At 65.3% G+C, this 57,671-nt stretch carries 50 protein-coding genes and 1 pseudogene (2 of these 51 cut by a window edge); 27 read left to right on the forward strand and 24 right to left on the reverse strand.

The window, feature by feature from the left end; all coding sequences use genetic code 11:
- Positions 1–235: the beginning of a response regulator transcription factor gene (locus H7K34_RS19560; protein WP_108925643.1), read on the reverse strand. It extends 452 nt beyond the left edge of the window; 235 of the gene's 687 nt are visible here — the first part of the coding sequence; it begins with the start codon at positions 233–235; its stop codon lies beyond the left edge, outside the window.
- Positions 236–298: 63 nt separating this feature from the next.
- Entirely contained in the window at positions 299–472 is a 174-nt protein-coding gene (rpmF, locus tag H7K34_RS19565) for a 50S ribosomal protein L32 (RefSeq protein ID WP_036471323.1), read from the reverse strand.
- A gap of 248 nt (positions 473–720) precedes the next feature.
- On the opposite strand from rpmF, the gene H7K34_RS19570 reads away from it, so the two are divergent.
- The 9 genes from H7K34_RS19570 to H7K34_RS19610 all read left to right on the forward strand — a co-directional run bounded on the left by H7K34_RS19570 (position 721) and on the right by H7K34_RS19610 (position 13,000).
- Complete coding sequence (locus H7K34_RS19570) at positions 721–2,433, forward strand: acyclic terpene utilization AtuA family protein (RefSeq protein ID WP_264063740.1); 1,713 nt, start codon at positions 721–723, stop codon at positions 2,431–2,433.
- Positions 2,430–3,578 (forward strand): acyl-CoA dehydrogenase family protein, encoded by a 1,149-nt coding sequence (locus tag H7K34_RS19575; RefSeq protein ID WP_264063741.1) that lies wholly within the window; start codon positions 2,430–2,432, stop codon positions 3,576–3,578. The genes H7K34_RS19570 and H7K34_RS19575 overlap by 4 nt, the downstream gene beginning before the upstream one ends.
- Positions 3,579–3,580: 2 nt before the next feature.
- Complete coding sequence (locus H7K34_RS19580; protein WP_264063802.1) at positions 3,581–5,170, forward strand: acyl-CoA carboxylase subunit beta; 1,590 nt, start codon at positions 3,581–3,583, stop codon at positions 5,168–5,170.
- A gap of 5 nt (positions 5,171–5,175) precedes the next feature.
- A complete protein-coding gene (locus H7K34_RS19585; protein ID WP_264063742.1) occupies positions 5,176–7,182 on the forward strand; it encodes an acetyl/propionyl/methylcrotonyl-CoA carboxylase subunit alpha in 2,007 nt (668 codons plus the stop codon).
- Positions 7,183–8,349, forward strand: a complete 1,167-nt coding sequence (locus tag H7K34_RS19590; protein WP_264063743.1) for an acyl-CoA dehydrogenase family protein — start codon at positions 7,183–7,185, stop codon at positions 8,347–8,349. It abuts the gene before it with no gap.
- Between the two features lie 10 nt (positions 8,350–8,359).
- Entirely contained in the window at positions 8,360–9,169 is an 810-nt protein-coding gene (locus H7K34_RS19595) for an enoyl-CoA hydratase family protein (protein ID WP_264063744.1), read from the forward strand.
- A gap of 75 nt (positions 9,170–9,244) precedes the next feature.
- Positions 9,245–9,844, forward strand: a complete 600-nt coding sequence (locus tag H7K34_RS19600; protein WP_264063745.1) for a DUF1707 SHOCT-like domain-containing protein — start codon at positions 9,245–9,247, stop codon at positions 9,842–9,844.
- A 321-nt stretch (positions 9,845–10,165) separates the two neighbouring features.
- Positions 10,166–11,644 carry a condensation domain-containing protein gene (locus tag H7K34_RS19605; protein WP_308203153.1) on the forward strand — a complete coding sequence of 493 codons (1,479 nt, stop codon included), beginning with the start codon at positions 10,166–10,168 and terminating at the stop codon, positions 11,642–11,644.
- Between the two features lie 3 nt (positions 11,645–11,647).
- Positions 11,648–13,000, forward strand: coding sequence for a hypothetical protein (locus tag H7K34_RS19610; RefSeq protein WP_264063746.1), 1,353 nt, complete (start codon positions 11,648–11,650; stop codon positions 12,998–13,000).
- Here the strand turns inward: H7K34_RS19610 and H7K34_RS19615 are convergent.
- The 6 genes from H7K34_RS19615 to H7K34_RS19640 all read right to left on the reverse strand — a co-directional run bounded on the left by H7K34_RS19615 (position 12,997) and on the right by H7K34_RS19640 (position 20,984).
- A complete protein-coding gene (locus H7K34_RS19615) occupies positions 12,997–14,979 on the reverse strand; it encodes a vWA domain-containing protein (RefSeq protein WP_264063747.1) in 1,983 nt (660 codons plus the stop codon). The two genes, H7K34_RS19610 and H7K34_RS19615, sit on opposite strands and share 4 nt — an antisense overlap.
- Entirely contained in the window at positions 14,972–16,357 is a 1,386-nt protein-coding gene (locus H7K34_RS19620; protein WP_264063748.1) for an ATP-binding protein, read from the reverse strand. Before H7K34_RS19620 ends, H7K34_RS19615 begins: the two co-directional genes overlap by 8 nt.
- A gap of 75 nt (positions 16,358–16,432) precedes the next feature.
- Positions 16,433–18,004 carry a bifunctional phosphoribosylaminoimidazolecarboxamide formyltransferase/IMP cyclohydrolase gene (purH, locus tag H7K34_RS19625; protein WP_264063749.1) on the reverse strand — a complete coding sequence of 524 codons (1,572 nt, stop codon included), beginning with the start codon at positions 18,002–18,004 and terminating at the stop codon, positions 16,433–16,435.
- Positions 18,001–18,630 (reverse strand): phosphoribosylglycinamide formyltransferase, encoded by a 630-nt coding sequence (gene purN, locus H7K34_RS19630; RefSeq protein WP_108925563.1) that lies wholly within the window; start codon positions 18,628–18,630, stop codon positions 18,001–18,003. The genes purH and purN overlap by 4 nt, the downstream gene beginning before the upstream one ends.
- 56 nt (positions 18,631–18,686) lie before the next feature.
- Positions 18,687–20,084 (reverse strand): cell division protein PerM, encoded by a 1,398-nt coding sequence (locus H7K34_RS19635; protein ID WP_308205455.1) that lies wholly within the window; start codon positions 20,082–20,084, stop codon positions 18,687–18,689.
- Between the two features lie 48 nt (positions 20,085–20,132).
- The gene (locus H7K34_RS19640) at positions 20,133–20,984 is read right to left on the reverse strand and encodes a DUF5336 domain-containing protein (protein WP_264063750.1); all 852 of its coding nucleotides are present in this window, start codon (positions 20,982–20,984) and stop codon (positions 20,133–20,135) included.
- A 285-nt stretch (positions 20,985–21,269) separates the two neighbouring features.
- Here H7K34_RS19640 and H7K34_RS19645 point away from each other — a divergent pair, with 285 nt between their 5' ends.
- Entirely contained in the window at positions 21,270–22,118 is an 849-nt protein-coding gene (locus H7K34_RS19645; RefSeq protein WP_264063751.1) for an LLM class F420-dependent oxidoreductase, read from the forward strand.
- 16 nt (positions 22,119–22,134) lie between these two features.
- On the opposite strand, the gene H7K34_RS19650 is transcribed toward H7K34_RS19645, so the two are convergent.
- From H7K34_RS19650 to sucC, 3 genes are all read right to left on the reverse strand, one after another.
- Positions 22,135–23,658 (reverse strand): acetyl-CoA acetyltransferase, encoded by a 1,524-nt coding sequence (locus H7K34_RS19650; protein ID WP_264063752.1) that lies wholly within the window; start codon positions 23,656–23,658, stop codon positions 22,135–22,137.
- 121 nt (positions 23,659–23,779) lie between these two features.
- Complete coding sequence (gene sucD, locus H7K34_RS19655; protein WP_264063753.1) at positions 23,780–24,694, reverse strand: succinate--CoA ligase subunit alpha; 915 nt, start codon at positions 24,692–24,694, stop codon at positions 23,780–23,782.
- A gap of 12 nt (positions 24,695–24,706) precedes the next feature.
- Positions 24,707–25,870: an ADP-forming succinate--CoA ligase subunit beta gene (gene sucC, locus H7K34_RS19660; RefSeq protein WP_264063754.1), complete on the reverse strand. Its 1,164-nt coding sequence runs from the start codon at positions 25,868–25,870 to the stop codon at positions 24,707–24,709.
- Positions 25,871–26,134: 264 nt separating this feature from the next.
- On the opposite strand from sucC, the gene H7K34_RS19665 reads away from it, so the two are divergent.
- Both H7K34_RS19665 and H7K34_RS19670 read left to right on the forward strand, forming a co-directional pair.
- Complete coding sequence (locus H7K34_RS19665) at positions 26,135–27,208, forward strand: M23 family metallopeptidase (protein WP_264063756.1); 1,074 nt, start codon at positions 26,135–26,137, stop codon at positions 27,206–27,208.
- A 1-nt stretch (position 27,209) separates the two neighbouring features.
- Entirely contained in the window at positions 27,210–27,770 is a 561-nt protein-coding gene (locus H7K34_RS19670) for a hypothetical protein (RefSeq protein ID WP_264063758.1), read from the forward strand.
- A gap of 7 nt (positions 27,771–27,777) precedes the next feature.
- Here the strand turns inward: H7K34_RS19670 and pcrA are convergent, their stop codons facing one another.
- The gene (gene pcrA, locus H7K34_RS19675; RefSeq protein ID WP_264063760.1) at positions 27,778–30,111 is read right to left on the reverse strand and encodes a DNA helicase PcrA; all 2,334 of its coding nucleotides are present in this window, start codon (positions 30,109–30,111) and stop codon (positions 27,778–27,780) included.
- Between the two features lie 297 nt (positions 30,112–30,408).
- Between pcrA and H7K34_RS19680 the strand changes: the two genes are divergently transcribed.
- Both H7K34_RS19680 and pgi read left to right on the forward strand, forming a co-directional pair.
- Positions 30,409–30,732 carry a chorismate mutase gene (locus H7K34_RS19680; RefSeq protein WP_264063803.1) on the forward strand — a complete coding sequence of 108 codons (324 nt, stop codon included), beginning with the start codon at positions 30,409–30,411 and terminating at the stop codon, positions 30,730–30,732.
- Between the two features lie 110 nt (positions 30,733–30,842).
- Positions 30,843–32,507, forward strand: coding sequence for a glucose-6-phosphate isomerase (gene pgi, locus H7K34_RS19685; protein ID WP_264063762.1), 1,665 nt, complete (start codon positions 30,843–30,845; stop codon positions 32,505–32,507).
- Here pgi and H7K34_RS19690 read toward each other — a convergent pair.
- Entirely contained in the window at positions 32,504–33,073 is a 570-nt protein-coding gene (locus H7K34_RS19690) for a TetR/AcrR family transcriptional regulator (protein WP_264063804.1), read from the reverse strand. The two genes, pgi and H7K34_RS19690, sit on opposite strands and share 4 nt — an antisense overlap.
- Positions 33,074–33,168: 95 nt before the next feature.
- Between H7K34_RS19690 and H7K34_RS19695 the strand changes: the two genes are divergently transcribed.
- Positions 33,169–34,494, forward strand: a complete 1,326-nt coding sequence (locus H7K34_RS19695) for a DUF2236 domain-containing protein (protein WP_264063763.1) — start codon at positions 33,169–33,171, stop codon at positions 34,492–34,494.
- Positions 34,495–34,497: 3 nt separating this feature from the next.
- On the opposite strand, the gene H7K34_RS19700 is transcribed toward H7K34_RS19695, so the two are convergent.
- The 4 genes and pseudogenes from H7K34_RS19700 to cobF all read right to left on the reverse strand — a co-directional run bounded on the left by H7K34_RS19700 (position 34,498) and on the right by cobF (position 36,957).
- On the reverse strand, positions 34,498–35,247 hold the full coding sequence (locus tag H7K34_RS19700; protein ID WP_264063764.1) for an SDR family oxidoreductase: 750 nt from the start codon (positions 35,245–35,247) through the stop codon (positions 34,498–34,500).
- 41 nt (positions 35,248–35,288) lie between these two features.
- Positions 35,289–35,756, reverse strand: a complete 468-nt coding sequence (locus tag H7K34_RS19705; RefSeq protein WP_264063805.1) for a zinc finger domain-containing protein — start codon at positions 35,754–35,756, stop codon at positions 35,289–35,291.
- Between the two features lie 150 nt (positions 35,757–35,906).
- A pseudogene (locus H7K34_RS26810) lies at positions 35,907–36,152 on the reverse strand (DNA-formamidopyrimidine glycosylase family protein); the annotation flags it as partial.
- Positions 36,153–36,195: 43 nt separating this feature from the next.
- Entirely contained in the window at positions 36,196–36,957 is a 762-nt protein-coding gene (gene cobF, locus H7K34_RS19715; RefSeq protein ID WP_264063766.1) for a precorrin-6A synthase (deacetylating), read from the reverse strand.
- A 124-nt stretch (positions 36,958–37,081) separates the two neighbouring features.
- On the opposite strand from cobF, the gene H7K34_RS19720 reads away from it, so the two are divergent.
- The 4 genes from H7K34_RS19720 to H7K34_RS19735 all read left to right on the forward strand — a co-directional run bounded on the left by H7K34_RS19720 (position 37,082) and on the right by H7K34_RS19735 (position 41,203).
- Positions 37,082–37,999: an AurF N-oxygenase family protein gene (locus H7K34_RS19720; RefSeq protein WP_264063768.1), complete on the forward strand. Its 918-nt coding sequence runs from the start codon at positions 37,082–37,084 to the stop codon at positions 37,997–37,999.
- A 224-nt stretch (positions 38,000–38,223) separates the two neighbouring features.
- Positions 38,224–39,207, forward strand: a complete 984-nt coding sequence (locus tag H7K34_RS19725) for a DUF4873 domain-containing protein (protein ID WP_264063806.1) — start codon at positions 38,224–38,226, stop codon at positions 39,205–39,207.
- 258 nt (positions 39,208–39,465) lie between these two features.
- Positions 39,466–40,230: an STAS domain-containing protein gene (locus H7K34_RS19730; protein WP_372510816.1), complete on the forward strand. Its 765-nt coding sequence runs from the start codon at positions 39,466–39,468 to the stop codon at positions 40,228–40,230.
- Between the two features lie 106 nt (positions 40,231–40,336).
- Entirely contained in the window at positions 40,337–41,203 is an 867-nt protein-coding gene (locus tag H7K34_RS19735; protein WP_264063807.1) for an LLM class flavin-dependent oxidoreductase, read from the forward strand.
- Between the two features lie 3 nt (positions 41,204–41,206).
- On the opposite strand, the gene H7K34_RS19740 is transcribed toward H7K34_RS19735, so the two are convergent.
- The gene (locus H7K34_RS19740) at positions 41,207–42,007 is read right to left on the reverse strand and encodes an enoyl-CoA hydratase/isomerase family protein (protein WP_264063809.1); all 801 of its coding nucleotides are present in this window, start codon (positions 42,005–42,007) and stop codon (positions 41,207–41,209) included.
- 83 nt (positions 42,008–42,090) lie between these two features.
- Between H7K34_RS19740 and H7K34_RS19745 the strand changes: the two genes are divergently transcribed.
- Positions 42,091–42,999, forward strand: coding sequence for a class I SAM-dependent methyltransferase (locus H7K34_RS19745; RefSeq protein ID WP_264063771.1), 909 nt, complete (start codon positions 42,091–42,093; stop codon positions 42,997–42,999).
- Positions 43,000–43,030: 31 nt separating this feature from the next.
- Here the strand turns inward: H7K34_RS19745 and H7K34_RS19750 are convergent, their stop codons facing one another.
- Positions 43,031–44,962: a fumarylacetoacetate hydrolase family protein gene (locus tag H7K34_RS19750; protein ID WP_264063772.1), complete on the reverse strand. Its 1,932-nt coding sequence runs from the start codon at positions 44,960–44,962 to the stop codon at positions 43,031–43,033.
- A complete protein-coding gene (locus H7K34_RS19755) occupies positions 44,959–47,214 on the reverse strand; it encodes an ATP-dependent DNA ligase (protein ID WP_264063773.1) in 2,256 nt (751 codons plus the stop codon). Before H7K34_RS19755 ends, H7K34_RS19750 begins: the two co-directional genes overlap by 4 nt.
- A gap of 130 nt (positions 47,215–47,344) precedes the next feature.
- Here H7K34_RS19755 and H7K34_RS19760 point away from each other — a divergent pair, with 130 nt between their 5' ends.
- The 7 genes from H7K34_RS19760 to ku all read left to right on the forward strand — a co-directional run bounded on the left by H7K34_RS19760 (position 47,345) and on the right by ku (position 54,456).
- Positions 47,345–48,871 (forward strand): mannitol dehydrogenase family protein, encoded by a 1,527-nt coding sequence (locus H7K34_RS19760; RefSeq protein WP_276059863.1) that lies wholly within the window; start codon positions 47,345–47,347, stop codon positions 48,869–48,871.
- Entirely contained in the window at positions 48,868–49,725 is an 858-nt protein-coding gene (locus tag H7K34_RS19765) for an HAD family hydrolase (RefSeq protein ID WP_264063775.1), read from the forward strand. Before H7K34_RS19760 ends, H7K34_RS19765 begins: the two co-directional genes overlap by 4 nt.
- A gap of 108 nt (positions 49,726–49,833) precedes the next feature.
- Positions 49,834–51,246 (forward strand): mannitol dehydrogenase family protein, encoded by a 1,413-nt coding sequence (locus tag H7K34_RS19770; protein ID WP_264063776.1) that lies wholly within the window; start codon positions 49,834–49,836, stop codon positions 51,244–51,246.
- A complete protein-coding gene (locus H7K34_RS19775; protein WP_264063777.1) occupies positions 51,243–52,169 on the forward strand; it encodes a carbohydrate kinase family protein in 927 nt (308 codons plus the stop codon). The genes H7K34_RS19770 and H7K34_RS19775 overlap by 4 nt, the downstream gene beginning before the upstream one ends.
- A gap of 131 nt (positions 52,170–52,300) precedes the next feature.
- On the forward strand, positions 52,301–52,612 hold the full coding sequence (locus tag H7K34_RS19780; RefSeq protein ID WP_264063778.1) for a hypothetical protein: 312 nt from the start codon (positions 52,301–52,303) through the stop codon (positions 52,610–52,612).
- Positions 52,613–52,621: 9 nt separating this feature from the next.
- On the forward strand, positions 52,622–53,377 hold the full coding sequence (locus H7K34_RS19785) for a GGDEF domain-containing protein (RefSeq protein ID WP_264063779.1): 756 nt from the start codon (positions 52,622–52,624) through the stop codon (positions 53,375–53,377).
- Positions 53,378–53,556: 179 nt separating this feature from the next.
- Positions 53,557–54,456 (forward strand): non-homologous end joining protein Ku, encoded by a 900-nt coding sequence (ku, locus tag H7K34_RS19790; protein WP_264063780.1) that lies wholly within the window; start codon positions 53,557–53,559, stop codon positions 54,454–54,456.
- 10 nt (positions 54,457–54,466) lie between these two features.
- On the opposite strand, the gene pstA is transcribed toward ku, so the two are convergent.
- The 4 genes from pstA to pstS (H7K34_RS19810) all read right to left on the reverse strand — a co-directional run.
- Positions 54,467–55,372, reverse strand: coding sequence for a phosphate ABC transporter permease PstA (gene pstA / locus H7K34_RS19795; RefSeq protein ID WP_264063781.1), 906 nt, complete (start codon positions 55,370–55,372; stop codon positions 54,467–54,469).
- Positions 55,369–56,340 carry a phosphate ABC transporter permease subunit PstC gene (pstC, locus tag H7K34_RS19800; protein ID WP_264063782.1) on the reverse strand — a complete coding sequence of 324 codons (972 nt, stop codon included), beginning with the start codon at positions 56,338–56,340 and terminating at the stop codon, positions 55,369–55,371. The genes pstA and pstC overlap by 4 nt, the downstream gene beginning before the upstream one ends.
- A 30-nt stretch (positions 56,341–56,370) precedes the next feature.
- Complete coding sequence (gene pstS / locus H7K34_RS19805) at positions 56,371–57,483, reverse strand: phosphate ABC transporter substrate-binding protein PstS (protein ID WP_264063783.1); 1,113 nt, start codon at positions 57,481–57,483, stop codon at positions 56,371–56,373.
- Between the two features lie 180 nt (positions 57,484–57,663).
- A protein-coding gene (pstS, locus tag H7K34_RS19810; protein WP_264063784.1) for a phosphate ABC transporter substrate-binding protein PstS crosses the window boundary here: on the reverse strand, positions 57,664–57,671 show its final stretch. 1,105 nt of this gene lie beyond the right edge of the window; only the last 8 of its 1,113 coding nucleotides appear in the window; its start codon lies beyond the right edge, outside the window; the stop codon is at positions 57,664–57,666.

Here is a 57,671-nt window from a genome sequence, read left to right on the forward strand (position 1 = left end):
TGAGCACCAGGATCGGCAGATCGTCGCCGGTGCTGCGGAGGTGGCGGCAGACCTCAAGCCCATCCAGGCGCGGCATCATCACGTCAAGCACGACCGCGTCGGGCCGGTCGCTGGAGATGATCTCCAGCGCTTCCACCCCGTCATGGGCCAACTCGACGGAATATCCGTTGAAGGAAAGCGACCTGCGCAACGACTCGCGGACCGCGCGATCGTCATCGACGACAAGAATGCGCACGGCCACTAGTTTCGTCCTAGGGCCTGAGAGCGGGCTGAGAGGCGCGCCGGGTATTTGCCGAGATTAGCGTCGGTCGAGATCAATGAGGCCCAGGCGAGCAGCCTTGAGCAGTCGACGCGGCACCTTGTGCTTCTGGCCGGCGACCGTCACACCGACGAGCTCGGTCTTTTCGGCCTTCCACTGCGAGCGGCGGCTACGGGTGTTCGAGCGCGACATCCTGCGCTTGGGTGTGGCCATGGTCGGGCCTTACTCCTCGGTGTGGGGTTTGCGGTCGTGCGTCGCACGGAATGACCAGTACGGCCGACGGCGACGATTGCTCTCAAGAATAGTCGGTGACCTGCTGGTGGCCAAAACGGGGCGTGCGGCCTGCGCGGCTATGACACCAGCGCCGAGGCGGGCATCCTTGACGTGACACCGGCGGTACCCGCTAACCTACCGGGTGGTTGGTTGGTCGAGCATCGGTAATTCCTGAATGGAGGACGCCAATGGCCTCTGCTTCCGGGCGTTCCGGTGCTGTCCGGATCGCGAACTGCTCGGGGTTCTACGGCGACCGGCTGGCAGCGATGCGCGAGATGCTGACCGGCGGCGACGTGGACTACATCACCGGCGACTACCTGGCCGAGCTCACGATGCTCATCCTGGGCCGCGACAAGATGAAGCACCCCGAGCGCGGCTACGCCAAGACGTTCCTGACCCAGCTCGAGGACTGCCTGGGCGAAGCCCGCGATCGCGGGGTGCGCATCGTGGCCAATGCCGGCGGCCTCAATCCCGCCGGACTGGCCGAGGCGATCCGGGTCCTGGCCGAGCGCCTGGGCATCGCCGCCCGTATCGCCCACGTCGAGGGCGACGACCTGGCGCCGCGGGCGGCGGAACTCGGTCTGGGCACACCGCTGACGGCCAACGCCTACCTGGGCGCTTGGGGCATCGTGGACTGTCTGGGCGACGGAGCCGACGTCGTCGTCACCGGCCGGGTCACCGACGCGTCGGTGATCGTCGGGGCGGCGGCCGCGCATTTCGGCTGGAGCCGCACCGACTACGACGAGCTCGCCGGGGCGGTGGTCGCCGGTCACGTCATCGAATGCGGCGTCCAGGCCACCGGCGGCAACTACGCGTTTTTCACCGAGGTGCCCGACCTGTCCTACGCCGGGTTCCCGCTGGCCGAGGTCAACGCCGACGGGTCGTCGGTGATCACCAAGCACGCCGGCACCGACGGCCTGGTCAGCGTCGACACCGTCACCGCGCAGCTGCTCTACGAAATCACCGGCGCCCGCTACGCCAATCCGGACGTCACGGCCCGGATGGACACCGTCGAGCTGTCCGCGGACGGCCCGGACCGGGTGCGCATCAGCGGTGTGGTCGGTGAGCCGCCGCCGCCCACCCTCAAGGTCTCGCTCAACAGCATCGGCGGCTTCCGCAACGCGATGACCTTCGTGTTGACCGGTCTGGACATCGAGGCCAAAGCCGAGCTGGTGCGCCGGCAACTCGAGGCCGGGCTCACCGTCAAGCCCGCCGAGCTGGAGTGGACGCTGGCCCGCACCGATCACCCCGACGCCGACAGCGAGGAAGCTGCCAGCGCGCTGCTGCGCTGCGTGGTTCGCGACCCGGACTCCGCCAATGTCGGGCGCCAATTCTCGGCGGCAGCAGTCGAATTGGCGCTTGCTAGTTATCCGGGCTTCCACGTGACCGCACCGCCGGGCGATGGCCAGGTCTACGGTGTCTTCACCGCGGGCTTCGTCGATGCCGCCGCGGTGCCGCACATCGCGGTGCACGCTGACGGTGCGCGCGTCGATATCCCTTGCGCCACCGAAACTTTGGAGCTATGCGCCGCCGCTCCCCCGCCGTTGCCCGACCCACTGCCGGCGGGGGCGACCCGGCGCGCGCCGTTGGGCCGCATCGCCGGCGCCCGCAGCGGCGACAAGGGCGGCTCGGCCAACGTCGGGGTGTGGGTACGCACCGAGGACCAATGGCGTTGGCTGGCCAATACATTGACCGTCGACCTGCTCAAGGAGCTGCTGCCCGAAGCGACGGACTTCGACGTCACCCGCCACGTGCTGCCCAACCTGCGCACGGTGAACTTCGTGATCGAGGGCATCCTCGGTCAGGGCGTCGCCTACCAAGCGCGGTTCGACCCCCAGGCCAAGGGGCTAGGCGAATGGCTGCGCAGCCGCCACGTCGACATTCCGGAAGGGCTTTTGTGAATCTTTGGAACACGCCGGAGCGCGAGCAGCTGCGAAAGACGGTGCGCTCGTTCACCGAACGCGAAATCCTGCCCCACGTCGACGAGTGGGAACGCACCGGCGATCTGCCGCGCGACCTACACCGTCGCGCGGGGGCGGCCGGGCTGCTGGGCGCCGGGCTGCCAGAAGCGGTCGGCGGTGGCGGCGGCGACGGCGCCGACGCGGTGCTCATCTGCGAGGAGTTCCACCAGGCCGGTGCCCCGGGCGGTGTCTTCGCGTCGCTGTTCACCTGTGGCATCGCGGTACCGCACATGATCGCCTCGGGTGATCAGCGGCTGATCGGGGAGTTCGTGCGACCGACGTTGGCCGGCACCATGATCGGATCCCTGGCCATCACCGAACCCGGCGGCGGGTCAGATGTCGGGCATTTGCGCACCACCGCGGTGCGTGACGGGGATCATTATGTGGTCAACGGCGCCAAGACCTACATCACCTCCGGCGTTCGCGCCGACTATGTCGTGACCGCAGTGCGCACCGGAGGTCCTGGCGCAGCGGGGGTTTCGCTGCTGGCAGTCGAGAAGGGCACACCAGGCTTCGAGGTGAGCCGCAAGCTGGACAAGATGGGCTGGCGGTCGTCTGACACCGCTGAGTTGTCCTACACCGACGCCCGGGTTCCGGTGGCCAACCTGGTCGGCGCCGAGAACAGTGGTTTCGCCCAGATCGCGCAGGCATTCGTATCTGAACGTATCGGCCTCGCCGCACAAGCATATTCGAGTGCGCAACGTTGTCTGGACATCACCGTGCAGTGGTGTCGCGACCGCGAGACGTTCGGCCGCCCGCTGATTTCGCGGCAGTCGGTGCAGAACACCCTGGCCGAAATGGCCCGCCGCATCGACGTTGCCCGGGTCTATTCACGCCACGTGGTCCAGTGCCAGCTCGCCGGCGAGACGAATCTGATCCCGCAGGTGTGCTTCGCCAAGAACACGGCCGTCGAAGCCGGCGAATGGGTGGCCAATCAAGCCGTTCAGCTCTTCGGCGGCATGGGCTATATGGCCGAATCCGAAGTCGAACGCCAATACCGGGACATGCGGATCCTGGGCATTGGCGGCGGAACCACCGAAATACTGACCGCACTGTCCGCCAAACTCCTGGGATTCCAATCATGACCGTGCTGCAGTCCACCCTCGACCCGAAGGCGCCCAGCTACGCCGACGCGGCCGAAACCATGATGGCCAAGCTAGCCGAGATCGACCTCGAGCACGACAAGGCGCTCGCGGGCGGCGGAGCGAAATACACGCAGCGCCACCGCTCCCGTGGAAAACTCACCGCGCGCGAGCGCATCGAACTGCTGGTGGACCCGGACTCGCCGTTCCTCGAGCTGAGCCCGTTGGCCGCTTACGGCAGTTCGTTCACCCTGGGGGCGAGCGTGGTGGTCGGCATCGCTGCGGTCGAGGGCGTCGAGTGCCTGATCGTCGCCAACGACCCGACCGTCAAGGGCGGCACCAGCAACCCCTGGACGCTGAAGAAGATCCTGCGGGCCAACCAGATCGCACGTGAGAACCGGCTGCCGGTCGTATCACTGGTGGAGTCCGGTGGCGCCGACCTGCCCACCCAGAAAGAGATCTTCGTCCCCGGCGGCCAGATGTTCCGCGACCTGACCCGGCTGTCGGCGGCCGGCATTCCGACCATCGCGCTCGTCTTCGGCAACTCGACGGCCGGCGGTGCCTACATCCCCGGCATGTCCGATCACGTGGTGATGATCAAGGAACGCTCGAAGGTGTTTCTGGCCGGTCCCCCGCTGGTAAAGATGGCCACCGGCGAGGAATCCGACGATGAATCGCTCGGTGGTGCCGAAATGCATGCCCGCACTTCGGGTCTGGCTGACTACTTCGCCGTCGACGAGCTGGACGCGATCCGCATCGGGCGCCGGGTAGTGGCCCGGCTGAACTGGCGCAAGCTCGGGCCGACACCGCGACCGGTGACCGAACCGCGCTTCGATGCCGAGGAGCTGATCGGCATCGTGTCGTCGGATCTGCGCATCCCGTTCGATCCGCGTGACGTGATCGCGCGCATCGTCGATGGCTCCGAATTCGACGAATTCAAGCCGATGTACGGCTCGTCGCTGGTGACCGGCTGGGCCACCCTTGGCGGCTATCCGATCGGCATCCTGGCCAACCACCGCGGTGTGCTGTTCAGCGAGGAGTCACAGAAGGCTACCCAGTTCATTCAGCTGGCCAACCGCTACGACACCCCACTGTTGTTCTTGCACAACACCACCGGATACATGGTCGGCAAGGACTATGAAGAGGGCGGCATGATCAAGCACGGGTCGATGATGATCAACGCCGTCTCCAATTCGACGGTCCCGCATATCTCGCTGCTGATCGGCGCGTCCTACGGAGCAGGCCACTACGGCATGTGCGGGCGGGCGTACGACCCGCGCTTCCTGTTCGCCTGGCCCAGCGCCAAATCCGCGGTCATGGGCGGTGTACAGCTGGCCGGTGTGCTGTCGATCGTGAGCCGCGCGGCCGCCGAAGCCCGCGGGCAGCAGGTCGACGAGGATGCCGATGCCGCGATGCGGGCCGCCGTCGAGGGCCAGATCGAGGCCGAATCGCTGCCGATGGTCTTATCCGGCATGCTCTACGACGACGGGGTGATCGACCCCCGCGATACCCGCACGGTACTGGGAATGTGTCTGTCCGCCATCGCGAATGGCCCGATCAAGGGGACGTCGAACTTCGGCGTCTTCCGGATGTGAGCCCCATGGGAATCACTCGAGTACTGGTTGCCAACCGCGGCGAGATCGCCCGCCGGGTCTTCGCGACCTGCCGGCGACTCGGTCTGAGCACCGTCGCGGTCTACACCGACCCGGACGCCGCGGCCCCGCACGTCGCCGAGGCCGACGCTAGGGTCCGGCTGGACAGGACCAACGACTATCTCAACGCCGAGGCCATCATCGCCGCCGCCCGTGCCGCCGGCGCCGACGCGGTGCACCCTGGCTACGGATTCCTTTCGGAGAATGCCAATTTCGCGGCTGCCGTCGAAGACGCGGGCCTGACCTGGATCGGGCCGCCGGTGGGCGCGGTGCGGGCAATGGGCTCCAAGATCGAGTCCAAAAAACTAATGGCCTCGGCCGGGGTGCCGGTGCTCGACGAACTCGACCCCGACTCGGTCACGCAAGCGCAGCTGCCGGTGCTGGTCAAGGCCTCCGCGGGCGGCGGTGGCCGCGGAATGCGTGTGGTCCGCGAGTTGTCAGCTCTGGCAGGCGAAGTCGCCGCGGCCCAGCGCGAAGCGCAGTCCGCGTTCGGCGATCCGACCGTGTTCTGCGAGCGATATCTGCCGACCGGCCACCATGTGGAGGTTCAGGTGCTCGCCGACACCCACGGCACCGTGTGGGCCGTCGGCGAACGGGAATGCTCGATTCAGCGGCGCCACCAGAAGATCATCGAAGAAGCGCCCTCGCCGTTGGTGGAACGCATTCCAGGGATGCGGGCCAAGTTGTTCGATGCCGCCCGGCTGGCCGCCGGTGCGATCGGCTACGCCGGTGCCGGGACGGTGGAGTTCCTCGCTGACGACGACGGTGAGTTCTTCTTCCTGGAGATGAACACCCGGTTGCAGGTTGAGCACCCGGTCACCGAAGAGACCACCGGGCTCGACCTCGTCGAATTGCAGATCGCGGTCGCCGACGGCGACCGTCTGGATGCGCAACCTCCTGTCGCCCAGGGCCATTCGATTGAAGCCCGGCTCTACGCCGAAGACCCCGCGCGGGGCTGGCAGCCGCAAGCCGGCGCGGTGCACGCCTTCGACGTGCCGGGCACCCGGGCGCAGTTCGGCCCGCTTGCCCGGCGCACCGGAATCCGGCTGGACTCCGGCATCGTCGACGGATCAACTGTGTCGATTCACTACGACCCGATGCTGGCCAAGGTCATCTCATACGCGCCGACCCGGCGCCAAGCCGCGCTGGTGCTTGCCGACGCCCTGGCTCGGACGCGACTGCACGGGCTGCGCACCAACCGCGAGCTGCTGGTCAACGTGCTGCGGCATCCGGCGTTCCTCGAAGGTGCCACCGACACCGCATTTTTCGACACCCACGGCCTGGCACAGCTGTCGGCGCCGCTGGGCGACAACGGCGTCGTGCGTATGTCGGCGATCGCCGCTGCGCTCGCCGACGCCGCGCACAGTCGCGCGACGGCCGCCGTGTTCGGCTCGATGCCCAGCGGCTGGCGAAACCTGACCTCGGGCTATCAGGTCAAGACCTACTGCGACGACGCGAATACCGAGCACCGGGTCGAATATCGTTTCACCAGAACAGGATTAGTGCTGGCCCGCAATGAACCGGTGCAACTAGTCTCATTGGCACCCGATGAGGTGGTGCTCGCCGATGCCAACGGGGTGGCGTGCAGCTTCACCGTTGCTCGTTATGCCCGGGACGTCTACGTCGACTCGGCGCGTGGGCCGGTTCATTTGGACGCGGTGCCCCGGTTCCCCGAGCCGGGTTCCTCCGTCGCCAAGGGGTCGCTGGTGGCGCCGATGCCCGGTAACGTCATCCGGCTCGGCGCGCAGGTGGGTGACGGCGTCACAACCGGTCAGCCGCTGATCTGGTTGGAGGCAATGAAGATGGAGCACACCATCACCGCGCCGTCCGACGGCGTGCTCAGCTCACTGAACGTCACGACCGGTCAACAAGTCGAAGTCGGGGCCGTCCTGGCAATAGTCGAAGCACCCGGTGACGCCTCTGAAGAAAACGGCCAAGCAAAAGGAGATTCTTAAATGACCGATACCAGCTTCATCGAAAGCGAGGAGCGCCAGGCGCTGCGCAAGTCGGTGGCCGCGTGGGCGTCCAACTACGGCAGCGAGTACTACTTGGAAAAGGCGCGCGCCCACCAGCACACCGATGAATTGTGGTCCGAGGCAGGCAAGCTCGGCTTCCTCGGGGTGAACCTGCCGGAGGAATACGGCGGCGGTGGCGCCGGAATGTACGAGCTGTCACTGGTCATGGAGGAAATGGCCGCCGCGGGCAGCGCGCTGCTGCTGATGGTGGTCTCGCCCGCGATCAACGGCACCATCATCAGCAAGTTCGGTACCGAGGAGCAGAAGAAGCGCTGGATTCCATCCATCGCCGACGGCACGTGCACGATGGCATTCGCGATCACCGAGCCCGACGCCGGGTCCAACTCCCACAAGATCACCACGACGGCGCGCCGGGACGGCAGCGACTGGATTCTCAAGGGCCAGAAGGTCTTTATCTCCGGTATCGACCAAGCGCAGGCCGTGCTGGTGGTGGCTCGCTCCGAGGAAGCCAAGACCGGCAAGCTGCGCCCGGCGCTATTCGTAGTGCCCACCGACTCTCCCGGCTTCACCTACACCCCCATCGAGATGGAGCTGATCAGCCCCGAGCGCCAGTTCCAGGTCTTCCTGGACGATGTCCGGCTGCCCGCCGATGCACTCGTCGGGGCCGAAGACGCCGCGATCGCACAGCTTTTCGCGGGCCTGAACCCCGAGCGGATCATGGGCGCATCCAGCTCGGTGGGCATGGGCCGGTTCGCACTGGACAAGGCCGCCGACTACGTCAAGACCCGCCAAGTGTGGGGAACGCCGATCGGCGCACACCAAGGACTGTCACATCCGTTGGCGCAGTGCCACATTGAGGTCGAGTTGGCCAAACTGATGTTGCAGAAGGCCGCAACACTCTACGACAGCGGCGACGATGCGGGCGCAGCGGAGGCCGCCAATATGGCCAAATACGCTGCGGCCGAAGCGGCTACCCGTTCGGTGGATCAGGCCGTGCAGTCGATGGGCGGCAACGGGCTGACCAAAGAGTACGGAGTTGGGGCGATGCTGACTTCGGCCAGGCTGGGGCGGATCGCGCCGGTCAGCCGCGAGATGGTGCTGAACTTCGTCGCACAGACATCCCTGGGCCTGCCCCGAAGCTACTGAAGCGCGACTAATGGAAAATCGTTTAGTCGAATACGCCGGGCCGGATACCGTCGCGGGTCCGTTCGCCCGGCTGACGCTGAACTCGCCGCACAACCGCAACGCGTTGTCGACCACTCTGGTCAGCCAATTGCACCAGGGATTGCAGGATGCGGCAGCGGATCCGGCGGTGCGGGTGGTAGTGCTCGGCCACGCCGGCGGCACGTTCTGCGCTGGAGCGGACCTCAGCGAGGCCAGCGGCGGTAGCCCCTTGGAGATGGCGTCGGCACGGGCCCGGGAGATGACCGCACTGCTGCGCGCCATCGTCTCCTCGCCGCTGCCGGTCATCGCGGCCGTCAACGGTCATGTTCGCGCGGGCGGATTCGGCTTGGTCGGCGCCTGCGACATCACGGTGGCCGGGCCGCGCAGCACCTTCGCGCTGACCGAGGCGCGCATTGGTGTCGCCCCGTCGATCATCTCGCTGACACTGCTGCCGAAGCTGTCAGCGCGGGCAGCGGCTCGTTACTACCTGACCGGCGAGACGTTCGACGCGGGCGTGGCCGCCGAGATCGGATTGGTCACGATGGCCGCAGACGACGTGGAGGCCGCGGTCGCCAAGCTGGTCGCCGACATCGGGTGCGGGTCGCCCCAGGGGCTGGCGGCATCCAAGGCGCTGACGACGTCCGCTGTACTCGCCGGATTCGACCGCGATGCGCAGCGGCTTGCTGAGGAATCCGCGCGGTTGTTTGTCTCCGATGAGGCGCGTGAGGGCATGCTTGCGTTCCTGCAGAAACGTCCGCCCAGTTGGGCCCCGCCCGCTAATGACGATGCCGGCCGCGATTAACCGGGGCGTAGGCGGATGGTTTCGATTTAGCCAACCCTCTTGCAGCAAAAGTTGTACGTCGTACGCTCGTGGGTGATGAGCGATTCGGCGCGCAACGATGCGAAGGAAGCCCCCGGTGATTTGTCGCGGGCGGCTGATACCGATCGCATCCAAATTGCACAATTACTGGCCTATGCGGCTGAGCAGGGTCGCTTGCAGCTCAAAGATTACGAAGACCGCTTGACCAGGGCCTATGCGGCGACGACCTATGAAGAGCTGGACAAACTGCGAGCCGATTTGCCTGGACCGCTAAGCCCACGCCGGGGCGGTAACCCGAATCCGGCGCCGTCGACGCTGCTGCTGGCGCTGCTGAGCGGATTCGAGCGTCGCGGGCGATGGAATGTACCCAAGAAGCTGACCACGTTCACGCTGTGGGGCAGCGGGGTGGTGGATCTGCGCTACGCCGATTTCACGTCGACCGAAGTCGATATCCACGTGGTCTCGATCATGGGTGCGCAGAACATCCTGCTGCCGCCGGAGGTCAATGTCGAGATCCGCGGCCGCGGGGTGATGGGCGGTTTCGATCGCGAGATCGTCGGCCAAGGTACGCCCGGCGCACCAAGAGTGAATATCCACGGCTTTTCGCTGTGGGGCGGTGTGGGTATCAAGCGCAAAGCCCGCAGACCCCACCAATAATCCGACGCCACTTGCCCCGATATTCAGGCGCCATCCCGATCGGGCGGTAAAGGCTACTGGCACCGCGGTGAAAATGCGTGGGATTGCATATCTTCGCAAAAGCCCGAAATAGCCTCATCTGTCGACTAGCGTCCAGGCCAGCGGCTCGGGGGGGTACAAGCGACGTCCAAGGTTTGGGCGCAGGCACATCGGGAAGTGCGTCGCAAGAATTCCAGCGCGAAGGGTGTAGTAAGGCTGCGCGAAAAACCATGCGCGAATTGCCTTTCCGCCACTCGCACGCCGCACAGGGAATGTCGGCATCAGATACAGCGAGGCTGGGAAATGGTCGCACTCGGGAACATCAACAAATGGCAACCGCCGCATGGTCCACTCACCATGTGGACGGCCCTACCCACGGCGTATGAAGCGGCTCGTACCGCGCGCCGGAGTGATCTGGCGCCGAGTTACCAACAGGCGCAACATCTCTGGTCCGCCTACCACGGCAAGGCAACGGACAGGCAGCTACCGCGCCTGATGGTCGTGGCGTGGGACATCGCCGGCGAGTGCGACATTGCGGCAATGACCACGGCGATCAACGCCCATGTCCGCCGCCACGACACCTACCACAGTTGGTTCGAATTCGAGAACGGCGTCATCGTGCGCCGCGCGATCGACGACCCCGATGCCATCGATCTGATGCCCGTGTCGTGGGGTCAGATGACGCCTGACCAAGTTCGGACCCACGTCTTGACGACGCCTCGTGAAACGCTCGAATGGGGCTGCTTCACCTTCGGCATCGTCGAGCACACCGACTATTTCACCTTCTACGCCAGCGTCGACCACCTGCACATCGACGGCCTGTCCGCCGGCGTCATCTTCTTCGACATCCACCTGACGTATCAAGAACTGACGCAGGGGACGGCACACCAGTCCGGCACGCCTGCCCAGCTCAGGAGCTACTGCGACTACACCGCGCGCCAGCGCGAGAAGGTTGGCGCCCTGACTCTGTCCTCCCCGGAGATCAAGGGCTGGATCGATTACGCGCGCGACACCGACGGCAACTGGCCGAGCTTCCCACTGCCGCTGGGAGACACGTGGAGTAGCACCGCAGGCGACTTGGTGACCGTCGAATTGTTGGATACGGCCCAAACAGAGGCGTTCGACGCCACCTGCGTCACGGCCGGTGCCCGGTTCCTCGGCGGAGTCCTGGCGTGCACGGCATTGGCCGAGCATGAATTGACCGGCAATGAGATCCATCACGGCTTCACCGCCCGCGACACCAGGACACCGGGCATCGACACCATGACGGTGGGTTGGTTCGCGAGCATGGTTCCGGTCACCGTGCCGGCCGCGGGCGTCTCATTCCCTGAGGCAGCCCGCGCCGCCCAGAAGTCGTTCGACGCAGCCAAGGACCTTGGTCATGTGCCGGTCCAGCGAGTGCTGGAGTTGGCGACACCGGACGAGTTGGGCATCAAGCTGCCCACGCAACTGCCGATGATGTTGTCTTTCCTCGATTTCCGCAAGATTCCGCTGAACGGCTTGTGGGCGGAGACGAAATTCGGTACCTACGGCGACAGTCTGTCGGCGGGCGGTGTCAACGTGTGGATCAACAGGCATGCCGAGCGAACGACCGTAACGATCTCCTTCCCGGACAACGAGATAGCGCGTGAGTCGGTGCACCAGTACATCGAGACATTGCATCGGATCTTCGCCCGCGTCGTCGGCAAGACCCGGGAAGCGTCGATCACGGTTGGCACCGTGGTGAATTCGGACGGACTGTACGCCCTTGCCCCTACGGAAGACGACAACGAGGCGGCCTAGAATATGAGCAACGTGCTGGATCTAGCCGACCAAACACTCTTTCTCGGCGAGCGGGCAACAGCGACGACCAGTGTGCTGCAATGTATCTGGGTGTACGAGCACGCCATCGACATCGACGGTCTGCGAGAGTTCCACCGCCACCTCGGGCGGGGACGGCTATCGCGGCGCATCGAACGGTCCCCCTTGCCGTTCGGCCGCCATCGCTGGGTATCGCCGAGCGATCGGCCCAGCCTCGAGATCGCCGCGACGCCGCGGCCGCGTGCGGCAATCGACGCGTGGCTCGACCGGCAGGCCAGTGAGCGCCCGGATGCCGAACACGGGCCCGGGTGGCACCTCGCGGCGTTGCCGCTGACCGACGGCGGAGCGGTGGTCAGCTTCGTTGTCACACATTGCCTCACCGACGGGGTCGGGCTGTGCGAGGCGCTGGCCGACGCGGCATGCGGACGCGACGACGCCATCGCGTGGCCGGCGGCATCATCGCGACGACAGTGGCGGGCGCTGTACCAGGACGCACGCCAAACCGCGCGCGACACAGCAGATATGGGTCGCGCCGTCGTCGCCGCGGCGCGCATGGCCCGGCGCGGACGCGACGGCGCCGGGTCCACCGCCCGCACACCGAAAAAGCGCTTCGGCGGACCGGATGAAAGCATCACGCTGCCCATGGCGATGCTCTTCTTCGACGCCGGCGAGTGGGATGCCCGCGCAGAATCGCTCGGGGGCACCAGCAATGCGCTGCTCGCGGGGCTAGCAACCCACCTCGCCCAGCGCGTGGGGCGGGTCGCCGCAGACGGCTCGGTCAATGTGGGGATGCCGCTCAATGAGCGCGCCCCCGGAGATACCCGCGCCAACGCGGTGATCAACGTCGACGTCACGGTCAAACCGGCAACCGCGACGACCGGCCTGCGCGACATTCGCGCCGCAATCAAGCACGCGTTGATCGCCCATCAGGAGCTGCCCGACGAGCGGTGGACATTGCTGCCGCTGGTTCCGTTGATACCGAAGCCCGTCTTCCGGCGATTGATCAGCGTCGTCACCGGCAGTGCAACCACGGTCGTCTCATCGAACCTCGGTGCGATCGATCCGGCGACCAACCGGCCGGACGGCACGGACGCCGACCACTTCGCGATGAAGTCGGTGTACCCGGACGTGACCAACACGACGATGCACCGCACCAACGGAGCGCTCGCGTTGTTGTCGGGACGAGTACACGGACAGGTCTTCGTCACGGTCCTCGCCTATCAGCTGGGCCGCGACAACTCGAATGATGAACTGCAACAGCATATTGCAAGCGCTCTGAATGAATTTTCGCTGACTGCCGCGACGGGCTGGCGCACCAGCAGCACGGTAATGCGCTAGCGGCGCCGCCGGGACCGCAGATAGTCGCCCACCACCGCGGCTCCCAGACCATCGAGATCGGGCACCACAACGCGTCCCTCGACCCGTCGCGCGACCTGGTCGATAAACCGGGCCAGGCCGGGGTCGCTGCCCAGCCGGAAGATCGTGATCTGCGCGCCGAGCCGCGCCATGTCGTCGAACCCATGCACCGTGTGGGCGATGGTCCGCGGGTGCGGCGGGTAATCAAAAAACACCGACGATCCGTCACCGTCGACATCCTCGAGATGCGCGGTGGGCTCACCGTCGGTCACCACCAGCACCACGGGCTGCGCGTTGGGATGCCGGCGCAGCTGACGGCCCGCCAGTGCCAGCGCGTGATGCAGGTTGGTGCCCTGTTCGTAGACGCCCTCCAGACCGGTCAGCTCGGCGGCGGTCACAGTCCGGGCATAGCGGCCAAAGGCGATGATCTGCAAGGCATCCGCCCGGAACCGGGTTGATACCAGGTGATTGAGGGCCAGCGCCGTCTGCTTCATCGGCAGCCAGCGGTTCTCCATCACCATCGAGAACGACGTGTCGACCAGCAGCGCGACCGCCGCCTGGGTGCGCATCTCGGTCTCGGATACCTCGACGTCGTCGACGGCGATCTTCAGGGCCGGATTCGCGTTATCCAGTGTCGCGGTTCCCGACTGCCGCAACACCGCATTGGTCAGCGTGCGGGGGATGTTCCACGGCTCGGTGTCACCGAACTGCCACGGCCGGGTGGCGCCGGTCAGTTCACCGGCCGCTCCGGCGCGCCGGAGCTCGCGGTCGCCACGCCGGCTGGAAAGCTGTTGTGCCACATCGCGTAACGCCGTCTCACCGAGCCTGCGCATGGCCTTGGGTGACAGTCGCCACTGGCCGTCGGAACCTCGATCCAAAAAGCCCTGATTAACCAGTGCCCGTTCCAGTTCGGACAGTGTCCGCGCGTCGATGGCGGCCTGGTCGCCGAGCTGGCGGGCCAACGCATCCAGATCGACGTCGTCCATGGTGGCACCGGGATAGCTTTGCGAAAGCTGATCGGCCAGCTGTTCCAATTCGGCGACGTCGGCCAGCGCCTGGGTGCCTTCGCCCATCCCGAACGGGTTGTCGCCGGAAAACTGTTCGGAGCCCATCCAGTCCTCGCCCGGCCGGGCAGCCTGCAGGTTCGCGTCGAGCCGGTTCAACGCCTGCATCAGCGACGGAGATCCAAATGCCTGCTGTGCCAAGGCATCAAGTTCGGCACGTTGGTCGGGACTCAGACTGTTGCGGAAGCGCTGCGCGGCGGCGGCCCGCTGAGCCAGCGAGTCCATCAGCTCATCGATGTTGCGCGGATTCTCCGGAAAGAATTCGCCGTGTTTGTCCATGAAGTTTTCAAAGTCTTGCTGAGTGTCCTCGCCGCGGTTGTGCTTGTCGAGCAGCTCGTTGAGGTCGTCCAGCATGTCGTTGACGCGCTGGCGATCCTCGTCGGTGGCACCCTCCAGCGCCTCTTTCATGCCGGAGAAGCGCTGATCCAGCATCTCGCGGCCGAGCAAATCCTTGATCTGATCGTACTTTTCGCGAGCTTCCGGGCTGCGCCACTTGTACTCGGACAGTTCTTGGACGGCCTTGGCCGGCGACGACGGCAGCGCGTCGAGCTGCAGTTCACCGAAGCGGGCGTCGTCGTCGAGAGCCCGGGCCAGCTCCTTGCGCTCGGCCAGCACCGCTTCGTCGAGTAGCTTCTTGATGTCCTGCAAAGTCCCGTCTAAGTTGTTGCGGCGCAACAGATCTCGCCGACGACGGTTGGCTTCGGAAGCCAGCCGGTCGGCACCACGCATGTTCTCGGTACCACGACGCAGTAGCTCGGACAGCGCCCGGCGCGGGGAGGTCCCGCCCATCACGTCCTGGCCGATCTGCTCGAGCGCCTCGCGCAGATCCACCGGCGGAGCCAGCGGGTCAGGTCCGCCGGTGTACGCCGAGTATCGCGACGAATGCCCTTTAGCCATAGACGGTTTGGCCTTCGCCGGATACCTTGTCGATTCGCTTGGCGAGATACAGCGCTTCCAGCGCAAGTTCCAGTGCCGCAGCACGTTCGCCCTCGGATTCCGCGTGCAACCGGTTGGCGATCTCCTCCACGACGGACAATCCCGGAACCGCGGCTAGCACGTCCTTGGCCGAAATCCGCTCACCCGTCGTCACCGCCGAGCCGCCTTCCACCGCGGTGACCAACGGGGCGACATCGATGCCGCCGAGCGCTCGAGACGCGGCGTCGGCAGTCGCGCGACGCAACAGGTGCTCGAGCACCGCCTGTTCGCGGCCTTCCTCACCGGATTCGAATTCCAGCTTGCCGCGCAGCACGTCGATCACGGTGCCCAGGTCCACAACACGGGCGACCGGGTCGCTCTCGCCGAGCACTGCGCCGCGGTGGCGGGCCGAGGCGGCGACGGTCTCGGCGGCGGCGATCGCGAACCGCGCCGATACGCCGGACCTTTGGTCGACCGAGTTGGACTCCCGCAGGTAGCGGGCGAACCGCGCGATCACCTGCGTCAGGTAATCGGGCACCTGCGCGCTCAGATGTGCTTCCTGAACGATGACGCCCACCTCCGCATCCAGCTCCAGCGGGTAATGGGTGCGGATCTCGGCGCCGAACCGGTCTTTGAGCGGGGTGATGATGCGGCCGCGGTTCGTGTAGTCCTCGGGGTTGGCACTGGCGACCACCAACACGTCCAGCGGCAGACGCAGCGTGTAGCCACGCACCTGGATGTCGCGTTCCTCCATCACGTTGAGCATCGACACCTGAATGCGCTCGGCGAGGTCGGGCAGTTCGTTGACGGCTACGACACCACGGTGTGCGCGCGGAATCAGCCCGTAGGCAATGGTCTCCGGGTCACCGAGGCTGCGGCCCTCGGCCACCTTGATCGGGTCGATGTCGCCGACCAGGTCCGCGACGCTGGTATCGGGAGTGGCCAGCTTCTCGGTGTAGCGCTCGCTGCGGTGCCGCCACTCGACCGGGAGGTCGTCGCCGAGTGTGGCGGCCCGACGGATCGACTCCGGCGTGATCGGCGTGTAGGGGTGCTCGCCCAGCTCCGCGCCGCCGATCACCGGCGTCCATTCGTCGAGCAGCCCGACCAGCGCACGCAGCAGCCGAGTTTTGCCCTGGCCGCGTTCGCCGAGCAGAACGAAGTCGTGACCCGCGATCAGCGCCCGCTCCAGTTGGGGCAAGACGGTGTCGTCGAATCCGAAGATCCCCGGCCAAATGTCGTCACCCTCGGCCAGCGCCGTCAGCAGATTCTCGCGGATTTCCTGCTTGACTCCCCGTTCACGATGGCCGGTGGCGCGTAGTTCGCCGACGGTTCGGGGCGGGTTGTTCGGTGATGTCACCACTCCACGCTACGTCGCGTCCCAAATGTGCGTCATGCGCACCGGCTTTACCGCTCCGCGGTGCGCCCCGCGTGCTGCTTAGTGCGCGAAGTGACGAGCACCGGTGAGGTATAAGGTGACGCCCGCCGCGGCGGCCGCGGCGGTCACTTCCTCGTCGCGCACCGAGCCGCCGGGGTGCACGATCGCCTTGACTCCGGCGTGCGCCAGCGTTTCCAGCCCGTCGGGGAACGGGAAGAACGCGTCCGACGCCGCCACCGCGCCACCGACCCGGTCGCCGCCGCGTTCGACGGCCAGCCGCGCCGCATCGACGCGGTTGACCTGGCCCATGCCGACGCCGATGGTGGCGCCACCGGACGCGATCACGATCGCGTTCGACTTGACCGCGCGACAGGTACGCCAGGCGAAGACCAGGTCGTTCAGCGTCGCCGGGTCGGCCGGCGAACCCGTCGCCACGGTCCAGTTGGCCGGGTTGTCGCCGTGCGCGTCGAGCTGATCGCGTTGCTGCATCAGCAGCCCCCCGCTGATCGGCCGCAGCTCGGAACCACCGGCCAGCGGCTCGGAGGCCACCAGCACCCGGATGTTCTTCTTGCGGGTCAGCGCGTCGAGGGCGTCCGGCGCGTAGGCCGGGGCGACGATCACCTCGGTGAAGATGGTGCTGACGTATTCGGCCATCTCAAGGCTGACTTCGGTATTCGTCGCGATGACGCCCCCGAATGCGCTGAGCGGATCGCACTCGTGGGCCTTGCGATGTGCGTCGGCGACCGAAACCGCGGAGACGGCGATCCCACACGGGTTGGCGTGCTTGATGATTGCCACGCAAGTCTGTTCGTGGTCGAAAGCTGCCCGCCACGCCGCATCCGCGTCGGTGAAATTGTTGTAGGACATCTCTTTTCCGTGCAGCTGCTCTGCCTGAGCAAGCCCCGGCCAAGCGCCCGGATCGACGTAGAGCGCCGCCTGCTGGTGCGGGTTCTCGCCGTAGCGCAGCATCGCCGAGCGGCGCCAGCTGTGGCCGAACCACTGCGGAAACGTCGTCTCCGGATGTTCGGGCGCCAGAGTCGACTCCATCCAGCTCGCCACCGCGATGTCGTACTCCGCGGTGTGCTGGAAAGCCAGCGACGCCAGCTTCTTGCGCTCGGCCAGGGTGAATCCGCCGTTGCGGGTCGCGGCAAGCACGCGAGAGTAGCCGAGCGGGTCGACGACCACAGCCACGCTGGGATGGTTCTTCGCGGCAGCCCGAACCATCGACGGCCCGCCGATGTCGATCTGCTCGACGCATTCGTCCATGCCCGCGCCGGAGTCGACGGTCTGACTGAACGGATACAGGTTGACCACGACCAGCTCGAACGCCGCGATTCCCAGCTCCTCGAGCGCCGCGGCGTGCTCGGGCTTGCGCAGATCGGCCAGCAGTCCGGCATGCACGCGTGGGTGCAGTGTCTTGACCCGGCCGTCGAGCACCTCGGGGAAACCGGTCAGCTCCTCCACGGGCGTCACCGGAATCCCTTGGCCTGCAATCGCCTTCGCGGTAGATCCGGTCGAAACGATCTCGACGCCCGCAGCGCTGAGACCCTGGGCGAGTTCTACCAGCCCGGTCTTGTCGTAGACGCTGATCAACGCGCGGCGAATCGCTCTCCTTGACTCGTCGGTGCTCATCCTATGGTCGCCTTTCGTCCGATCCAGGTCACGCCGCGATTAGCGATCGCGGCCACCACATCCACCAGCAGTCGCCGTTCGACAACTTTGATGCGTTCGTGCAATGTCTCTTCGTTGTCGCCGTCGAGCACCGGAATGGGCTCCTGCGCCAGGATCGGCCCGGTGTCCATGCCGGCATCCACCAGGTGCACCGTACAACCCGTGACCTTCACACCGTAAGCCAACGCGTCAGGCACGGCATGTGCTCCCGCGAATGCCGGCAGTAGCGCCGGGTGCGTGTTGAGGGTTCGTCCACAGAATCGTGAAAGAAATTGTGGTCCAAGGATTTTCATGAATCCAGCGGAGACGATCAGATCGGGCGAGTGCGCGGCGGTGGCCTCGGTGATGGCAGCGTCCCAGGCATCGCGGTTCGGGTGATCGCCAAGCCGGACGGTGAAGGTCGCCACCTTGGCGGCCGCCGCGATCTCGGTGGCCCGGCAGTCGCGATCCACGCCGACGGCGACTACTCGTGCGGGGTAGTCATCGACCGCCGCGGCCAGCAGCGAACTCAGTAGCGATCCGGTGCCGGACGCCAGCACCAGCAGTCGCGCCGGCGCACTCGGGGGCACGCGGAGCGGTTCGACCACATCGCGAGCCTACTAACGACGACGCGCGGCCGACGATACGACCGGCCGAAGCGACGCTAGTCCCCGGAGTCGCGTTCGTCGGGCGTGGGCTCATCGGGTGCGGGCGGGTGCGGAGTGGGTTCGTCGAACGCGGGCTCGCCGGGCATGGGTTCGGCGAGCGTCGGCTTGGTGAATGCTTCCTCGTCGCCGGGCAGCAGGTCGTGTTCGGCAGCGGGCTCGGGCTCGGAGAAGACGTCCGCGAAGTCCTTCGGCTCTCCCCCGCGAGCGGGAGGTGCCCCCCCGGCCGGCCGCGCGGGCGCGCGTTTTGATTTGGGCCGCCTGGGCCGGCGGCTTATCCCGCCGGTCATCACCACCGTGACCCAGCCGACGACCGCGAACCAGAAGAAGGTGCCGACCCATAGGGCGCCCTGGTCCACCCCGACGTCGCCGAAGTTGCCCAACCGGCCGCTGCCGCCGAATGCCAGCAGCGACATCAGCAGGGCGCCGCCCACCGCGGCGACGAGCAGCTTGGCCAGGGCGGGAATCAGCGGGAGCGGGCGCCGCGCGCACTGCTGACCGACGGCCACACCCGACGACGCCCCCACAATCAGCAGCGCGACCCACGCCGGCCCCAGCGGTGGCGTGGGAGCCGCTGCCAGGACGGGCAGCGCCGGAATGTCACCGCCGAAAACGGTGAACGAACTGAATGTCGCAAAACCAATATGCGCACTGGATCCGACCGCGACCGCCGAAGTGCCGACGATGACGTTGGGCGCGTACAGCAACGAAAGCACGGTAAGGCTGAACTGGCCGAATATGGAATCGGTGATCGCGTAGAGGTCCTGCATCGTGGCCCAGTGCACAACCAGCGACCCCGCCGTCACCAGCCCGGAGAGCCCGAACAGCGCGAGCACGCCGACCGCCGCGGCACGCAGCGAATCACCCAGCCAGTAGGGCAGCGACGCCACCGCCAGCACCCGGCGGCCCACCCGGGCCCCCACCCCAATCGCGGCGCCGACGCCATGCACCACCAGGACGCCGGCGAATGCGCGCAAAGCGCTCGGTGTCTGCAGCTCGGTGAGCACCGTGGACGCGTCATGGATGACGGCCAGCGCGATCGCGGCGATCAGCATCGGGCCGCCCAGCGCCGACGCGACCACCCACCGGACCACGAGCCAGGACGAGTACCTGGTGGTGGCCCGCGCCGTGGTGCGTGCGGTCGCCCACACCATCAACAGGATTGGCAGCAGCGGCATTACGCCCAACTCGCGGCCGCCGATCGAAATCGGCACCCCGTGCACGCCGAGCCAGATGCTGGCGATCGCCCCGAGGGCACCGGTCATGTCGCTGTTGGCGATTAGCAGCTGAAGCAGCATGATCGCGGCGATGATGATCAGCGCCAGTACCGCCGGGCCGAACGCGACCCGGACGAGATCACGCGCCTGGCGAGCGCCCGCTGCCCGGTTCTCCTCCACCCGTGTCACTCTTGGCGCACGTGCCCTACGAGGCGCGAGAGCTCGCGGTTAAGCCGGAGCCGGTCCAGAAGGCGATGAAGGCTGGTCACCGGGTTGCTCGGACGGCGCGCCCGTACCGCCGACCGACGGCGGCGGGCTGAAGCTCGGGAATCCGGTGGGGGGCGTGGATGGTCCCTGCTGCGCTCCGGGCTGTGCCGACTGGGCGCCGAAGCCGCCGCTGGTCGGGATCGCGCTCTGCGTCGGGGCCTGGCTCGAGGGGTAGCCGCCGTATTGCGATCCGTATCCCCCCGACTGCGGATTGTGCTGCTGCGGGCTCTGCTGGCCGTAGTAGCCGCCGTGCTGCTGACCGCCGTATTGACCGTATTGACCGTACTGCCCGTACTGCGCGTACGGGTCGTACTTGGGCCGCGGCGGCGGCGCGGTGATAACGCCCGCATCCAGCAGCAGCACCACGGCGGCGGCTGCTGCCTGCAGCACGCTGCATGCCACCAGCGGCCACATCGCCCAGCCGACGGCGAATCCGGTCGGGGTGTTGATGACCTCCGCGATCGCCAGCAGGGCGCCCAGGACGGCGACGGCCGCCGTCACGCCCGCGTAGTTCTTCGCCTTGGGCAGCAGGCTCAGCCCGGCAAGCAGCGCGGCCAGCACCGCGACCAGGACCGCGGTGCCCGCGTCACCGGCGCGTCCGCCGGCGGCCGGACCGAGATCGGCGCTGAGTAAGAAGGTCGGCCCGAAGTTCAGCAGGTATACCGCCATGCCGAGGACCACCACCGCGATGTTGACGTACAGCGGAAGCTTGCTCTCTGCGTCGTCGGCCTTCGCGAACGACGGAGTGGCGCCTGGGTAGGAGCCGCCGGGCTGCGACTGTGGATATCCGGGACTCCCGGGCGAGTAGGTCATGACTCCTCCTGTTGCTTGCAGTGCCTTCAAGACCTCGTGTGGCGCCACGCCACTTGTTGCGGTGCGGCGCTGCACTTCCAGGGCCCGCCGTTCCCAAATGCCAAGACGTGCCCGCGCTTGCGTAAAGCGCGATCGATCAACCACGCTAGCGCACGTTCGGGCACCCGCGCCGGAGCGACCGGCAGCCGCGCGCGACCTGGGCCGATGGCCGCCGCGCCTCGTTGGGGAAGCCGTCCGTGGGGGGCGGGTTGCTCGGCACAGGTAGAACACGTTCTAATTCTGTGCATGGACTACGGGCTCGTGCTTTTCACCAGTGACCGCGGCATCGCTCCGGCGGCCGCCGCCAAACTCGCCGACGACCACGGCTTTGCGACGTTCTATGTGCCAGAACACACCCACATCCCGGTCAAGCGTGAGGCGGCGCATCCGACGACCGGTGACGAATCGCTGCCGGACGACCGGTACATGCGCACGCTGGACCCGTGGGTAAGCCTGGGCGCCGCATGCGCGGTCACGTCGCGGGTGCGGCTGTCCACCGCCGTGGCGCTGCCCGTCGAGCATGACCCGATCACACTGGCGAAAAGCATCGCCACCCTCGATCACCTGTCCGGTGGCCGGGTCAGCCTGGGCGTCGGGTTCGGTTGGAACACCGATGAACTGGCCGACCACGGTGTGCCGGCCGGGCGCCGCCGCACCTGCCTGCGTGAATACCTCGAGGCGATGCGCGCGCTGTGGACGCAAGAGGAAGCCTGCTACGACGGTGAGTTCGTCAAGTTCGGCCCCAGCTGGGCGTGGCCCAAGCCGGTGCAGTCGCACATCCCGGTGCTGGTGGGCGCCGCGGGCAACGAGAAGAACTTCAAGTGGATCGCCCGCAGCGCCGACGGCTGGATCACCACGCCCCGCGACTTCGACATCGACACCCCGGTGAAGCTGTTGCAGGACACCTGGGCAGCGGCGGGCCGCGATGGCGCTCCGCAGATCGTGGCGCTGGACTTCAAGCCGGTGCCCGAGAAGCTGGCGCACTGGTCCGAGCTCGGGGTCACCGAGGTGCTGTTCGGTCTGCCGGACAAGTCCGAAGACGAGGTCGCCGCCTACGTGGAGCGATTGGCGGGCAAGCTCTCGTCGATGGTCTGAGCAAGCACGACGGGGCTTACCCCAGCGACGCCCGGTTACCGTTGTCGGTCGACCACACCGAGATCTGCGCACCAAGTGGATCGCCGTCGCACATCAATGCGACGAGATCCTCGTCGTCGCTCGTGGCCATGAATCGCCTGTTGTCCGCGGCGAGCCTGCCGACGATGATGCCGGTGCGGATCGGCCAGTCGTAGCGCACGGAATACGTCTCGATCCTCGCGGCGCCGTCGGGCGTTTTCGTGACGTCGACCTTCGGCAGGGCGTCGATCTCGCTCTTCAGCGCCGCGCAGTTGTCGGTGCGCCAGCCCACCGGCGTGGTCGAGTAGATACCGACCGAGTACTTGCTCATAACGCCGCCGTTGGCGCCGACAAGGCCGAATTGCCCTGGCCTGTCCCGCATCTGCGCGACCGTCTCGGCGATACCGTGCAGCGAGTAGCTGTTCCCGGGACCGCCGAAGTACGGTAGTCCGCCGGTCAGGGTCAGGCCACGCGGGTCGTCGCCGTCGATGCCCAGGGCTTCGCAGATGACGAACACCGGGAATGGGAAGCAACTGTACAAATCGAAGGTGGCGATGTCGTCGATGCCGATTCCGGCTACCCGCAACGCTTCTCGGGCCGCATGTACAGCCGCCGGGCTGGTGCCGAGGTCGAGGCGATCCAGCATCGCCTGCTCGATCATGTCCGAGTGGCCGTGCAGGTAAATCCATTTGTCCTCGGAAACCCCGAGGCGGGTCGCTGCCTGCACTGACATCAGCACGGCCGCTGCGCCCTGGTTGACCTGATCGCGAGCGACCAGTAGACGGGGGTACGGGTCACAGATCATCCGGTTGTCATCGGTGACCGTGATGATCTCGTCGACCGACCGCTCGATGGGCGACGACGAAAGCGGGTTCTTGGCAGCCACTTTGAACATCGGGGCGAACAGTTCGGCCATCTCGCGCCGATAGTCGGCCACGCTGAGCCCGAGGCGGGCGCGCCGCGCATTCTCCAGCAGGCCGTACTGCACGGGCGCTCCGGTCAGGCCGTGCTGGATCGTGTATTCGTCGATGTAGCTGGAGATCTGGTGGCCGCGATCCTCGAGTTGACCGTCGACGTGTTCGGTGAAGTCGGGCTTGTCATCGCGGTTGGCGAAGTAGCGAGCCGTCGACCCCGGCTCCGAGCCCATGATCAGTACGACGTCGGCGTCGCCCGCCGCGATTGCGTTGCCCGCCTCGGTGACAAGCTTCTGCGGACTCTGCCCACCGACTGGTTCGAGCACCACGCGGGCCGGGTCGCCGCCGAGACGGTTCATCACCGAACGCGGGTAGTTGTTCGACTTGCCGAGCCTGGCCGGCATCGGTCCAGAAATCTCGAACTGCCGTAGCCCGAAGACCGTGTCGACGGCTTTCGCAACGCTTTTGGCGCCGGTGTCGCCAAGTGCTGCCCGCGCGGCCGCCGTCGCGAGGTCGACCGCCGACATGCCCCGATAGTCGGGGTCGTCGATGCGCTCGGTGAACTGGCCGACGCCGACGAGCACCGGAGTACGCGGATCGACCGGCATTACGAACCTCCTGGCAACGGTTAGTTCGTCAGGCTAACCGATAGCTGGGACCAAAACGAAACTGCGGCCAGATCGCGGATTCCTCGGTGGAATCGCGACTGGCCGCAGTCTCGGTAACGAACTACAGGTTCTTGAGGATCTCCCGGGCGAGTGCCGCGGTCTCCGATGGCGTCTTGCCCACCTTGACTCCGGCGGCCTCCAGGGCCTCTTTCTTGGCGGCCGCGGTGCCCGACGAGCCGGACACGATGGCGCCCGCATGGCCCATCGTCTTGCCTTCCGGCGCAGTGAATCCCGCGACGTAGCCGACGACCGGCTTGGACACGTTGGCCTTGATGTAGTCGGCAGCCCGCTCCTCGGCGTCACCACCGATCTCGCCGATCATCACGATGACCTTGGTTTCGGGGTCCTTCTCGAAGGCCTCGATCGCGTCGATGTGGGTGGTGCCGATTACCGGGTCACCACCGATGCCGATCGAGGTGGAGAAGCCGAAATCGCGCAGCTCGTACATCATTTGGTAGGTCAGGGTGCCGGACTTGGACACCAGCCCGACAGGGCCGGGTCCGCTGATGTTGGCGGGGGTGATACCGGCCAGCGCCTCACCCGGGGTGATGATGCCGGGACAGTTCGGCCCGATGATGCGCGTCTTCGGGGCCCTTGATCCACCTTTTTCCAGGTTGTAGGCCCACGCATATGCGCTGTCCTGCACCGGAATTCCCTCAGTGATGACCACCAGCAGCGGGATCTCGGCGTCGATGGCCTCGATGATCGCGTCCTTGGCGAACTTCGGCGGCACGAAAACGACCGACACGTTAGCGCCGGTCTCTTTCATCGCCTCGGCGACGCTGCCGAACACCGGGAGCTCGACGTCCTTGCCTTTCGCGTCCACGTGCGACACGGTGGTGCCGGCCTTGCGGGCGTTGACACCACCGACCACCTGGGTGCCGGCCTTCAGCATCAGCGCGGTGTGCTTGGTGCCCTCACCGCCGGTGATGCCCTGGACGATTACTTTCGAGTCTTTGTTCAGGAATATGGACATGGCTTGTTTCCCTTACTTGTTCGCCAGCTCGGCGGCTTTGTCGGCGCCAGCGTCCATGGTCTCGGCCTGGATCACCAGCGGGTGGTTGGCCTGAGCCAGGATGCGGCGGCCTTCGTCGACGTTGTTGCCGTCGAGACGGACGACGAGCGGCTTGTTGGCCTCGTCGCCGAGCATGTTCAACGCGGTCACGATTCCGTTGGCGACAGCGTCGCAGGAGGTGATGCCGCCGAACACGTTGACGAACACGCTCTTGACCTGCTTGTCGTGCAGGATGACGTCAAGTCCCGCGGCCATCACCTCGGCCGACGCCCCACCGCCGATGTCGAGGAAGTTGGCCGGCTTGACCCCACCGTGCTTCTCGCCGGCGTAGGCGACGACGTCGAGCGTCGACATCACCAGACCCGCGCCGTTGCCGATGATGCCGACGGCGCCGTCGAGCTTGACGTAGTTGAGGTCGTGCTCCTTGGCCTTGAGCTCCAGCGGGTCGGTGGCGTCGCGGTCCTCGAACTCGACGTGGCCGGGCTGACGGAAGTCGGCGTTGGCGTCCAGGGTGACCTTGCCGTCCAGCGCGAGGATCTGGTCGTCAGGCGTGCGCACCAACGGGTTGACCTCAACCAGCGTGGCGTCTTCGGCGACGAACAGCTCCCACAGCTTGGAGATGGTGTTGGCCGCCGCGTCGAGCACCTCGGCCGGCAGGTGACCCTTCTCGGCGATGGAGCGGGCCGTGGCTAGGTCGACACCGGCGACGGCATCCACCGGCACCTTGGCGAGCCGCTCGGGTTTGGTGGCGGCCACTTCCTCGATCTCCATGCCGCCCTCGACCGAGCACATCGCCAGGTAGGTGCGGTTGGCGCGATCGAGCAGGAACGAGATGTAGTACTCCTCGGCGATGTCGCTTGCCTCGGCGACCAACAACTTCTTCACGACGTGGCCCTTGATGTCCAGGCCGAGGATGTTCTTGGCGTGCTCGAAGGCGTCGTCGGGCGTGGCGGCGAATTTAACGCCGCCGGCCTTGCCGCGGCCACCGATCTTCACCTGCGCCTTGACCATCACCGGAGCGCCGACCTCGGTCGCGATCTCCTTCGCACCCTCGGCAGTGTCGGTTACCCGACCCGGCGTGGTAGGTACGTTGTGCTTGACGAACAGTTCTTTCGCTTGATACTCGAAAAGGTCCATGAACTCACTGTCTTCGCTCGAGTTATTTGCAAGGCCTAAAGCTCGGCGGTGCCGGAACCGGCAACTCGCACGGTGGAACTGTATCCACACTCCAAACAGCCGCTACCGCCGCATCCACCGATGTGGCACAGCTCACGACACGCCAAGAGGAGCCAAAAGTGATCCAGTTCACAATCTGCCGCCGAGGTTGCCAGTGGGATCGGTAAACAGTTAACGTCCTAAAGTCCAGATAACGTTATGGTCACGATACGAGGACATTTCAGGTTGTCCCAACACCGTCTTGCGCGCTCTCCTGCGTCGTCAGGAGCTGGCCGCCTCCACCGCGAAAACTGGGCACCGCCTCATCGCAACGAAGTCACCGAGATTCTGCCGTTGGACGGCTTTGACCTCGATGACCTGGAGTTCGCGGACGTCATCGAACTCGACGACCTGGACCTCAGCGACGACTCGACGTTCGATTACGAAGCTCAGGTGCTGCTCGCGCCCGAGCTCGACGACCTGGCTGACATCGACAATCTGATTTCTCTGCGGCTGGCGGCCCCCACCCCCGCTGCCACCAACGAGGCCCTGTCCGAGCTTGCCCTCGAGCTGGACGCCGGCTCGGACGTCACCGACGTCGTCGGTGTCGCACGCCGCGGGCAGCACCGCAAGCAGCCGACCAGTGCGGCGCGCGGCCGCGTGCTGATCTCGGCGATGGCCGCCGGCGCGGCGGCCGCTGCGGCACACACAGCGACCAGCCCAGCCGAGACCACCCACACCGAGACCGTGCTGATCGCCAACGCGTCGGCGCTGACCGGCGGATCGAGCGGCAACACCACCCGCGGCCCGCAGGTGATCGCGGTCCAGCCCGTGGCGAGCGCACTGCACAACGAGGAGCTCGCCAAGGGCGTGGCCTTCGCCAACGACCGTGCCCAGCGCGAGGCACGGCTGCAGCAGCCGCTGTTCGTCATGCCTACCCACGGGATATTCACGTCGAACTTCGGGTATCGATGGGGCGTGCTGCATGCCGGCATCGACCTCGCCAACGCGATCGGCACGCCGATCGTCGCGGTGTCCGACGGCGTAGTCATCGACGCCGGGCCGACCGCCGGCTACGGAATGTGGGTCAAGCTGCGCCACGCCGATGGCACGGTCACCCTGTACGGCCACATCAACACCGCACTGGTCAGCGTCGGTGAGCGCGTGATGGCCGGCGACCAGATCGCCACGATGGGCAACCGAGGCAATTCCACCGGCCCGCACCTGCACTTCGAGGTGCTGCAAGGCGGCACCGAACGAATCGATCCGGTGCCGTGGCTGGCCAAGCGAGGACTTTTCGTCGGCAATTACGCTGGTTGAGGTGACCGCGCCGAACGACCCTGCAACCGAGACGCCCGCCGAATCACGGACACGGATCATTCGGCGTGCTCCCACCGGACCGCGGCCCTCGATCCCCGAATCCCCGACCACGCACCTGCCGCGTCAGGCCGCACCCGATCAAGGATCGACTCGCGCGGCGGCGCACAGCAGCTTGCCGGGCCGCCCGGTCGATGAACCCACTCCGCGGACGGTGACCGCCGTCGCCGCGGTCAGCATTGTCAGCGGATGGGCCACGTCGGTGGTGGCCACCGATTTGATCGCCGGCTGGTGGCGGACCGATCGCCTGTTCTGCATCGCGATCGCATTCCTCGCGCTGGTCTTCGCGACGACCACGGTCGCCGGCGTGATCATGCTGCTGCAGCGTCGCCCGCTGGGCCGCTACCTGATCCTGTCGGGTGCGGTGGTCGCGGTGTTGACCTACGGCGGCGTGTTCATCGCGGGCGCACGCGTCGCGTGGATCGTGCACGCCTTCCCGCTGCTCCCGATCGCCACTGTGGTGCTGGCTATGCGCCCGCAGACCAAAGAATGGCTGCAGGAGTAGCCACCGCCTAGAGCTTGCTCACCGGGGCGTGGTTGTGCATCAGCTTGACCCGCCCGGCGCTGCCGAAGTCGATCAGCGACATCGCCGACTCACCGACACCGGAGACCTCCTCGACGCGGCCCAGCCCGTACTTGTCGTGTGTCACCCGATCGCCGGGTGCCAGCACCAGCGGCGGACGCTTAGGTGCCCCGGAGCGGGTGGGCGCGGCGCGCGGCGTCCCGAACCGACCGGCACCGCTGACCGGCGCGCTGTACGACGGGGCGGGTGCCGTGCGCCGCCACTCCATCAATTCTTGCGGAATCTCTTGCAGGAAGCGCGATTCCGGGTTCAGCATCGGCTGCCCCCAGGAGGACCGAATGATGGCCCGGCTTACATACAGCCGCTGTCGGGCGCGGGTGATACCCACGTAGGCCAGCCGTCGTTCCTCGGATAGTTCCGACGGATCGTCAAGCGCCCGCATGTGCGGGAACATGCCGTCCTCCCAGCCGGTGACAAACACCACCGGGAACTCCAGACCCTTCGCGGTGTGCAACGTCATCAGCGTCACCAGGCCGGCGGCATTCTCCGGTATCTCGTCGGAGTCGGCAACGAGCGACACTCGTTCCAAAAATGACGCCAGCACACCGGTTTCGGGCACGTCTTCGTCTTCGGGCTGCAGGGATTCGTCGAGCGCGGCGGCGTTTGCCTGATCGATACTGAATTCGTGTGCGACGCTTACGAGTTCGTTGAGGTTGTCCAGTCGGGCCAATTCCTGCGGATCGGTTGAGGATTCCAGTTCCCGACGGTATCCGGTGCGTTCCAGCACCAACTCGACCAGATCGCCGAGATCGTCATCGAGGCGGCCCCTTAGCTCGTCGAGCAGCTCGACGAAGCCCGAAATCGCTTTCTCTGCGCGGGAATTGAGCATCGTGACTTTGCCTTGCGCCGCGGCCGCCAGCGCGTCGGCGAAACCACCGCCGGTGTTCTCGGCGTAGACCGCCACGCACGCCTCGGCACGATCGCCGATACCGCGTCGCGGGGTATTGAGGATGCGCCGCATGCTGACCGCGTCACCGGGGTTGTCCAGCACCCGCAAGTAGGCGACGATGTCGCGGATCTCCTTGCGCTCGTAGAACCGCACCCCCCCGACGACCTTGTACGGAATCCCGGCGCGGATGAACACCTCTTCCAACGAGCGCGACGAGTTGTTGGTGCGATAGAAGACGGCTACATCGTTATAGGTAATGTCGCCGCGCTGCGCGAGCGCATCAATTTCTTGGGCGACGAACCTGGCCTCGTCATGCTCATTGTCTGCGACATAACCGACGATCAACTCTCCCTCGCCGGCGTCGGTCCAGAGCCGCTTCTCGCGGCGCCCGGAGTTACGCGCGATTACCGAATTCGCTGCCGAAAGAATGTTCTGCGTCGACCGGTAATTCTGCTCGAGCAGAATAGTGGTCGCGTCGGGATAGTCGCGTTCAAACTCTTCGATATTGCGAATGGTGGCGCCGCGAAACGCGTAGATCGACTGATCGGCATCGCCGACCACACATAACTCTGCGGGCGGCACGGCATCGTCGGACGCATTTTCGTCGTCGCGCCCGACCAATTCCCGCACCAACACGTACTGGGCATGGTTGGTGTCCTGGTACTCGTCGACCAGGACGTGCCGGAAGCGGCGCCGGTAATACTGCGCGATCTGCGGGAATGCCTGCAGTACCGCGACGGTCTCGCCGATCAGGTCGTCGAAGTCCAGCGCGTTGGCCACCCGCAGCCGCCGCTGGTATTCGCCGTAGACGGAGGCCACGGTGCGGGCCAAATCGTCGGAATCTTCCGTGAGGTTGGACACAGCCTGATCCGAGTCGATCAGCTCGTTCTTGAGGTTGGAGATGGCGACTGAGAGCAGTCGCGGCGAGTACCGCTTGATGTCCAGGCCCATGTCGCGCCCGATCATCTGCAGCAGCCGCCGCGAATCGTCGGCGTCGTAGATCGAGAAGTTGGAATTGAGACCTTTGATCAAGGAAGCCTGGTTGCGCAGGATACGCACGCAGGTCGAGTGAAACGTGGACACCCACATCGCGCGAGCACGGTTGCCGACCAGTCGCACCACCCGTTCACGCATCTCAGCTGCCGCTTTGTTGGTGAAGGTGATGGCCAGGATCTGCCCGACACCGACATCGCGCGCGGCGATCAGATAGCCGACGCGACGCGTCAACACCGCGGTCTTTCCGGAGCCCGCACCCGCCACGATCAGCAGCGGCGAGCCCTCATGGACCACCGCTTGGCGCTGTTGAGGATTGAGACCGTCGAGCAGCTGATCGATCTCGGCGGCGAGCTTGGCATCGGTTGCGTGCGCAGTCATGTCCGCCTAAATTTACCGCCGACGTCTGACGGCAAGGGCCCAGGCTAGGATGACATAGCAAGGTTGAGTGCAATCATGTTTTCGTTTTGCTCCCGCGTGTCCGCGCATGTGGCACACTCGTAACATGGACAATGCGCAGCTCCATCGCCGTCTCTCGTTCCTTGAGTGGCGTCGCCGATTTTTCTATGGGTACCGGCCAGCGGTGCCCATGGTCTAGCTGTGATTGCTAGAGCCCTGTGGTCCGCCTTCGGATTCAGGGCTCGAACTTTTTCCAGACGGCTAACGTTTCGAAGCCCAATAGCGAACAAGACGAAAAGAACAACAGCAAAACAACACGGGGGTGTAGGGATGAGCGTCGAGATGATCGACATTGAACAGTTGGCGAACATTGAAGAGTTGCGCCTAGAGATTGACCGGCTGGACGCCGAGATACTCGCCGCGGTCCGAAGGCGCGCTGAAGTTTCTCGCGAGATCAGCCGGGCCCGGATGGCCTCCGGCGGCACCCGACTGGTGCACAGCCGCGAGATGAAGGTCATCCAGCGTTACGGCGAGCTCGGCCCAGAAGGTAAAGACCTGGCGATGCTGCTGCTGCGCTTGGGCAGGGGCCGGCTCGGCCACTGAGCATCCTCGATACCGAGGGTGGGATACCGCTAATTTTTTGTATTGCTGGGTCAGATTGTGCTGCCCATTAGCGGTGGCTGTGGCCCGTAAGCCACCACTAGGGTCGAACTATGACCTCCGTGCTCACCATCCCCGATATCACCGGCACTCCGGCGTGGGACGCCCTACGTAGGCATCACGAACAAATCGGCGAAACCCACCTCCGCCAATTCTTCGACGACGACCCCGAACGCGGCCGCGACCTCACCCTCGCGGTCGGCGATCTTTACATCGACTACAGCAAGCACCGCGTCACCCGCGAGACGCTGCGGCTGCTAATCGACCTGGCCCGCGCAGCCAACCTCGAAGAGCGCCGCGACCAGATGTTCTCCGGAGTGCACATCAACACCTCAGAGGATCGCGCGGTCCTGCACACCGCGCTTCGGTTGCCCCGGGATGCCGAGCTGGTTGTTGACGGCCAAAACGTCGTCGAGGATGTACACAGCGTGCTCGACGCGATGGGAGACTTCACCGACCGGCTGCGCAGCGGGGAATGGACCGGGGCCACCGGGGAGCGAATCCGCACCGTCGTCAACATCGGCATCGGCGGTTCCGACCTCGGCCCGGTGATGGCATATCAGGCGCTGCGTCACTATGTGGATGCGGGAATTTCGGCACGCTTTGTCTCCAATGTCGACCCCGCTGACCTGGTCGCAAAACTCGCCGATTTGGACCCCGCTACAACGCTTTTCATCGTCGCGTCGAAAACATTCTCGACGCTGGAAACGCTGACCAATGCGACGGCCGCGCGCCGCTGGCTGACCGAGGCGCTCGGCGACGCCGCGGTGTCGAAGCATTTCGTTGCCGTCTCAACCAACAAACGCCTGGTCGACGAATTCGGCATCAATACCGACAACATGTTCGGCTTCTGGGATTGGGTCGGCGGACGTTATTCGGTCGATTCGGCGATCGGGCTGTCGCTGATGGCGACGATCGGCCGCCAGGCCTTCGCTGATTTCCTGTCTGGATTCCACATCGTCGACGAGCACTTCAAAACCGCGCCGCTGGAGTCCAACGCGCCTGTCCTGCTTGGCCTTATCGGTCTCTGGTACTCCAACTTCATGGGCGCGCAGTCGCGCGCCGTGCTGCCCTACTCCAACGACCTGGCGCGTTTTGCCGCGTATCTGCAGCAGCTCACCATGGAGTCCAACGGCAAGTCAACGCGCGCCGACGGAACACCGGCTACCACCGACACGGGTGAAATCTATTGGGGCGAGCCGGGAACCAACGGCCAGCACGCCTTCTACCAATTGCTGCATCAGGGCACTCGGTTGATACCGGCCGACTTCATCGGCTTCAGCCAGCCCACCGACGACCTGCCCACCGTCGAAGGCACCGGCAGCATGCACGACCTGTTGATGAGCAACTTCTTCGCGCAGACCCAGGTGCTGGCGTTCGGCAAGACCGCCGAGGAGATCGCCGCAGAGGGCACCCCCGCTGAGGTGGTCCCGCACAAGGTGATGCCCGGCAACCGGCCGTCGACGTCGATTCTGGGTGACCGGCTTACGCCCTCGGCGGTGGGGCAGCTGATTGCGCTCTATGAACACCAAGTCTTCACCGAGGGCGTGGTGTGGGGTATCGACTCGTTCGACCAGTGGGGTGTCGAGCTGGGCAAAACGCAGGCCAAGGCGCTGCTTCCGGTGCTCACCAGTGATACCTCCCCCGCGCCGCAGTCGGACAGTTCGACCGACGCCCTGGTCCGTCGTTACCGGACCGAACGAGGGCGGGTTGGCTAGACGCTCACCACGTCGGAGCCGATTCGCCGCACAAAGGTGCGCAGGCGTTCCACGGTCGCCGACTGCGGATCGGACAGGTGTAGGCGCAGCAGTTCGCGACCGGAGGCATGCAGGATCCGGGCGGTGTATTCGGGGTCATGCACTCCGGGATTGGTGCGCAGCAGTTCACGGACGAAGAAGTCGAGTACGGCGGCCTCGGATTGAGCCAGCCGCGCATACAACTCCGGCGGAGCGCCCTGCGGCGGGAACATGAACAGCCGCCAGGTTGCCGGATGCGCGTCGACGGCGGCCAGCACACCGTCGAACGCCAGCACAAACGACTGATCTTCGGCGGCCGCCTCCAACCCAGAGATCGCCTCGGTGAATTGGGCACCGGCTCGCGCCGCCTCACGGTCGATCAGCTCGACGAACAGCCCCGCCAGGTCGCCGAACTTCTGATAGATCAACGAGCGATCGATGCCGGCCTGCCCTGCGATGCGGTTCAGTGTGGCCGCGTGGAAACCCTCGGCGTCGACGATCGCGTGCGCAACGTCGAGGATCTGCTCGCGCCGCCCCTCGGCGCTCATGCGGCGCCTCGGGTTCACCTCAGTCACGCTTGACAGCATAACTAACAGCTTGTGAGTATTACTCACTAACTGTTAGTTAGTGGAGGTTGCCTGCCATGTCCACGCCCACGTACTACCCCGAACTCGCGCAGCGAGTCCACAGTCAACGCGATTTGCAGCCCGACCTCTACGGCAACTTCGACTTCGACCAGCGGCCGGATCGACTGGCCACAGAGCCCGACGTCGACACCGCCCTGCCCCCGTGGATCGCGGACCGGGCACCGATCCTCGAAGACGACCGCATCGTCGAATTGATGAGCACGGCCACCCTGCTCGGCGATGTCGTCGCCGATCCCTATGCGGCGCTGATGACCACGCACAGCGTCACGCGCCTGATCGACATGCTCACGACGGCCTGTCGGCATGGACTCGAGGCGGTGCCCGACGCACCCCCCGAGCTGGTGTCGTTCATCGCCGCCATGGAGGCCACCCCGGAGTGGATCGACTTCGACCTGGTGCGCGAGGGTGCTCGCCAGGAACGCATCCCCGCCGCGTTACTGGCCCCGTTCATCACGCGCGGAGCCTTCGTCGCGACATTCACCAATACCTACGCCGCGCTGCCGATGGCCCTGACCGGCGCGCTCTCCGGCAAGCGGGCCGCCCGGCGAGTCAACGAAACGGCCAGTTTCTTCGCCGTCACCACCTTGCCCGGCGCCCTGGATCGCCACGGCCCGGGCTTTGAAGCCGCGGCCATGGTCCGGCTGATGCACTCGATGGTCCGCTACAACGCGCTGAAGAAATCCGACAAATGGGATGTCGCCATCTACGGCATGCCGGTGCCGCAGGTCGACCAGATGCCCGCCGGGATGATCGGCCAATACTTGTTGGCCCGCAAGGCAAGTCAGCAGGGTCGCACCAAGTTCACCGCCGAAGAACGCTCCGTCGTTGAATTCGCCAGGTATCGCTGCTTTCTGCTCGGCCTGCCAGAAGAACTGCTGCCGTCGGAACCCGCCGACATCATCCATGTCATGCACGCGCGCTCGGCATTGCTGCGCCACGGATTCGACACCATCTGCCAAGAACTCGTCCGCGGCACGATGGCGGCCTATCTGCGCCCCGACACCACGTTGTTCGACCGCTGCGCCGACGCGGTCGAGAAGAGCTTCAGCAAGTTCACGTTCGTGCGCACCTTCTGCAATGGCGATCGCGAAATCGCCGAGGCGATGGGTGTCTCACTGGCGCCGACCGATCTCGTGCGCATCGCGCTGACCGCGCCATTCATCATCGGGCGTTTCACCGCCGTGAGCCACGCCAGCCGCATCCCCGTGCTGCGGGATATCACCGACGCCTACGTGATCGGGCTGCTCAAGCTCCGGCTAGCGACGTACGGCAAGCCCGAATTTACCAGTGACGCAGAGCATTACACGCCCACAGAACACTGACCGCTAGGCGAAGGGCTTGGTTAGGGGCGGCGGCAGCACCCGCATCAGCTGCACCAGCGGTGCCCACGGCCACCACGGCACCACGGCGCGGCCGGGTTCGCGCTCGATGGCGTCGACCAGCGCCTTGACCCCGGTTTCGTTGTCCACCAACAGCATTGTGCTGGCCGATTTGGCAGTCATCTCCGACTCGATATAGCCGGGCTCAATCACCGAGACCCTGATCGGACCCTTGGCGTACTCGGCGCGCAACGACTCGCCGAGCGACTTCAGCCCCGCCTTGCTTGCGCAGTAGGCGGCTTTGACGCCGGGGACTCCGGTGTTGCCGAGCACCGACGAGATCAGCACCAGGTGCCCCGAGCCGGTCTTGGTGAATATCTCCAGCGCGGATTCGATCTGCACCAGCGCGGCCACCAGGTTCGTCTCGATCGTCGCCTTGTTCGCCCACAACTTGCCGGAACCCAGCTTGGCGCCCTTGCCGATGCCGGCATTGACGATCACGCGGTCGATGCCGCCGATTTCGTCGCGGAGTTCGGCGAAGACCTTCGGCACCTGCTCGTGGTCATTGACGTCGAGGGCCGCGACCGCGATCCTGATCGCGGGATGCTGCTGCGCAAGCTCTGCTTTCAGCTCATCGAGCCGGTCGGTGCGGCGGGCACACAGCGCCAGGTCGCGACCTTTCGCGGCAAAGGAACGCGCCATGCCGGCGCCGAGACCGGAACTGGCGCCGGTGATAAGAATCTTCTGGCGAGTCACCCGGGCAGCATATCGACAGGTGTCAAGTCCCGGCCGATCGGCTACTTGAGCAGCCGCGACATCCGCCGATCGGCCAGCACCTTGCCGCCGGTCTGGCACGTCGGGCAGTACTGAAAAGACTTGTCCGCGAACGACACTTCCCGCACGGTGTCCCCGCACACCGGGCAGGGCAGCCCGGTGCGCGCGTGCACTCGCAGTCCGGAGCGCTTCTCCCCTTTGAGCATCGCGGCGCCCTGGCCGACGGAGCGGTTCACCGCGTCGGTCAACACCGAAATCATGGCGTCGTGCAGGGTGGCGAGCTGTTCTGCCGTCAGCTTCCCGGCCGTCGCGAACGGCGAGGTCTTGGCGACGTGCAGGATTTCGTCACTGTAGGCATTGCCGATCCCGGCAATCACCTTCTGGTCGGTGATCACGGTCTTGATTCGCCCGGTGTTGCCGGCCAGCAGGCCGGCCAGGTCGTCGGCGCTCAGATCCAGGGCGTCCGGGCCCAGCGCGGCGATACTCGGCACCTGCTCCGGATCGTCGACCAGCCAGACCGCCAGCCGCTTCTGCGTTCCGGCCTCGGTGAGGTCGAAGCCCGGTGCACTACCGGGAACACCCAGGTGCACCCGCAGCGCGATCGGCCCCTTGCCCGGCCGCAGCGGCGCCGGGGCAAGCTTGTCCGACCAGCGCAACCAGCCGGCGCGCGACAGGTGGGCGATCAGCAACAGATTTCCGGCCTGCAGCCCTAGGTACTTACCCCAGCGGGCAGCGCCGGTGACGGTCAGACCGCCCAGCGCGCTGATCGGCGGATCGAAGGTTTTCAGGACGGACAGCGCGCCGACATCGACGCGTCCGATGGTCGAACCCACGGCATGGCGCCGCAAGTGGTCGACCAGCGCTTCGATCTCGGGCAGTTCGGGCACATATTCAGTTTGCCGATCGCGACTGTCAAGTGTCCATCGAGGCTCACGGCGCCCGTAATAAATAGGTATCCATGATCCAGCCGTGCCGGGCGCGAGCCTGCGACCGCAGCGCCACGATGCGCGGCCCGACGTCGCCGACAGTGCCTGCCACCAGCAATTCGTCGTCGGTGCCCAGGTAAGCGCCCCACCAGATCCGGGTGTCGGCTGAACAGGTCGCAAAACTGCAGTCGGCGTCGAGCATCACTATGACCGAAGGGCCCGAGCCCTCCATCCCGTGCGTGCGCAGCTGCCGGCCGGTGGTGATCAGCACGGGCTCACCGACGTCGTTGAGCGGTATGCGGTGCCGAGCCGTCAGCGCCTGGATGGCGGTGATGCCCGGAATGACGTCATACGTGAAGTCGATCTCGGTGGCGACCGCGTCGAGAATCCGCAGCGTGCTGTCGTACAGCGACGGGTCGCCCCAGGCCAGGAATGCACCGACACCGTCGGGTGCCAGTTCGCTGGCGATGGCCTGCGCCCAGATCCGGGTCCGCGCCGCGTGCCAGTCGGACACCGTTTCGCGGTAATCGCCTTGCTGGTCGCCTGGGTTCGCCCGCTTCGGATCGGCCAATTGCACGAATCGGTAGTCCGGCTCGCGGATGAACCGGGCACAGATCTCCCGTCGCAGCGCCACCAGATCGCTCTTGGCCTCGCCTTTGTCCATCGCGAAGAACACCTGGGTGTCGTTGAGCGCTTCGATCGCCGCAATGGTCACGTAATCGGGGTCCCCGGCGCCGATGCCGATCACGTGGATATGCCGACTCACCCGCTGCCTCCTGATGTTCGTTCCCCGTCAGATTGCCGAATCGCAACCTCGAACACCTAGTCGGGACCGCAAGTACCCAGTACCATGGGTACCGTCTGAAGCACCCAATGAAGGGACGCCAGCGATGGCCCGCGCCGAGACGATGCAGTGGGGACACCCCCAGCCGAGTCGTGAAGAGTTTTCGGAGCGGTTGCTCAAGGGCTCGGTCAAAAAGTCCTACGAACCGATCGTCGACATCGACTGGGATGCCCCGCTGGACCCGGACAAGTTCTATCTGCCGCCCCGGCTGGTGTCGCTGTACGGCACGCCGATATGGGACGAGATGACCCGTGAACAACAAATCGAGCTGTCCCGCCAGGAACTGGTCAACACGTTGTCCGCCGGAATCTGGTTCGAGAACATGCTCAACCAGTCGTTGTTGCGCACGATCCTGCACGAAGACCCCACCAGCCGCTCGACGCATTACAAGCTGACCGAGCTGGGCGACGAAACCCGGCACATGGTGATGTTCGGCAAAGCCATCGAGCGCATCGGCGCCAAGCCAATACAGCCGCGGCGGGTGCACCGCTACGTCATCAACGCACTTCCGCTGATCTTCCAGCGCGGCTCGATGCTGTGGATTGCCGCCCTGATCGGCGAAGAGATTTTCGATTCGCTGCAACGTCAGATGATGGACGACCCGGAATTGCAGCCAATCATCCAGCGACTCATGCGGATTCACGTCACCGAAGAGGCTCGCCATATCCAGTTCGCGCGCGACGGCGCCCGCAAGCGGGCCCAGACAATGCCGCGTCTCAACAAATTGTTCATGGCCAACTTCAACGGCCTCGGCGGGTACTTCTTCCGTTTCCTGTTCAGCAATCCGATCCCCTACGCGCGGACCGGGCTGGATCCGAAACGGGCCCGGGCGACGGCACGCAGCAGCCCGCACCGCCGCGATACGCAGACAGCCGGCTTTGCCCCGCTCGCAGCGTTTTTGACCGAGATCGGCCTGCTGGGCCCGATCGCACGTCGCGGCTGGAAGCGCACCAACTTTCTGTGAGCCCGCCCCAGGTCATCGTCATCGGCGCGGCTGCCCGCAGCGCCGCAACCGAACTACTGGCGGCGGGCATCACCGACGTCGTCGTTCTCGATAGATCACCCGTGCTCAGCTCGCGGTTCGACGACGACACCAACAGCTGGGAAGTGCGCACCGCCACGGGCGAGACGTTCGGAGGCCGGTCGGTCATCGCGGCTCACCAATTGCTCGCCGCCTGGACGCCGGAGCTGGCCGGGCGCAACGACTTTCGCGGGACCTCGTTTCACGCGGCACAGTGGCACGCCGATTTCGATCCGGCCGGCAAACACATCGCGGTTATCGGCGCCGATTCCGCCGCCGGTTATTACCTCGGGCAGCTGATTTCGGTTGCGGCCTCGGTCACCGTGTTCGCGCACACACCGCGCCGCATCGTCGCCGAGATGCCGTTTCCGGCAACCCGGGTCAAGCGCTGGCTAGGCCGCCATGCCCGAGCGGCGCTGGGCCGCCAGCAATCTCGGCCGGCGGTCGTGACATCGGCGATCAGCGCGATCACGCCGTCGGGCATCCGCACCAGCGATGGGGTCGACCACCGAGCCGACGCGATCGTCTATGGCACCGGGTTCGCCATCCACGATCAGGCTCCCGAGTTGATCGGCGCGGGCGGATTATCCATCAAACAAGCCTGGGTTGATGGGACGGAGCCATTCCTGGGCGTCGCGATTCACGGGTTCCCCAACTACTTCTTGATCACCGGGCCGGACGCCGACGCCCAAATTCACTATGTCGTCGAATGCCTCGGCTTGATGACACGCAGCGACAGCACCCGCATCGAGGTACTGCGGAGCAGCCAGCAGGTGTTTAACGAACGCGCCCATTTCCAAGCTGCTCAGCCATTTCGGGTGACATCGGCGTTCGACCTGTCATCGAACGCGCCCGCCGGCGATGACATCTACGACGGCATGGCAACTCTGACCATCGCCGGCACGTCGCATCCGGTGCGGGTGCGACTAGCCGGGCGCCTCGACCCGATCGACGGCCGTTACCACTGGCAGGGAACACTTTCTAGCTCCCCAGCCCAGCCGCTGCCGGACGGGGTGATCAAGCAGATTCGAACGGCGACGCTGACCGTCGGCGAACACAGCGTCTCGGCCCGCATCGTCGAGCAGACGCCGTGGGGCTCGCATGCGGTCGCCGGCGTGGGCGCGCCGCCCTACGCGATGACGCAATCCTGATTTCTGTGAACTGGTGGCATCGATGCCATTCAACTAACGTGAGAAGTCTCTGCCGCCGGGGGGGCGGTTCCTTATTTGGCTTGCCGAGTGGGAATTGGAGGAGCAGGACGTGGAATGCCACTACGAGACGCTCGATTCCTTTCCGACCGCGCTAGGATTCGTGTGCCCTAACCGCAATTAGGACACGCGCCCACAAACCGCTACCTCGTCGGGCGCGGTAAGCAGGGATAATGTCCTACACGGAAAGGAGTGCCTAGCGTGAGTGCGGTAGCTGAATCGCCGGGCTCGCTGGCCGTTGCGACACGGACCGACGATTCGGTCGCGGTTCTGACCGTCGGCGGTGTACTTGACGCCAGCAACTCCGGGGCGCTGCGCGAGAGCATCTCCAATGCAACCCTGCAAAAGCCGACGGCAGTCATCGTCAATGTCAGCGAACTCAAGGTGCCCGCCGAGTCGGCATGGTCGGCTTTCATCAGCGCCCACTTGCAGCTCGGCACTCAGACCAAGGTTCCGATTGTGCTGGTCAGCACGCATCGCACTACCCGCGACGCGATCACCCGCAGCGAAGTCACGCGATTCATGCCCGTCTACTCGACCGAAAAAGGGGCCATGAAAGCACTCGGCAAGCTCACTCGTCAGACCCTCCATCGCGCCGATGCCGAGCTACCCGCGAATCTGACCAGCCTGCGCGAATCACGCCGGCTGGTCCGCGAGTGGCTAACTGAGTGGAAGCAACCCGGGCTGATCCCGGTCGCGCTCGTCGTCGTCAATGTGTTCGTGGAGAACGTGCTCGAACACACCGGAAGCGTCCCAAAGATGCGGATCGAGACCGACGGCGAAACGGCGACGATTGCGGTTTCCGACGAGAGCACCTCGCCGGCCGTGCGGCTGCCGTCGCCGGATAAGGGCATCGATGTGTCCGGTTTGGCGATCGTCGATGCGCTATCTCGTGCGTGGGACAGCACCCCGACCGCGTCGGGCAAGACAATCTGGGCCGTTATCGGCCCCGAAAACCAGCTGTAACCGGCCACGTCACCCCGCCGCGGGAGTTGTGCGAGGACCCGCCCGCAAGTCAAACTAGAACACGTTCTAGTGTCGTGTGACGGCCCCCACAGGAAGGCGGATGGACGTGCGGTTCACCTATGCAGAGGCGATGACCGACCACAGGTACTACATCCCGCTGGCACAGGCTGCCGAGGCGGCCGGGTACCACGCGATGACGATCGCCGATAGCATCGCCTACCCCTTCGAATCCGACTCCAAGTACCCGTACACACCGGACGGCAATCGCGAGTTCCTGGACGGCAAGGAGTTCATCGAAACCTTCGTGCTGACAGGGGCTTTGGGCGCGGTGACGACGAAGCTGCACTTCAACTTCTTCGTCCTCAAGCTGCCGATCCGGCCACCGGCGCTGGTGGCCAAGCAGATCGGATCGTTGGCCGCGTTGACCAACAATCGGGTGGGCTTCGGGGTCGGCACCAGCCCGTGGCCGGAGGACTACGAGCTGCTGGGCGTCCCATTCGCCAAGCGCGGCAAGCGCATGGACGAATGCATCGAGATCATCCAGGGCCTCACCAGCGGCGACTACTTCGAATTCCACGGCGAGTTCTACGACATCCCCAAGACGAAGATGACGCCGGCTCCGACCGAGCCGATCCCGATACTGATCGGCGGGCACGCCGACGCGGCACTGCGCCGCGCGGCCCGGCTGGACGGCTGGATGCACGGCGGCGGCGACCCAGAAGAACTCGACGGATTGATCGCCAAGCTCAAGCGGTACCGCGAGGAAGCGGGCAAGACCGGCCCGTTCCAGATTCACGTGATCTCGGTCGACGGCTTCAGCCTTGACGGCGTCAAGCGACTCGAGGACAAGGGCGTCACCGACGTGATCGTCGGTTTCCGAATTCCCTACGTCATGGGCAACGACACCGAGGCGCTGGACGTCAAGATCCGCAACCTCGAGATGTTTGCCGAGAACGTGGTCGCTAAGGCCTAGCCGTCACAGCGGATCCCAGTTGGGGGCCCGCTTCTCCATGTGAGCCTTGGCCGCCTCCACCGGGTTGTTGGTGAAACCGCTGAGGATCTGAGTACGGTTCTCGATCTCGATGGCATGCCGCAAACTGGGTGCGTCCAAGGCCGCATTGAGGCCAATCTTGGTCTGCCACACGCCATAAGCGTTGTTCTCGGCTATCTCGCGGGCTTTGCGCAAAGCGGCTGGCATCAGATCCTCCGGCACCACCACCTCGTGCACCAGCTTGATGCGATAAGCCTCGTCCGCGTCGATGATGCGCCCGGTCAGCATTAGCTCGCGAGCCGCGCCGGCACCGACGATTTTCGGCAACAGGTAGCTGGTGCCCATGTCCATCGACGAGAAGCCGGCCTTGATGAAGACCGAGCCGAAACGGGCCTGGACGGATGCCACCCGGATGTCGGCGACCAACGTGAACGCCAGTCCACCGCCGACGGCGACGCCGTTGACCGCCGCGATCACCGGGATGTCCAGTTCGTAGATCCGGGTGTAGAGGTTGGCCAGCCGGACCTGAGCGTCGTAGTTGATTTTGAACGACGGGGTGTCCGGACTGGCCGGCTGGGTCCAGGCCTGGCCGGTGCCGCTCAGATCGGCCCCGGCGCAGAAGCCGCGTCCGGCGCCGGTGATGATCGCGACCCGGTATTGGCCGCTGCTGAGCACGTCCAGGGCGGCGTCCACACCGTCGATCAACGACCCGTCGATCGCGTTGAGACGCTCCGGGCGGTTCAGGGTGATACACGCGATGTTGTCCTCGAGAGTTACCAATTCCACTGCAGGCATATCGAAACCGTATGCGACGTCGTTATTTGTCGGTGAGGCACACCGTGTTTTGACTCAATACCAAGGGAGAAACCATGGCACGAAACGAGATTGACACCTGGGACTTGGCCAGCAGCGTGGGTGCCACCGCCACCCTGGTCGCCGCCGCACGCGCGGCCGCGACCAAGCGTCCGCAGCCGGTGATCAGCGATCCGTTTGCCGAGCCGCTGGTACGCGCCGTCGGTATCGACCTGTTCAACCGCGTGGCCAACGGCGAGTTCGACGACGATGACAGCGCACTGGGCATCCCGCGGATGACCGACACGTTCGCCGCCCGCACCCGGTTCTACGACGACTACTTCACCCAAGTCACCGATGCGGGCATCCGACAGGTCGTGATCGTCGCCGCCGGTCTGGACAGCCGCGCCTACCGGCTTGCCTGGCCGGCCGGGACCACGGTGTACGAGATCGACCAACCGGAGGTGATCGAGTTCAAGACCTCGACGCTGGCCAAGATCGGCGCGAAAGCCACCGCCGAACACCGCACCGTCGGCATCGACCTTCGCGAAGATTGGCCGGCCGCAGTGCAAGCCACCGGTTTTGACGCCGCCCAGCCAACCGCGTGGCTCGCCGAGGGAGTGCTCATCGGATTCCTGCCGCCGCAGGCCGAGGTTCGGCTGCTGGACAACATTACTGCGCTGAGCGCCAAAGGCAGCCGCCTGGCCGCCGACCATGGATCGGTCATTGGATCTCCGGAGGACTCCCAGCAACAGGCGCAACAGATCACCGACGCCCTGGGGCGGCATGGATTCGAGTTAGATTACGCCGAGTTGATCTACCCCGGGGAACACACCGATGCCGCCGCACACCTGCACGGCCGCGGGTGGGACGTGCTCAGGTTCCAGCTCACGGATCTCTTGACCGGCGCAGGTCTGCCGGAACTGCAGACGGCCGATCAGCGGGGTCCAGCAAAAAACGTCGGCTTCGTGACTGCCGTGTTGTAGTCGCGAGTGTGCCCAGGGCGCCAGCGCATCCTCAGCCGCGTTTGGCCAACCACTCGGCCTGCATCACCAGTAATGCCATCGTCTCCAATTGCGGTGTGTCCGGGTCGAGTTCGCGATAGCGCTGGTAGACGTTGACTACCACTCGCTCGGCGTCCAGCCAGTTGGCGTACTCACCCAGATCGATGGTGTCCGCGGCTTCGGCCCACGACAGCCCCTTGTCATAGCAAGCCTTGGTTTGCTCGGCAACATGCGCGAGATAGCCGCGCACGGCGCGGATCCCGTCCGGATCGGTAACCGGGCCGTGCCCGGGCACCACCGTCGGGGCATCCAGCGCGATCATCGCATCGCAGGCAGCAATCCAGTTGGCGATCGGGCCTGCCCACACAATCGGGGTGCAGCCGATGAACAGCAGATCACCGCCGAACAGCACCCCGGCATCGGGTACGTGCACCACGGAGTCCGCCGCGGTGTGCGCGGGACCCAGGTTCAGCAGCTCGATCCGCCGGCCGCCGACCTCGATGGACAGGTCGCGGTCGAACGTTAGGTCGGCGTTGCGCACCTGGATGCCGCTGAAGTCAAAGTGCCCGAACCGGTCTCGCGTGTAGGGAGTCGCGATCGGACCGAGATTGGCGGTCTGCACCATGGCCAGCATCTCGGGCGCCATTCCGTGTTCGATCTCGTCAGCGGTGCCCTGCGCGGCGATGATGCGCACCGACGCGTCGAGCAGTTGATTGCCGTGGGTGTGGTCGCCGTTCGAGTGGGTGATCAACGCGTCGGTGATCGCCGCGCGCTCGGTGAACGGCCGCATCGCGGCGAGCATTTCGCGGGTCAGCGCGAGGTCGAACAGCGTGTCCACCAGCAATGAGGCGCCGTCGCCACTGACCAGTCCGGCGTTACTCCAGCCATAGCCACCGTCCGGCAGCGTCCACGCCCAGACCCGGTCGCCGACCTCGTGCAGCCCACGGGTGTAAGGCACTCGTGCGGGCGCGCGGTTGACGCGGACCGACGCGGGTGCGGCCTGCGGATTGGGCCGGGGTGCCAGCCGGTGCGGCGGGTTGCTCGCACGAACGGTTTGCCGGGTCACCCCCAGGCCCTGCACCCGCAACGTGACGACGTCGCCGTCGCGCAGCCATCCGGGGAACGACTCCGGCCCTGCGAGGCTGAGGTGCTCTACCAGCGTGCAGGTAGGCACCGTGCCCGACCCGACGACGTCGCCGGGTGCGAGCTGCACACCACGCGAGATATAGGAGATGACTTCGCCGAAGCTCCAATCCATCTGGGCGGTGGAACCCGACCCGATCTCCTTGTCGTTGACCAGTGCGCTCACCTGTAGGTCAAGTTTGCCGTCACGGCGGTACGGCTCGAGTTCATCGGGTGTGACCAGGTAGGGACCGAGCGTAACTCCGCTATCCTTTCCCTTGCCCTGCCCGATCGCCAACTGGGTTTCCAGCTGCTGCAGGTCTCGTGCCGACCAATCGTTGAAGATCGTGTAGCCGATGATGGCCTGTTCGGCCTGCTCAACCGTCAGGTCTTTACCGCATGTCCCGATGACAGCGGCGATCTCCAATTCGAAGTCCTGCCAAGCACTTCCAGGCGCCATCGGCGCATCGTCGTAAGGCCCCAGAACGGTTGCCGGACAAGCGAAATAGAAGGCCGGGATGCGATACCAGGTATCGCTGAGTATCCGCCCGGCGCCCACGGCGGCCTGGCAATTGCGCATGTGGTCCAAAAAGCACAGGGAATCCCGGATCGACGGCGGTCGCGGGATGGGCGCCAGCAGCGTCACGTCGCCCAGACGCACCGGCTCGCAACGGCTTGCCTGCTCGCCGGCTTCGCGCAGCCCGTCGGCGCCGCGCCCGAGCAGATCGAGCAGCGTCACACCCGGTGGCATCGGGTGGATCACGTCGCCAGAGAGCGCCCCGGTCCGTTCGCCGTCAGCACCTCGAAATGTCACCCATTTCATTCGCGCACCACCTCACTTGGCGACTTGTCAGGCCGCAACCCACGCCAACTCGGTTGGCGCAAACGATCATCCGGAGTCCGCTCGCTGTAGCGCACCTCGCCGACCAGAACCGGCTTGACGAATGTGACGCCCTTGGCGTCGCGCGGCGGCAGCCTGGCCTCGAACGGCGATTCGTCGGTGTGCAGCCCAGCCAGCGTCTTTTTCAGGTTGGCCAGGTCGCGTTCGGTGAAGCCGGTGCCGACCCTGCCGACGAAGTGCAGGCCGTCCTTGCCGGGAATGCCGACCATCAACGAGCCGATGCCGCTGGTGCGGCCGCCTTCGCCGGCTTTCCAGCCACCGATCACGACTTCCTGGGTGTTCCAATGCTTGTCTTTGACCCAGGATGCCGAGCGCCTGCCGGGCTGATAGGTGGCGTCGCGCCTCTTGGCAACCACGCCCTCCCAGCCGTGCTGACGCGAATGCTCGAGTGCGTCGGCACCGTCCCCCGGTAGCAACTCGGGAACGATGAGACTGCTTGCGCTGCCGAGGGTTTCCAGCAATCGACGGCGATCGGCATATTTGGCCCGCAGCAGCGAGCGGCCGTCCAGGCAGACCAGGTCGAACGCCCAGAACTCGATGCGGGTGGCGCGATTGCGGTTCTGCATTTCGTTGAAACTGGGCACCCCGGATTTGTCCAACGCTACGATCTCGCCGTCGAGCACCACATAGTGGTCGGCGAGATCTTCTGCCAGCGAACGCAATTGCGGATACTCTTTGGTGACGTCCCGGCCGCTTCTGGACCGCACCCGCGCGCTGCCCCGGTCCGCCTCGATCAGCAGCCGGTAGCCGTCCCACTTCCCCTCGAACGCCCACTGGCCGGCTTTTAGGTTTGCCACCGAACCATGCGTGGCAAGCATCGGAGCGATCTCGTCGAACTCGAAGACCTTCTGGTCTTTCATTCGGTGGGCCAGCCATTGGTCACCGTTGGTTTGAATCAGCGCGTAGCGACCGGAAATTCGGCTGCCATGCAGATTCACGATGACCTCGTCATCGCGAAATTTCTCGGCGTCGTAGGTTCCGGAATCCCAGATGACCACCTTGCCGGCCCCGTATTCCCCTTTGGGAATGCTGCCCTCGAACGTGCCGTATTCGAGCGGATGATCTTCGGTGTGCACCGCGAGGTGATTCACCGACGTCGTCGCGGGCAGGTTTTTCGGCACTGCCCATGACACCAGCACGCCGTCTTTTTCCAGCCGGAAGTCGTAGTGCAGCCGGCGGGCATGGTGCTCCTGGATGACGAACGTATTCCCCTGACCTGCAGCGGGTTTAGCATGGGGTACCGGTTCAGGCGTCTTCGCCGCGTCGCGCATGCTGCGGTATTTGGTCAACCGATCCGCGACGGGTGCATCGGTGTCCAGCGGTGCCAGCAGGTCGCCGTCCCGGGCGACCCGGGCCAGCACCTCGTCGTAGCGCAGCTGCGCCAGTGCCGGGTCGTCGAGTTCCTCCCAGCTGCGCGGCGCCGCGACGGTGGGTTGTTCCCGGCCGCGCAGCGAGTAGGGCGCGATCGTGGTCTTCGATCCGCTGTTCTGGCTCCAATCCAGGAATACCTTGCCCGTGCGCACACTCTTGGTCATTGTCGCGGTAACCAACTTGGGCATTGCTTTTTCTAGTTGCTGGGCAACACGTTTCGCCAACACCGTGGCACCGGTGCTGCTTACCGGCTCGTCCAGTGGCGCATAGAGATGCAGGCCCTTGCTGCCGCTGGTGAGCGGGAAGATGGTCAGCCCGATATCGGCGATCAGGTCGCGCACCGCGCGAGCCACCTCAGCCAGTCGAGCCATCGTGACGCCCTCACCCGGGTCCAGGTCGAACACCAATCGTGTTGCCGGGCCGGGCTTGCGTTCTTCGGCCTTGCCGCGGGTCCACTGCGCGACGAACCGCCACTGCGGTACGTGTACCTCCAGCGCCGCCTGCTGCGCGATCCAGGCCAGTGCATCGACGCTGTCGATGATCGGGTACGTGGTGGTTCCGGAGCGGTGCGTCACGCTGGCGCGAGACAGCCAGTCGGGGGCTGAGGACGCCAGCTGCTTTTCGAAAAACGAAGACTGCTCAACGCCATTCGGCCAGCGCTTACGGGTGGCCGGACGCCCGGCGATGTGCGGGACCATCACCTCGGCGATATCGAGGTAATAGTCGAAGATGTCGGCCTTCGTGGTGCCGGTCACAGGGTAGAGCACCTTTTCGGGGTTGGTCAGTTTGACCCGCGGTGCCATGAGAGTCAACCTACGCGTTTCTGCGGTGTCAACTGCTCTGACCACCGACAATCGTCGTCGGGGTGGATTTATTTGTGACAAGAGCCACGAAGGCGTTATGCCGGCCGCCAACTCTGGGCACAGACAGACAATGTTTGATGTCATTCCTCCCCCCTGGCGTCCAAAAAGCGGCGTTCCTCTGAGCGACGCGACACTACAACTGCATTCGCACCGAGTTGACGTGCCCACTTACGACAGGTCAGCCCTACAGCGGGGTGTCGTACACATCGGCGCCGGCAACTTCCACCGCGCACATCAGGCCGTCTACTTCGACGACCTTGCCCGCGCGGGCATTTCTGATCGTTGGGGCGTCACCGGCGTCAGCCTGCACTCCCCCGACGTCAAAGACTTGCTGTCGGCACAAGATGGGCTGTACACCGTGGTACAGCGCGGCCATGACCGCCAAACCGCCCGCGTGGTCGGTTCGATCGGCTCCGTGCATTACGCGCCGAATGATGGCGCAGCGGTGCGCGCCGCCCTGGCCGATCCGCAGACCCGCATTGTCAGCCTGACGATCACCGGCAACGGATACTTCCTGAATCCGGTCACCGACGAATTCGACGCCGAGGACCCAGACGTGCGCGCCGACCTCGTCGCGTCCGATGGCTATGCCACCGCGTGGGGATATCTGGCCGAAGCTCTCGACTACCGCCGCCGCGCGGGTGTCGCGCCGTTCACCGTGCTCTGCTGCGACAACATTCCCGGCGACACCCAGCCGGCGCGAACCGCGCTGGTGTCGTTCGCCGCGTTGAAGGACCCCGGGCTGGCCCGCTGGATCGACACGCATGTCGCGTTCCCGTCGACCATGGTCGATCGCATCACCCCGCAGACCTCCAAGTCGGAGCGCAAGTTTGTCGAGCAGACATTCGGTGTCGCCGACAAATGGCCGGTCGTGACCGAGCCGTATCGCCAATGGGTGATCGAGGATTCCTTCAGCAATGGGCGGCCGCCACTTGACTTGGTCGGTGCCGAATTCGTTGCCGATGTCAGCGACCACAAGCTGATCAAGACCCGCCTGCTCAACGGAACCCATATCGCGCTGACGTGTCTGGCCACACTGGCCGGTTACCGGCGCACCGACGAAGCGATGGGAGATCGCGTCCTGTTCGATTACGTCGAGAAGCTGCTGAGCGACGAAATTCAGCCACTGCTGCCCGCTATCCCCGGGATGAACACCCCGGGGTACCGGGGCACCCTGCTCGATCGGCTCAGCAATCCCCGGATGAGCGACCAATTGTCGCGGCTGGCGCGGCGGGGAACGAGCAAAATCGCGTCGTTTGTCCTGCCCTCCCTGCACGAGGCGATCGCGCAGCGCAGGCCGCACACGCTGCTGATGTTGGCTGTTGCCGGCTGGGCCCGCTACATGCGCGGCCACGACCTCGAGGGACGAAAGCTGCGCCTGGAAGACTCGCAGGCGATACCGGTGGTTAGGTTGGCCAATATGGCAAGCAGCAACCCCGATCCGCTGTTGGGGCATGAGATGTTCGCCGAGGTGCGCGCGGTTCCCGGTTTTGCGGAGCGGCTGGGCGACATGATCGCGGATATCGACGATCGCGGTGTGGTGCCCACGCTGCGCGACGCGATGCGCAACGACGAGCGGGAGTTGGTGGCGCGATGAACTCCGGCTTCAGCTTTGTGCGCGAATTCGACCCGGCGTCGATCACTACCTTGCTCTGCGACGCCGATGACAACCTGTTCGGATCGGAGCGGCCGGCGTTCGACGCATCGACCGACGTGACGAATCGTTTCCTGGCCAGGTTCGGCGTGAGCGCGCCACTCAGCTCTGAGGAGCTGCGTAAGCGGGCTGTCGGGAAGAACTTCCGCACCACCGCTCTCGATCTGGCGGTGCAGTGTGAACTGCCGCTCGATCAGACCCTGGCCCAGGATCGTCCCGGGGCAGTAGTCGCCGCTGCCGGCGACCTGGCGAGCAGCAACGCGTTGGCCGCCGACGAACTCGAGCAATGGGTCCGCGAAGAGCGCGAACGGGTCACCGCTCATTTGGGGGCCACCCTGACACCGGATCCGCAGGTGCTGGAACCGTTGGCCGACCTCGCGGAGCATTACGCTCTCGCGGCGGTCAGTTCCAGCGCAACCAAGCGTCTGCGTGCCTGCTTCATTGCCACCGGCCTCGACTCGCTGTTACCGGAAGCTGTGACCTTCAGCGCGGAGGATTCTTTGGCGGCGCCGACAAGCAAACCTGACCCCGCGGTGTATCTGCATGCCGGCCAGGTGCTGGGCGTCGCAGCGCACCAAGGGCTGGCCATCGAAGACTCGGTGGCCGGCGTGACTTCCGCGGTCGCGGCGGGCTACGCCACCGTCGGTAACCTGATGTTCGTCCTATCCGACGAACGGGATTGCCGCCGTGCAGAATTGATTGAGGCCGGTGCCATCGCGATCACCGATTCGTGGCGCGCTCTCGCCGATGTCCTGCTGTTGTCTGCCGTGCCGGCTGGAGATTCCCCACGCACATAGGGCGACCGGCCAAACCGCTGGGCGTGAAGCCCACGGTCGTCGTACCGTCGAGAGGTGGCTGCGAGCCCGGGTGCGATCCGGGCGGCGGCCCCGCGAAGGAGGTGCCCAATGGCGGCTAGCGCGATAGATCTGAACAACGCGTCGCTCGCCAAACTGCCGATCGACGCACCGAAATACGATCGCGGCAGCGTCAGCGTCGGCATTGCGCACATCGGCGCCGGTCACTTCCACCGGGCGCATCAGGCCGCATACATCAACCTGCTGCTGCAGCAAGGCCTGGCGCAGGAGTGGGGCATCTGCGGGGTAGGCGTGATGCCCGCCGACTGGACCATGCGCGACGTCCTCAATGGTCAGGACGGGCTCTACACGCTGATCCTGGAAAACCCCGACGGCAGCCGGGATGCACAGGTGATCGGTTCGATCATCGACTACCGCTACGCCCCCGACGATCCGGAGGCAGCGTTGGAGCTGCTCGCCGCGGGTTCCACGCGAATCATTTCGCTGACCATCACCGAGGGCGGGTATCGCGATCCCGATGGGCCCGCGTTCGCGTTGATCACCCAGGCGCTCGCCAGGCGCCGCGACCGCGGAATCCCCGCGCCCACGATCGTCTCCTGCGACAACATCGAGAACAACGGTGAGGTCGCTAGGCGTACGGTGCTCGCAAGTGCCGAACGCATGGATCCGGGGTTGGCCGAGTGGGTCGCGCAGCACGCCCGATTCCCGAGTTCGATGGTCGATCGCATCACTCCGGCAACGACTTTGGAGATGGCCGCAGAAGTGCGACGCGACTTCGGCGTCAACGATCGGTGGCCGGTGGTGGCCGAGCCGTTCAGTGCCTGGGTGCTCGAGGACGACTTCGCCGACGGCCGGCCGCCGCTGGAGCAAGCGGGCGTGCTGGTGGTCGACGATGTCCGCCCGTACGAGCTGATGAAGCTGCGGCTGCTCAACGCGGGTCATCAGTGCCTGTGCTACTTCGCCCATCTTTGCGGCTTCGAGTTCGTCCACGAAGCGGCGCAGGATCCGTTGTTCGCCAAGTTCTTACTCTCCTACTTCGACAACGAGGCCATCCCGACGCTCCCGCCGGTGCCCGGGATCGACCTGCACGAGTACGGCCGCACGCTGGTCGAGCGGTTCGCCAACCCCGCGGTGCGCGACACCGTCTCGCGGCTGTGCGCCTACTCGTCGGATCGCATCCCGAAATGGCTGTTCCCCGTTATCTGCGACAACCTGGCCAGTGACGGGCCGGTTCAAATGGCGTCGGCAGCGGTGGCCAGCTGGGCCCGCTACGCCGAGGGTGTCGACGAGTGGGGCGAGCCCTACGAGGTGTTGGACCAGCTGGCGGATTCGCTCATCCCGATCGCCCGGTCGCAGCACGAGAACGCATGCGCGTTCATCGAGATCACTGCGGTGTTCGCGGACCTGTCCCACCAGCACCGGTTCGTTGAGGCCTACCGCTGGGCGCTGGATTCGTTGCACCGCAAGGGAGCTCGGGCGACATTGGAGGCTTTAGTGCGATGACCCGCGGGCTGGTGATCGGCGAGTCGCTGATCGATATCGTCGAGGACGACGAACACGTCGGCGGTAGTCCGCTGAACGTCGCCGTCGGACTCGGCCGGCTGGGCCGCGACGTCGACTTCCTGACCCACATCGGCGACGATGCGCACGGTCGGCGTGTCGTCGACTATGTCAAAGCGTCTGGCGCACAGCTTGTTCCGGGAAGTGTGACCGCCGCCCGCACCCCGACCGCAGCGGCGACGATCGCCGACGACGGGTCGGCCACCTATACCTTCGATCTGGACTGGCAGTTGTCCGGCACTCCTGAAGTGCCACCGCCGTTGTTCGTGCACACCGGGTCCATCGCGGCCGTACGCGAGCCCGGGTGCTTGGCGGTCGCGGCGCTGCTCGACGCCTACCGGGTGTCGGCCACGGTCACGGTGGATCCCAACGTGCGGCCCTCGCTGATCGCCGACCGCGATTTGGCTCGCACGCGTCTCGAGCAGCTCGTCGAGCGCAGCGACATCGTCAAGGTCAGCGACGAAGATCTGCGCTGGATCGACCCCGATTACGAGCCGGAGCAAACAGCGCGAGCGTGGCTGGCGTTGGGCCCGGCGATCGTCGCGGTGACGAGGGGCGAACGGGGTTGTCTGGCGTTCTGCGCGGCGGGCGAGGCGCACGTGGCCGCCAAGCAGGTCCGGGTGGCCGACACCATCGGCGCCGGCGACGCGTTCATGGTCGGCCTGCTCGACGCGCTCTGGGAAATGGACCTGCTCGGAGGCGACCGGCGGCCCGCCCTGGCCCGGGTCCGGGTCGAAGAACTGACCGCGGCATTGGAGGCAGCCGGCCTGGTGTCGGCACTGACCGTCGGACGCGCCGGCGCCGATCTACCCGACCGAGCTGCCCTGCGCGCTCAATCACCTTCTAGCCCAAGTAGTTTCGGGTAGTACCCGGGCGGCCGCGGGGACGAATTCGAGCGTAAAAGTCGGCTCGTTGGGCGGCAGCGCTACATTGACCCTGGATGGACAGCGGTCGCCGGCATCGGATGCGGCGAACACCAGGAGGTATGGACGAGTCCGTGGCAAAGCAGCCAGACCAGTTCGACTGGATCAGTGCCTACCTGGACGGTCACGGCCTTCTGAACCCGTGGCGCAAGATATCGGCCGTCTTCATCGCCGCATTCGCGGTCGAACCGCTCATCATGCTCTGCAGCCCGGCCGGACCTGCACATTCGGTGACTCGCTCGGTGACAATCGTGGCATCGACACTCGGCGTCGCCGGCGCGACTCTGCGGTTGAAACGGTGGCCGAACCGACGTCAGTCGAGTCTTTGGTTGTTCATCGCAATGGCGGGCATCGCAGCGGCGCTCTTGACGCTGTCCAACCCCTAGGTGGGGTTGATGGGATGCACGACTTTCGCAATCCTGAGTGGCTACATCGCCTATTTCCATGCCTTTAGCTACGTGCTTGCCAACTTCGCCGTGGCCATGACATGCGTGGTGGTTCTGTCGTGTCGAATTATCGCGGCCACCGGCGACATTGCGCTGACCGCCGGTTCCCTGATCGTCGTGATAGGACTCAACATCGGTGTGCCACTCGGCATGCAGTCGCTGGTGCACACACTACGAACGGACCTGCAAAGCTCCGGCCGCGATCCGCTCACCGGCCTGCACAATCGGCGCTCCTTCAACAACTCGGCGTACGAACTGATCAGGGTTCATCGCAGCATGCCCGGCTCATATCTGGTGGTCGCGGTCATCGATCTCGACGACTTCAAGCGACTGAACGATACGCACGGCCACGCCACGGGCGATCAGGCACTGGTCGCCGTCGCCGCGGCGCTTCAGGCGAGCTGTCGCGCCACGGCCGTGATCGGCCGGTCGGGTGGAGAGGAATTTGTGGTCGCCGACATCAAGGCCACACCCGACCCGGGGAGGATGGCCGAACGGATTTGCGATGCCATCGCCGCAATACCCTTTCAGATCACCGCGAGCATCGGCACTTCCAGCGCCGCGCTCGGCGCCGGTCCGATCACCCCGGGTTTGGAACTCATCGACGATCTGATCAGGACTTCGGACGCCGCCATGTATCAGGCCAAACGCGCCGGAGGCAATCAGGTTCGCCACTATTCCGGGGAGCCACCCCCGCTCGCGTGACCGCCGGAGTTGCTGGCTGTCCTTGCCTGATCAGATTGACCGTCAACGAGTTTCGCTGATGGTTCGCGACAAGAATCGCTAGCCGGCCCGCCCACCGCCGGCTGCGCAATAGCCGCTCAATCCCAGCTCACGGACCTGTCAAGCTGTTTTGCTGGCGGTGGTATGGGCATACTGAATTCATGCGCTCCATCTGGAAGGGTTCGATCGCGTTCGGACTGGTCAATGTGCCGGTCAAGGTGTACAGCGCCACCGAGGACCACGACATCAAGTTTCATCAGGTGCACGCCAAGGACAACGGCCGCATCCGCTACCAGCGGACCTGCGAGGTGGACGGCGAGGTCGTCGAATACCGGGACATCGCCCGGGCCTACGAATCCGACGACGGCCGGATGGTGGTGATCACCGACGACGACATCTCCACTTTGCCCGAGGAACGCAGCCGCGAAATCGAAGTGCTGGAATTTGTCCCGGCCAGCGAGGTCGATCCGATGATGTTCGACCGCAGCTATTTCCTGGAGCCTGATTCGAAGTCGTCCAAATCGTATGTATTGCTCGCCAAGACACTGGCCGAGACCGATCGCATGGCGATCGTCCATTTCACGCTGCGCAACAAGACCCGGCTTGCGGCGTTGCGCGTGAAGGACTTCGGCAAACGTGACGTCATGGTGGTGCACACCTTGCTGTGGCCCGACGAGATTCGCGATCCCGACTTTCCGGTGCTGGACAAGAAGGTTGAGATCAAGCCCGCGGAGCTGAAGATGGCTGGGCAGGTGGTGGAGTCGATGGCCGAGGACTTCAACCCAGACCGCTACCGGGACACCTACCAGGAGCAGCTGCAGGAGCTTGTCGACGCCAAACTTGAAGGCGGAGAGGCATTTACCACTGAGGAGAAGCCCAAGGAGCTGGACGAGACCGAAGACGTCTCCGATCTGCTCGCCAAGCTGGAGGCCAGTGTGAAAGCCCGCTCCGGTGCCGCAACGGCACCGACCAAGAAGACGGCCGCCAAAAAAGCCCCCGCCAAAAAGACCGCCGCGAAAAAGACGGCCGCCAAGAAGTCGCCCGCCAAAGCACGATCCTGATCGTGCGCCGCTAGTCCCGTCGCTGGGTCGCCAGGAACCGAAATGCCCCGGCTAAGAGGTTGATCGCGGCAACCATGATGATCAGCGTGAGCGCCGCGCCCCAGATCCGCAGAAATCCCGCATGCTCTGGATTGCTGAGTTCGGTGTAGATCAGCAGCGGCAGTGAGGCCATGTTGCCGTGCAAGATATCGAGATTGATCGAGCGGCTGTACCCGACCAGGATCAGCACCGGCGCCGTCTCGCCGATCACGCGCGCGACAGCCAGCAGGACGCCGGAGATGATGCCCGGCATCGCAATCGGGAATACAATCCGCACAATGGTTTTCCACTTCGGAACACCCAACGCGTAACTGGCTTCCCGCAGTTCGTCGGGCACCAACCTCAGCATCTCCTCGGCGGAGCGCACCACGACAGGCAGCATCAGCAACACCAGCGCCAGCGCCACGGCCAACGCACTCTGCTGGAACTGCAATGTGGCGATCCACAGACTGAAGATGAACAGCACCGCCACGATCGAGGGAACGCCGGCCAGCACGTCGACCATGAAGGTGGTCACCCGCGCCAACCGTCCCGAACCGTATTCCACGAGATACACCGCAGTCATCAAACCCAGCGGCACCGCCAGCACAGTGGCCACTCCCGCCTGCACCATCGTCCCGTACAGGGCGTGGTAGACACCGCCGGCGAACTCCTCGGGGAGCACCCCGCGCAACGAATGCGTCCACCAACCCGGCCGGACGACGGCATACCCACCGCGTTCGATCACCACCAATAGCAACCAGACCAGCGGCACCAGGGCGACACCGAACGAGGCGAAGAAAAGCATTGTCGCAGCGTGGTTTTTGACCTTCCGTCGCAGGCTGAGCGGTTGCAACGTCGTGGCTTTGACCGGCAGGCGCAGTATTTCGGCGGTCATGCGTTGACCTTTCCTCCAGCGATCGCGCGGGCGGCCGCGTTGACCACGAACGTCACTACGAACAGCGCGAATCCCGCCGAGATGTAAGCACCGGTCGGCAACGGCTCACTGAATTCGGACGCCGCGGAGGCGATCTTCGAGGCAAACGTGTAGCCGCCGTCGAACAATGACCAATTGCCCGGGCGGGCGGCCGCGCGCAAGATGATCAACACCGCAACGGTTTCGCCGAGTGCGCGGCCCAAGCCCAGCATTGAGGCCGCGACGACACCGCTACGCCCATAGGGCAGCACGGTCATTCGCACTACCTCCCATCGCGTGGCGCCGAGTGCCTGGGCGGCCTCCATCTGGATGCGCGGGGTCTGGCGGAATGCTTCTCGTGCTACCGAGGTGATGATCGGCAGGATCATCACCGAAAGCACGATCCCGGCCGTGAAGATGGTGCCGCCACCGGCCAAGGACACGTTGCCGTGCTTGAACAGAAAGATCCAGTCCAGGTTGCGATTCAAGAACTCGGCTACCGGCTCGAGTTTGGGCGCCAGCACGAAGATGCCCCACAGCCCGAAGATGATCGACGGTACTGCGGCCAGCAGGTCAACCATCGCGGCGAATGGGCGCGCCAGTCGCGCCGGCGCGTATTGGGTTAGGAACACCGCGATCCCGACAGCAACCGGCACAGCCAACACCAGCGCGGTCATCGAACTCAGCGCAGTGACCATCAGCAAGTCGTGGATGCCGAAAGCCAACTCCGCGACGTCGCTGGTATCGAATTCGTTGCTGGTAAAGAAATTTGCGTGGTTCACCCGCAACGCCGGGATTGCGCGAAGCAACAGGAATATCGCGATCAGCACGATCGCGATCACGATCGTCGAGCCGGCGGCGGCGGCGATCGAGGCAAATATTCGATCGCCGCGCCGCACTGCGCGTGGGTTAATGGCTGTCAGGGCAGCCTTTGCCCCCGACGGACTCACTCACAGCCCTTCGGACACCACGACCTCAGGTCACGAGATGGCGTTGACAGCAGCCGACAACCTCGAGCCGAAGGCGTCCGGAATCGGAATGTATCCGTTGTCCGCCAAGCCATTCTGACCGCCAGTGATGGTGCTCTGCATAAATGCCTTCACGGCAGGGCCGACCTGGGAGTCGGGATACTTCGAGCACACAATCTCGTACGTCGCCAATACGATTGGGTACGCGCCGGCCTGGCTAGGCCGGTAGAACGAAATCGTATCGAGGACCAGGTCGTTGCCCTGGCCGATGATCGAGGCCCCGGCAATCGTCTTGCCTACCGAGTCGGCGCTGATCGCCACCGGGTCCGGACCCGCTGACGTGACGACCTTGGCCATGTTCAGGTGTTGCGCCTGAGCGAACGACCATTCGTTGTAAGTGATGGAGCCCTCGGTGGCTTTGACGGCGGCGCTGGTGCCGTCGTTGCCCTTGGCGCCCTCGCCGACACCGCCGTTGAACTTCTTGCCGACGCCCTTGCCCCAGCCGCCGTTGGAAGCGGCGTCGAGATATTTCTGGAAGTTGTCCGTCGTCCCGGACTCGTCGCTGCGGAATACCACGTGAATCGGCTCGCCCGGCAAAGTCGCACCGGAATTGAGCGCCTGGATCGCAGGATCGTTCCACGTGGTGATACCGCCGTTGAAGATCTTCGCCAGGGTGGGACCGTCGAGGTTCAGCGACGTCACTGCGTTGATGTTGAAGGTGACCGCGATCGGGCCGAACACGGTGGGCAGGTTCCACGCCGGGGAGCCGCAGCGCTGTTGCGCAGCCGCATACTCGTCGTGGCTCAGCGGCGAGTCCGAGCCACCGAAATCTGTTTGCTTGCCGTTAAATTCGTGGATGCCGGCGCCCGATCCGTTGGGCGTGTAGTTCAATGTCTGCCCCGGGCAAGCCTGCTCGAATGCCTTGACAAAGCGCGTCATCGCGTTGGCCTGGGCGGTCGACCCGCTTGCCTTCAGCGTCTTGGTACCACCGCAGGTCACCTTCCCCGATGGCGCGCCGGTCGTCGTGCTCCCCCCAGTCGCGTTGTTGTCACTGCCACATCCCGAGATGACGAATGTTCCAGCAGCCAACGCTGTGACCAAGCCACCAAACCGGTTGAGTTTCAATTCAGTTCCTCACCTTTACGATTGAACGCCGCGGTTCTTGCCGCAACTTACAAAACCAACCGTCTTCCTCGCGCACGTGAAGCCACAGTAAGAACAGGTTAACGTTCGGCAAAATTGTTGTGGATGCCCTCCTGACGAAGTCGCCCCTGGTGACAATCACGGAATTCAAACGGTGTCAGCTCACGCGA

The organism is Mycobacterium montefiorense, from assembly GCF_025823255.1.
GTDB lineage: Bacteria > Actinomycetota > Actinomycetes > Mycobacteriales > Mycobacteriaceae > Mycobacterium > Mycobacterium montefiorense.

Excerpts from the sequence above, each read along its gene's own strand:
- rpmF (WP_036471323.1), bottom strand. The coding sequence starts at position 472 with ATGGCCACACCCAAGCGCAGGATGTCGCGCTCGAACACCCGTAGCCGC.
- H7K34_RS19570 (WP_264063740.1), top strand. The coding sequence starts at position 721 with ATGGCCTCTGCTTCCGGGCGTTCCGGTGCTGTCCGGATCGCGAACTGC.
- H7K34_RS19585 (WP_264063742.1), top strand. The coding sequence starts at position 5,176 with ATGGGAATCACTCGAGTACTGGTTGCCAACCGCGGCGAGATCGCCCGC.
- H7K34_RS19590 (WP_264063743.1), top strand. The coding sequence starts at position 7,183 with ATGACCGATACCAGCTTCATCGAAAGCGAGGAGCGCCAGGCGCTGCGC.
- H7K34_RS19595 (WP_264063744.1), top strand. The coding sequence starts at position 8,360 with ATGGAAAATCGTTTAGTCGAATACGCCGGGCCGGATACCGTCGCGGGT.
- H7K34_RS19600 (WP_264063745.1), top strand. The coding sequence starts at position 9,245 with ATGAGCGATTCGGCGCGCAACGATGCGAAGGAAGCCCCCGGTGATTTG.
- H7K34_RS19605 (WP_308203153.1), top strand. The coding sequence starts at position 10,166 with ATGGTCGCACTCGGGAACATCAACAAATGGCAACCGCCGCATGGTCCA.
- H7K34_RS19610 (WP_264063746.1), top strand. The coding sequence starts at position 11,648 with ATGAGCAACGTGCTGGATCTAGCCGACCAAACACTCTTTCTCGGCGAG.
- H7K34_RS19615 (WP_264063747.1), bottom strand. The coding sequence starts at position 14,979 with ATGGCTAAAGGGCATTCGTCGCGATACTCGGCGTACACCGGCGGACCT.
- purH (WP_264063749.1), bottom strand. The coding sequence starts at position 18,004 with ATGAGCACCGACGAGTCAAGGAGAGCGATTCGCCGCGCGTTGATCAGC.
- H7K34_RS19640 (WP_264063750.1), bottom strand. The coding sequence starts at position 20,984 with ATGACCTACTCGCCCGGGAGTCCCGGATATCCACAGTCGCAGCCCGGC.
- H7K34_RS19645 (WP_264063751.1), top strand. The coding sequence starts at position 21,270 with ATGGACTACGGGCTCGTGCTTTTCACCAGTGACCGCGGCATCGCTCCG.
- H7K34_RS19650 (WP_264063752.1), bottom strand. The coding sequence starts at position 23,658 with ATGCCGGTCGATCCGCGTACTCCGGTGCTCGTCGGCGTCGGCCAGTTC.
- sucD (WP_264063753.1), bottom strand. The coding sequence starts at position 24,694 with ATGTCCATATTCCTGAACAAAGACTCGAAAGTAATCGTCCAGGGCATC.
- sucC (WP_264063754.1), bottom strand. The coding sequence starts at position 25,870 with ATGGACCTTTTCGAGTATCAAGCGAAAGAACTGTTCGTCAAGCACAAC.
- pcrA (WP_264063760.1), bottom strand. The coding sequence starts at position 30,111 with ATGACTGCGCACGCAACCGATGCCAAGCTCGCCGCCGAGATCGATCAG.
- pgi (WP_264063762.1), top strand. The coding sequence starts at position 30,843 with ATGACCTCCGTGCTCACCATCCCCGATATCACCGGCACTCCGGCGTGG.
- H7K34_RS19690 (WP_264063804.1), bottom strand. The coding sequence starts at position 33,073 with ATGAGCGCCGAGGGGCGGCGCGAGCAGATCCTCGACGTTGCGCACGCG.
- H7K34_RS19695 (WP_264063763.1), top strand. The coding sequence starts at position 33,169 with ATGTCCACGCCCACGTACTACCCCGAACTCGCGCAGCGAGTCCACAGT.
- H7K34_RS19720 (WP_264063768.1), top strand. The coding sequence starts at position 37,082 with ATGGCCCGCGCCGAGACGATGCAGTGGGGACACCCCCAGCCGAGTCGT.
- H7K34_RS19745 (WP_264063771.1), top strand. The coding sequence starts at position 42,091 with ATGGCACGAAACGAGATTGACACCTGGGACTTGGCCAGCAGCGTGGGT.
- H7K34_RS19750 (WP_264063772.1), bottom strand. The coding sequence starts at position 44,962 with ATGAAATGGGTGACATTTCGAGGTGCTGACGGCGAACGGACCGGGGCG.
- H7K34_RS19755 (WP_264063773.1), bottom strand. The coding sequence starts at position 47,214 with ATGGCACCGCGGGTCAAACTGACCAACCCCGAAAAGGTGCTCTACCCT.
- H7K34_RS19760 (WP_276059863.1), top strand. The coding sequence starts at position 47,345 with ATGTTTGATGTCATTCCTCCCCCCTGGCGTCCAAAAAGCGGCGTTCCT.
- H7K34_RS19765 (WP_264063775.1), top strand. The coding sequence starts at position 48,868 with ATGAACTCCGGCTTCAGCTTTGTGCGCGAATTCGACCCGGCGTCGATC.
- H7K34_RS19770 (WP_264063776.1), top strand. The coding sequence starts at position 49,834 with ATGGCGGCTAGCGCGATAGATCTGAACAACGCGTCGCTCGCCAAACTG.
- H7K34_RS19775 (WP_264063777.1), top strand. The coding sequence starts at position 51,243 with ATGACCCGCGGGCTGGTGATCGGCGAGTCGCTGATCGATATCGTCGAG.
- H7K34_RS19785 (WP_264063779.1), top strand. The coding sequence starts at position 52,622 with ATGGGATGCACGACTTTCGCAATCCTGAGTGGCTACATCGCCTATTTC.
- ku (WP_264063780.1), top strand. The coding sequence starts at position 53,557 with ATGCGCTCCATCTGGAAGGGTTCGATCGCGTTCGGACTGGTCAATGTG.
- pstA (WP_264063781.1), bottom strand. The coding sequence starts at position 55,372 with ATGACCGCCGAAATACTGCGCCTGCCGGTCAAAGCCACGACGTTGCAA.